Raw genomic sequence first — 57671 nt, forward strand, 5'->3', positions numbered from 1 at the left:
ATCAGATAAGATTTATTCTATTAAAATAAATTTACAGAAAGCAGTATGGAGTAAAACAATTCGTGTTCGGTGAAATAACCTAGTTGAAATTATGGAAATAATACAAATTTATAATCTTAAATAAATGAACTTAGGATTGAATTATGCTTCTGCCCCTAATTATCTTACTTTTGGAAAAAATTTCGATTTTGTCAGTAAAATATTGAATTCATGAATGAACTATCAGGCACGGAAAGGAGCAATATTCATCCCGGACTCGCAGTTTCCATCGTTCTAAAACAGGACCAACGTACAGGAAAATTGACAAAAGGTATTGTAAAAGACATTCTGACGAGTGCACCCAAACATACGCATGGCATAAAAGTCAGGCTGGCCACCGGTGAAGTGGGACGGGTAAAAATTATCGGATAGATTCTGTTATGCTCAACCCACGGATCAGTCTTCTCATTGGTGTTATCGCGATCAGTATCTTCCCCGTTTTGGTAAAATGGGCACCAGTCTCTGGAATTTCTTCGGCTTTTTACAGAATGTTTATCGCAGTTGTTTTTCTTCTGCCGTATGTTCTTTTCAAAAAACAACTACAAAAACCTGATCAGGCCTTATGGCTGCCCGTTTTCATCTGCGGGATTTTATTTGGCAGTGATATCGCAATATGGAATTTATCCATCCATTATTCCAATGCAACCCAAGCCACATTACTGACCAATTTATCGCCGGTCTGGGTTGGAATTGGCTCTGCAATATTTTTAAATGATCGTCCGGGAAAGCAGTTCTGGATTGGGACAATCGTGGCACTTTCAGGTATGATCATCCTGATGGGACCGGAAACTTTCATGCAAATGCGTTTCGACAAAGGTTTTCTGATGGCGGTAACCTCCGGATTGCTATATGCCACTTATATGATCGTCAGTAAAAGGGTATTGAACCGGCTGAATATCGTAAGTTTCATGACTTACAGCATGGCAGTTTCCAGTATTTACCTGCTCATAATTTGTCTGGCAACAGGCGAGCCCTTATGGAATTTCAATCCGGTCATCTGGAGTGTTCTCAGTATACAAGGGTTAATATGCCAATTACTCGGCTGGTTAACAATCAGTTATGCTGTACAAAAACTGGACGCACAACGCGTATCACTAAGTCTGCTAAGCCAATCCATTGTCACAGGTCTGCTGGCCTGGATTTTTATCAACGAAAAAGTTTCCTTTCAAATGATCATCGGCGGAATCATCATTCTGGCAGGAATCGGAATCACTTTTGTAAAGAAAAAAGCCTATTCCTAATCATAACGGCCATCGCGTCCATTGCGAAAACCTATTGCGTCCATTGCGGTTAAACAACAGATTCACAAGTATATTCCGCCACAAGCGTCTTTATTAAAATTATCGTCAAGTTTTTGACAAAAATTTATAAAGCGCAAAATGAAAAGTCTTTCGTTGAGTTATCTGATTTGTTTTTTGCTTTCGGGCGGATATTGTTTAGCACAAAAAATAACAAAACAGCCGAAACCAATTCTTCAAAGCGACACAACCTCCTGGTGGAAACAGAATAACCTCCGCGTTATCCAGACGAATTTGCCTGCATACGAAGCAGCAACACTGAACCCGGACTCCCTGCTTAAAGACCTTGAAAATTTCTCAGCTAACACACTCCTGATCAATGCAGGAGGAATTATGGCTTTCTATCCATCAGAACTCGACTTTCATTACCGCAATCCTTTTTTAAAAAACAACAATATGCTGCGTGATGTCGTAAAAAAATGTCACGAAAAAGGTATCCGGGTTATCGTTCGTTTTGATTTCAGCCGCGTTCAGGAAAGTATTTTTAAGGCGCATCCGGATTGGTGTTATATCTCTCCGAAAGGTGAAAGAATTATTAACACGGATATGTACGTGGTTTCCATCAACGCGCCGTATGTACAGGAAAAAGCTTTCAACATTATTGAAGAAGTACTTGATAAATTCCCTGTCGACGGAATATTTCTAAATATGCCTGGTTACCAGGTTAATAATCCATACGAAGGAAAATACCACGGAATTGATCAAAATGAATACGATAAAAAGCGGTTTGCCGAGTATACCAAAGGTTTAACACTTCCGACGGAGGAAAACAAGGCAGATCCGCTCTTTCAAAAATACCTTGAATTTAAAAAGTTCACGATTGAGGACTGGTCGCATCGCCTTCATACACTGATCAAATCGAAGAGCAGTAAAGTTGCGATTTGTACTTACATGGATAAGTATGTAGACATTATCCGCCATGAGTCGCAAAGCAGTACGGTTTTACCTTACTGGCCCTACACGGCGTCAGATAATGTTAGCAATGCAGTCAATTCCTACCCGAACCATGTGATCAGCAACGCCAGCATTCAGCAGATTTCTTTTCAGTCGCGGTTTAACGCCGTAGAGCCGGAGGAAGTCAGGATTCGTTTATATGAAAATATAGCCAATGGTTCCGGGCTTGATATGAGCATGATGGGTGATATGCGGGGTTATGAGGATGAGCGAAATTACGATGTATTCAAAAGCGTTTACGCTTATCACAAAAAACATGAGCCGTATTTCGGCAAATATAAATCCGTCGCAAAAATCGCAGTTATTGCGCCGGGTTCCTGGCCGAGCGGTCCAACGATGCAGGAATATCGGGGAATTGTGCTGATGTTAAAAGAAGCACATATTCCTTTTGATATTGTTGAAGACGCCCAAATCAGTAATCTCGCTGAGAAGATAAAAAACTACAAATTGCTCATACTACCCGATATTACATATTTAAGTAAAACATCATTGCAGGTTTTGAAAGAAGCCTCTGAGAACGGGACCAATATGATTGCAACGAACAAAGCATTTTTTGATTCGCCATCAACGCTGATGGAATTTTTTGGTGCTAAAATCGTGAACAACGAAAACGACGGCAGTGGGAATTATTTACAGCCAGATAATAAATCGGTATTTAAACGATTTGATAAACAGAAGATGCTTTTCTGGAAATTCAATCTTGGCATTTATGATTTCAAAGCAGCTGATCAAACTTTCCTGCCCATTCTTGCCAAAGGCAGACCGGGACCACCCGAAATAATCGGTGGGCATGATCCTGTTGGGAGTTTCGCTATGGGTTTAAAAAATCATACAAAAAGTAAAGCTGTTTTATTGCCAATTAATATTGGCCGGCTTTATTATATGCATGGTTATGAGGAACATAAGAATATTTTACTGGATATAATTGACCATATTTACCCTGAGGCTACTGATATTATTCAGACCAATGCACCGGCGCGGGTGGAAGTTATTCTTCAAAAGTATACTAAAAATTTACCTGAAATTAAGTCTGCTGCTGGTGAAAACGGTATGATACTTCACCTCGTCAATCTGACAGGATTCAGCGGAAATACCTACTTTCCACCCCTCCCACTATATCAAATAAAATTTAAAGTAAAATCTGATTTTAAACCGGCAAAATTATTTTCGATGACTAGCGGAACGGCAATCCCGTTCGTATGGAAAAATGGATTTCTGGAATTTAAAGTAGAAAAACTGGAAGCTTTTGACGGTATTGTCATGGACAAATAATTACCAAGCCGAAGTTCAGACCATCGGCAAATAGACAATAAATTCCGCACCCACGCCTGGCTTACCGATAGCTGTTATGGCGCCGTGGTGGTTATCTATAATTTTTTTACAAATCGCCAGTCCTATACCTGTTCCTTCAAATGATGTTCGGTTATGGAGCCGCTGAAAGACCTGGAAAATGCGATCTTTAAACTGTGGATCAAAACCAATTCCGTTGTCGGCAAAAGAGATAAAACAATAGTTTTTCAACGGATCGATTTCCGGAAGGCCAATGTCCTTACCAGAAATAATTCCACTGGAAATGTTCAGAGCCGGTAACGTATCGTTTTTTACAAATTTCAGTGCGTTGGCAATCAGGTTTGTGAAAAGTTGTTCAAACTGATAAACGATCACATTAATCGTTGGCAATGGCATACTCCGTATTATCGCCCCTTTCAGTTGTATGGTTTCCTGTAATTGTTCTTGAACATTATGAAGCAAATTGTTCAAATCCGTTTCCTCGAAATTTTTTTCGACCGCATTTGCCCTTGAAAAGGCGAGTAAATCCACAATCAACTGCTGCATCCGCGTAGAAGAGGACTGCATTCTTGCAAAATAGTCCTTTCCCCGATCAGAAAGGTTATGATGTTCTGTCTCAATAATACGTGTGGCGAAAGTCTGAATTTTTCGCAACGGTTCCTGCAAATCATGACTGGCCACATAGGCGAACTGCCCCAGCTCAATATTAGTCCTGATTAATTCATCATTGATAACCGTCAGCTCCCGTGTCCGCTGCTGAACTTTGGATTCCAGTTCATCGATAAATAATTTACTATCGTGAATATCTGTGCTGGTTCCGACCCACATCTGGATAACACCGGCAGCATCCCGCTGTGGAATAGCGCGACTAAGTTGCCAGCGATATGCTCCATCATGCCGACGAAAACGATGTTCACAGGTAAAATCTGTTCCATTTTTTATCGCATCACTCCAAAGACGAATATTTATTTTCCGGTCCGCGGGATGAACAATATCCAGCCAGCCCACTCTTTGAATATCCTCGAAAGTCAAACCGGAATAGTCAAAAACAGATTTACTGAAATAATTCAGATTTCCTGCTATATCGCTGGTCCAGATAAATTGCGGCATAAAATCCGCCAGTGTCCGGAATTTTGACTCGCTGGTTTTGAGGGCAAATTCGGCTTCTTTTCGATCGGTGATATCGATAACCACGTTCATTGCACCCAAAATATTTCCTTCCGTATCATGAATGGGCTGTGGATTGGCAATGATATTGCGCAAAGTTCCGTCAGGCCTTTTAATGTAAGCTTCTACGGTAAATGCCCGGTTCTCTCTCAACGCAATTCCCATCGGACATTCCGCATGCGGCAAAAATTCGTCTTCCAGTGTATACATTTCATGGGAGCCACACCACAATTCCTTACCAAGCACTGGTTCACGTCCCCAAAGTTTGACCGCGGCTTTATTATATAAATTCACATAACCGCTTTCGTCCACAGTATAAACGGCCACTGGTAAAGTTTGAATCAGATCACGGTAACGTTTTTCACTTTCTTCAATGATTATCTCCGCGCGTTTTTGCGACGTGATGTCCATCATCGTTCCGAGCATTCGCACCGGCTCGTGGTGTTCGTCAAAAACAATTTTTCCTTGCGTGCGTATCCAGTGGACAGATTCGTCCGGGTGTATGATGCGCGCTTCGTAATAATAAATCCCCGTTTCCAAAGCCTTCTCAAATGCTTTTTCAACAATATTGACGCGATCATCCGGATGAACCTGATCGCGGAGTTCAAAATGTGTTAAAACTTTACGTTTATCCTGACCGAAAATCTGATTTAATCTCGGCGTGTAAACGATTGCCCTGGTTCTCAAATTTAAATCCCAGGTAGCCAGTTGAGTCCCCTCCGTTGCCAGACTTAACCGTTCAACAGAATCGCTCACCAGCTGCCTGGCTTCCACTTTCTCAGTAACATCACTGGCAGAAACAAGAACACCTGCCACCGAGCCATCCAGCTCAAACATCGGCGCATATTGAAAATCCAGATAATACTTTCTTATCCCCTCACGGGTTTCCATATAGGCAACCGCTTCATTTTCTTTGTAAGTCGTGCCGTTTTTATACACATCCGAGAGAATTTCCGGAAACTTCTGGCCGATTAATTCAGGAAACACATCAAGCAGCTTTTTCCCCTGAACTTCCACCAGTTCCCGCTGCCATAAATCACGGAGCATGGTTTCGTTGGCCAGGATTATAACCATATCCTCGCCCCTCAGAACAGCCTTCGCAAAGGGCGACTGGATTACGAGATTCTTAAACTGATTTTCACTTTTTTGCAGGGCATGTTTGGCTTTTACCTGCTCGGTCACTTCGGTTGCAACAACGACGATGCCGCTGATCGATTGATCTGACTCGAGTAAGGGTTGATATACGAAATTAAAAAAGCATTGCTCACGCAAACCAGCCCGTACCAGCGTCACTTCAAATTCGTTGCCATAATACGGCATCCCAGTTTCCAAAATTCCATGTAAAATCGGACTGACAGCCTCCTCTACTTCTGGTAAGGAATCAAACAATGGCCGCCCAACAAACTCTTCTTCGGTTCTGTCGACAATCTGTAGATACGTATCATTTGCCATCTCTACAATCAACTCGTAACCACGAAGGATAATGATACCAACTGGTGCCTGCATCATGGTATCGCGAAATTTCTTTTCGCCTTCGTCAAATTCCTGTTTGACGAAATTCGCCTGATCAATTTCAGATTTCACATGCCCATCAATGGCCAGAAGTTTTTCTTGTAATTGTAGAAGTTCATTGTAGCTGTTAAGCAAATGAACGGATGCCAGATCAGGTTCGTTTCCAGACTTTGCCTTTAATTCAGTGATAGATAACAATGCGGTGAGATTGCTGGCGATGAGCTCGATAGTGCCCAGACCTTCACGTGCTTTTTCAATTTTGCCTTTTTTATATAGATCTACCAGTTCAGAGGTGTAGATATGCAGCTTTTTATGGACTTTTTCAAGCTCCTGCATTTCGGGAATGTGACCGAATTTTTCTAATGCATGGCCATAAATCCACTGGCCGACTTCGCACAAAGTATGATTGACAAGTGCAGTTTCGTCAATAGGGATACCATACAGGTATGAACGTAATTTGGTTTTGAATAAAAGATGTTTTGCCCTGGCCTGTTCAAAATCCAATTCGAGTAAATCCATACTTTTATCCTATTTCCAGGGACTTATTCATCGTTAATAACCCAGTTATTTTGCAAACAATAGGGAATTCTAATATTTAAAGTTAAAATTTTCTTTGAACGTTTTATTGCCGCTACCCCAATCAATCGCCAGAATTCCCTGAATTGCATTTTTTAATTTTGGATATGAGCCAGGTTTTCTTATAAAATAGTTGGCACCCTGCTCATACAACTTGTTAATCGCTTCCTCCTCGCCGGTTGTAGAAAAAATTACAACCGGAATGTTTTTAAAGTCCTGCGAATTCCTTATTTCCGCAAGACATTCAAAGCCATTCTTTTTTGGCATGTTCAGATCGAGAAAAATGACGTCAGGAGGGGGAGGCACGATTTTCCCAAGTAATTTCATCAACTCGACACCATCATTTGCAGTAGCAAGTTCAGTAGATGCGTTTACTTCTTTTAAAGCATCTTCAAACAACATACAGTCATCTTCATCGTCATCAGCCAGGAGTATGTACTTTTTGATATTATCGTTCATGTCAGGTTTTTCAGTTGTTGATCTTAACATTGGCTCCCGCTTTTTAGGCTTATAAATTAGCGATGATCAGCCAAAAAGATTAGAAGTTACCATACAAATTTGCATCTTTTAAGGACAATAATTACCGCAAAATAAATTTTAAGAAATTTCCACCAAAACTATATTTCCGGGAGAAATATAAAATCACTTGATAATCAAGCTATTAAAACTCTCCATCCCCTAATTCTTTTTTCTTCTTTGCCTGATGGAGACGATAATTTAAGGTTAAATTAATCTGCCTTAATCTGCCCTGAGCACTTGTAGTTGTATAAAAATTAGATCCCTCCAGGATTGACCGGTACTTGCGGGAATTAAAAACATCTGTTATACTTAAAGTTAAAGTCCCGTTATTCTTTAAAACATCACGGCTTGCGGCTATATCCAGCGTAGCAAGTGATTTCCGTCTTCCCTGTGGGGTTTGCTGGGGAGCTTCATAATTTCCGCGAAATTGCAGATCAGTCTTTTTCCACAGTGTAAACCGGGAAGTCGCCCGCACGAACCAGCTATACGTATCACTTTGGAAAGTTTCGTCAAGCTCAGTACCATTGGTGATCGCCCTGAAAAAATTGATACTTCCATCCATTTTCCACCATTGAAAAAATGAATACGAGCTTGTAAATTCTGCTCCATAAGAATTCTCCGTACCCAAATTTTCAGGTCTGGTGAAGGAATTTCCATTTTCTTCAACCCGGCGAATACTGATGATTTTTCCATTTGTGTGGCGGTAATAAATAGAAGAGCTTAATGAGCCTTTTTCGACATATTTAATATGTCCAATTTCAAAGGCGTTTGTAAATTCAGGATTTAGGTCCGGATTTCCGCTGAAAAAATTCCGGTTATCGCTGAAAGTCATGAACGGACTTAAATCATTGTATTGCGGCCGCCGAACCCGACGACTGAAACTTAGCTGCAGTGCATTTTGCTTCGGCAGGTCATAAGTCACATGAAGGCTTGGAAATAAATTGGCATATTTTCTGTCGTTCACTTCATTGGTTTGCTTTAAACTCGTGGTCACGCCCGTCCATTCTGCCCTTAAACCTAACTGATATGAGAATTTCTTAACCTTATTTCCCATAATCCCATAAACCGCATTAATATCTTCTTCATACAAAAAGTCGTTCGTCAGACCCGGGATAGGGCTGAAACTTCCGTCATTGTTTTCCTGTGTTACGGTATAATCGTTTGTCATATCGCGGGCACTGCTACGTGCTCCCGCCTCCAATTTTCCATTTTTTCCAAAAGGATGTACATAATCAACCTGAAATAATAGTTGCTTTTCAGTTTCATAGTTGACCGCACGCTGCAAAGTTGGAGGAACATCAGAAGTGCTTCCGTCCGGCTTGAAAGATTGCTCTCTGTAATATTGATCAGAATCTTCCCAGTTGTCCAGATAGCGAATATCTGCGGTCAGTTCCTGCCCCTTTTTGTTAAATGTTTTTTTATACGTAATCGCATATTCCGAATTCGGCTCAGTTTCCGTTTCATCTTGTGTCCGGTAAGTCGAGCTCGTCGGATTGTTTAAACTGGAAAGAAAATCACGGTAGTTAATTTCAGAAAAACGTTTCCCTTTGCTCAAACGGTAAGTATAGGAACCTGTCAGAACGTTTTTATCATTGAAATAATAATCGATACCTGCACTTGCGCTGTTATTCTGCCCTTTCAGCTTGCTCTCCATATCTTTCAAAGTGATGAAAGTTGAATCATTTCGAAAAAGCTGCTGGTTCAGAGAATTTCTGCCTGGAGTATTACGATAGGAGGCAGTATAATTAATGAAGAAATTCAGGTTCTTTTTACGATAATTTACATTGGCCGCCGCACCAAAATTCGTTGGATTTCCTGTTATAATATCGAATGACCCATTAAAACCTTCTTTTCTTTCTTTTTTCAGAATAATGTTGATAACTCCACCCATCCCTTCCGCCTCATATCGGGCAGACGGATTGGTGATGATTTCGACCCGCTCGATCATGCTACCCTGCAATTGCTGCAAACCACTCCCACCTTTCAAACTGACCAGACCAGAGGGTTTTCCATCAATCAATATCCGCACATTGTTGCTTCCCCGAAGACTTACATTTCCATCAACATCAACAGCAACCGAAGGTATATTAGTCAAAATATCAACACCGGTTCCGCCAGCGTTGGCCAGATCTTTTCCAACGTTGAATATCTTCCTGTCCAAAGCCAGCTCCATCGTACTTTTTTCTCCCTGCACCACAACCTCATCCAACGTTTTTGCTGAAGCCGCCAATTTAATTACGCCTATATCCAATGGAGAATTTTCTGCGCTCACATTGACTCCGGAAGTTTTACGCGCATTGTAACCTATAAATTCCGACAAAGCATAATATTTTCCGGCGTTGGTTTCTATACTAAATGAGCCGGATTCGTCCGTAATGGCTCCGGTAACGAATGTGCTGTCAGAAACTTTAAACAACCGAACGCTTGCATAAGCCAGCGCCGAATTATTCTGATTATCGGCAATTTTTCCCTTTACCGATAATTTTACACCAGTTTGTGCGATTGAAGAAGAATTGCTTAAAAAAAACAGCACACAAAATAAACCAAAGTACCGATAAAACTGCCGTATTGACCGGTTTGTTTTAAATAGAAAAATACTCGCTCCCGAGTCCGCAATTATCTGTAATGGTTTAGTCATTGAATGGGTAACAGGTTTTTAACATTTTGTTATAAAACCCATCAAACCACTCGATTTACTCTGAATATTAATTGATAATGATAATATTTCATTTGCTAAAATTCCTCGCTACAACCAAACGCTACTGAATAGATCATCTTTACATATCAGGATGTATTATTTTGCTTCTTCGGAATTGAATTTGATATATTTGGGAAACTCAATTTTCTTCCTTACCCTGAAAAATAACTACATGCTGCAAAATGACGCAATAGTTTTAGGCCTGTTAATGGCGATTTTAGCCATGGTATTTTACACAGCTTCGTTACCGCAAAAAGGATGGCAACGATTTTACGGTATTTTCCCACCACTACTTCTGTGTTATTTCATTCCCGGTTTGCTGAATTCGTTCGGGATAATAAACGGAGCCGAGTCTCAGCTTTATCCTGTCGTTTCAAGATATCTGCTTCCCGCTTGTCTTGTACTTTTCACACTGGGAATGGACTGGAAAGCATTGGCAAAACTGGGTCCGCCAGCCATAATTATGATGCTGGTTGGATCCTTTGGAATAATCATCGGTGGCCCTATCGCGCTATTTATTGTTGGAAATATTAGTCCGGAAACCGTTGCTGGCGAAGGTCCGGATGCGGTTTGGCGTGGATTGGCAACCATTGCAGGAAGCTGGATTGGTGGTGGCGCCAATCAGACCGCTTTACGGGAAGTTTTCCAACCAAGTGACAGATTATTCTCTCAGATTGTTGCCGTAGATGTTATCACAGCGGAATTGTGGATGGCCGTTTTAATTTATGGTGCTGGATTTGCGACAAAGATAGATCGTTTTCTTAAAGCTGATAGCCGTGGTATCGACGAGATAAAAGATCATCTTGATGCATACCAGCAGACAAACCAGAAAATCGCTGGCACAAAGGACTTTATCTATCTTTGTGCGGTAGGTTTTGGAGCCACTGGGATTGCACATTATTTGTCAGAAAAAATCACTCCCTATCTTGCGACAAATTATCCATCACTTGAAAAATACAGCCTTACCTCAGGCTTTTTCTGGATTACCGGATTGGTAACTTTGATCGGAATCATCCTATCTTTTACGCCATTGAGAAAACTGGAAAACGTGGGTGCATCAAAACTTGGAAGTGTATTTCTATACATTCTGGTGGCAACCATTGGAATGCAAATGGACCTGGGTTCAGTCGGAGAAAATCCCGGACTTTTTGCAATTGGACTGATTTGGATGTCTGTTCATGCCATTCTGATAATTATTGTCGCGAAATTATTTAAAATCCCATACTTCTTTCTGGCCGTTTCCAGTCAGGCTAATGTGGGCGGTTCCGCATCCGCATCGGTGGTAGCCGCAGCATTTCATCCTTCGTTGGCATCCGTTGGGATTTTATTGGCCATTCTTGGTTATGCCATCGGCACCTACGGAGGTTATCTTTCGGCACTTATGATGCAGTGGATAAGTGAAATGTAGGATTTGAAAGTTTAGGCATGTAATTTTGTCGGCCTATATAATTATTTTCATGAAGAACATTCGTAATTTTTGCATTATTGCCCATATTGACCACGGAAAAAGTACGCTGGCAGATCGTCTGTTGGAATTTACCAAAACGGTATCCAACCGCGACATGCAGGCGCAGCTCCTTGACAATATGGATCTGGAACGCGAACGCGGCATCACGATCAAGAGCCACGCGATCCAGATGACTTATCTTTACAAAGGGGAAGAATTCACACTGAACCTGATTGATACGCCGGGACACGTCGATTTCTCTTATGAAGTTTCCCGTTCGATTGCTGCCTGTGAAGGTGCATTATTGCTTGTAGATGCCTCCCAAGGAACAGAAGCGCAGACAATTTCAAACTTATATCTTGCTATAAATCATAATCTGACCATCATCCCGGTACTTAACAAGGTGGATTTGCCTGGCGCAAGACCTGAGGAAATCAAAGATGAAATGGTTGACCTTCTGGGTTGCGAACGTGATGATATCATCCCGGCCAGCGGAAAAGAAGGAATTGGTATCAGAGAAATTCTTGATGCTATTATTGAAAGAGTTCCTGCGCCGGTTGGCGATCCGGAAGCTCCTTTGCAGGCACTTATCTTTGACTCCGTTTTTAACTCCTACCGCGGTATTGAAGTTATTTTCCGTATTAAAAACGGAAGTATCAAAAAAGGCGATAAGGTAAAATTTATGAACACCGGCAAGGAATATTTTGCTGATGAAATCGGGACGCTTGGCCTTGTCCAAATACCTAAACAGGTAGTCGAATGCGGTGACGTAGGTTATCTGATCTCGGGTATCAAAGTTGCCAAAGAAGTAAAAGTGGGTGATACGATCACGCATTTGCACCGCCAGGCATCTGAATCCATTGTTGGTTTCTCGGAAGTAAAACCAATGGTTTTTGCTGGTATTTATCCTGTTGACACCACCGAATTTGAAGAACTTCGTGATGCAATGGAAAAACTTCAGCTGAACGATGCCGCTTTGGTTTGGGAACCTGAAACATCTGCGGCACTTGGTTTTGGTTTCCGTTGCGGATTCCTTGGCATGTTGCACATGGAAATCGTTCAGGAACGTCTGGAACGTGAATTTGACATGACGGTTATCACAACGGTTCCTTCGGTTCAGTTTAGAATCACCAATACTAAAGACCAATTGATCAATATCAGCGCTCCGTCAGAAATGCCGGAACCGAACCTTATCAACTGGATTGAAGAACCTTATATCAACGCACAGATCATCACAAAATCTGATTACATCGGTCCGATCCTTACCCTTTGTATGGATAAACGCGGCATGTTGAAAAATCAGGTTTATCTGACAGCTGAACGCGTAGAATTACAATTCAGACTGCCTCTTGCCGAAGTTGTGTTTGACTTTTTTGACAAACTGAAAACGATTTCAAAAGGTTATGCGTCTCTGGATTATGATCTGGCCGGATACGAAGAATCTGATATGGTGAAACTGGACGTAATGCTTAACGGTGAGCCGGTTGACGCTTTATCAGCGATTGTTCACAGAACGAAAGCATACGAATGGGGTAAAAAACTTTGCGAGAAATTACGTGAGCTGATTCCCCGCCAAATGTTTGAGATTGCGATCCAGGCCGCTATTGGCCAGAAGATAATCGCCCGTGAAACAGTGAAGGCAATGCGTAAAGACGTATTGGCAAAATGTTATGGTGGTGATATTTCCCGTAAGCGTAAACTGCTTGAAAAACAGAAAAAAGGGAAAAAACGTATGCGTCAGGTTGGTAATGTAGAAATACCACAGGAAGCATTTATGGCTGTATTAAAGATTAATTAAATCGAAAGCAGCGTTATAATTTAATAACAAAAGAAAGTGCTTCGTAAGCCTTTTGTTGTAAATTTGACTCGAATCTATTTGTAATACCCAAGAAACTAAAATACGACAAATACCGATATGGCAGAAGTAATCCGTATGCCCAAGATGAGCGACACCATGGAAGAAGGTGTTATTGCAGAATGGCACAAACAAGTTGGTGATGTAATCAAATCCGGTGAAATTATAGCCGAAGTCGAGACCGACAAAGCTACTATGGATCTTGAATCGTATTATGATGGTACTCTTCTTTATATAGGCGTTAAAAAGGGCGATGCTGTTCCTATCGACGGCGTTATGGCCATCGTAGGTGAAAAAGGTGAAGATTATAAATCATTGCTGGAAGAAGGTGGTGGAAATGGAGCTGCTGCAAGCAATGGCAAAACAGAAGCGCCAAAAGAAGAACCTGCGCCAGAAAAAGCGGTAGAAACTGCAACACCGACTGCTGAAAAAGCACCGGCTGCACCTGCTGCAAAATCTACAGAAAAAATCAATGCTGCCGTGGTTCGTATGCCAAAAATGAGCGATACGATGGAAGAAGGAACTTTGGTTTCGTGGCAGAAAAAAGTTGGAGATAAAGTAAAATCAGGAGACATTCTGGCTGAAGTCGAAACCGACAAAGCCACCATGGAACTTGAAGCATATGAAGATGGTACTTTGCTTTATGTAGGTATCAAAGAAGGCGAAGCAGTTCCGGTTGACGGAATTATCGCTGTTATTGGTGAAGAAGGATCAAACGTTGAAGCTTTGCTTGCCCGTGAAAATGGGGAAGCAGAACCCGGAGTGGATGCTCCTGAAGCGGCGGCTCCTGCTGCCAAAACGGAAGAAGCTGGTGCTCCTGCAGAAGCCGATAAAACTTCATCAGTTGCAGATTCAGGAGAACGCATTAAGGCCTCTCCTCTTGCACGTCGTCTGGCAGAAGAAAAAGGAATCAATATCGATCAGGTTTCAGGAAGCGGCGATAATGGCCGTATCGTGAAACGTGATGTTGATGAATTTAAACCTGCTGCCAAAACAGAATCTGCGCCTGCAAAAGCTGCTGAACCGGCTGCTCCTGCTGCGAAACCAGAAGCACAGGCTGCTGCTGCGCCTGCAAACGGAGATTTCGTCGATACGCCAGTTTCTCAAATGCGTAAAACGATTGCACGCCGTTTGAGCGATAGTTTGTTCACTGCACCGCATTTCTATGTGACCATGGAAATCGTGATGGACAAAGCGATGGCATTACGTCCTCAATTGAATGAAGTTAGCCCTGCTAAAATTTCGTTCAATGATTTTGTTATCAAAGCTTGTGCGATTGCATTGAAACAACATCCTGCGGTTAACTCGGCATGGTTAGGAGACAAAATCAGAAAATACAATTATGTTAACATCGGTGTGGCCGTTGCGGTTGACGAAGGACTTTTAGTTCCTGTAATCCGTGATGCTGACAAGAAAAATCTTTCTACTATTTCGGCAGAAGTAAAAGATTTTGCCGGTAAAGCAAAAGATAAAAAATTGCAGCCAAAGGATTGGGAAGGAAATACATTCTCGATCTCGAACCTGGGCATGTTTGGTGTGGATGAATTTACAGCGATCATCAACCCACCGGACTCATGCATTTTGGCTATTGGTGGTATCAAAAAAGTTGCGGCTTTCAAAGAAGACGGAACGGTATACCCAACCAACATTATGAAGGTTACACTTTCTGCTGATCACCGCGTTGTCGACGGAGCACTTGCTGCTCAGTTCCTGAACACTGTGAAAAAGCTTTTGGAAGAGCCGATGAGCATGTTGGTTTAAGTTACCAATGCGATTAAATACACACACACTATGAAAACAGGAGACCGTTTAAATCAGATTGAACCGCTTATTGCTGAAATGCTAATTAAGTTGGATCAGACCGCAGCGAAAGTTGATAGAGTTTCAGAGGATGTTACTGAGCTTAGAGTTTCAATGAAAAGAAATTCTCAAACATTGGACCAGCATGCTGAAAAATTGGACAGGCATACTGACATTTTAGTCAAACAGAGTGAAAATATTTCCTTTCTTTTGGAGAATCAGCTGTCAATGAACGGCAAGATTGATAATCTGGAAACTAGAATGGATAGAGTTGAAGTCCGATTAGATGGTGTTGAAGTCCAATTAGAGAAAGTTGAGGATAGATTAGATAAGATAGAAGTGAAGATTGATAAGATTGATAATCGACTTGACAAGATCGAAATTACAACGGACGCCATTTTAACACTCCTAAAAAACAAAAACTAGTTTTTTGAAATGATTTCAGTTCATAAAATACAATAATGTCAAAAGTGTCAGGTTTTATAGCCTGGCACTTTTGTTTTAATGACAGATTAAATTTCTGCGCTTTTGGCAGATATCATTTAGAATCCACAATTACACTATGGAAAAAATACATGCAACCACCGTCCTTGGCGTACTTCACAATGGCACCGTTTCACTGGGTGCAGACGGACAGGCAACGATGGGGAATACAGTAGCAAAAAGTAATGTAAAAAAAATCAGGACCTTAATGGGCGGTAAAATTCTCGTTGGTTTTGCAGGATCAACGGCTGATGCTTTTACACTTTTGGAACGTTTCGAAGAAAAACTCAACGCCTACGGAGGTAATATGAAACGTGCGGCGATCGAGCTTGCAAAAGACTGGCGTACGGATCGTTACCTGAGAAAATTGGAAGCGATGATGATCACAGCCAATAAAGATGAGATTCTTGTCATTTCCGGAACAGGTGATGTTTTAGAACCGGAAAACGGTATCGCCGCGATTGGCTCCGGCGGAAACTTTGCGTTATCAGCAGCACAAGCTTTGAAAAAACATGCCACGCATCTGACAGCGGAAGAAATGGTCCGCGAAGGATTAACCGTTGCAGCTGATCTCTGTATTTATACAAACCACAATCTTGTCATTGAAAAAGTTGTTCAATAACACCAATGAGAAAGCGGTTGGCTTTCAGCCGCTTTCTCATTTACAATATTTTTTCAATTTTATAATATTCAATTTCTTCTTTTAAAAAGGGCTCGGAAAACTTTTTGAATCCTACCCTTTCATAAAAATTCAGCGCGTTCGTTCTTGCGTCGCACCACAATCTTTCGAAGCCGTTTTCTCTGGCATACTCGATTACCTTCAAAATCATCATTTTACCCAGTCCGCGATTTTGATATTCAGACAGCGTTGCAAATTTGCGGAATCTCAAACTTTGTACTTCTGCAAATAAGGAGATAACCGTCACCAGCATGTCATCCGCATAAAGTCCGAAGTGAATGCCTTCTTCATCTCCATCCACTTTCACGAATTCGAACGATTTGTCAGGCCATAAGACTTTATGCCGGATTGGCAGAATATCATTTACTGACACTTTTTTGATTTCAATATGCATTAATGTGTTGCTTGATTATAGTTGTGCAAGCAGTGTCATAATCCTTACCAGCTCGTCAGAAACCGGTCTGCTGCTTTCCTGTTGATACTTGTTGGCAATAATTGCAAAACTCAACACCGCTCCTGATTTGGTAGTAACATAACCGGCATAAGCTCTTGTACCGCCTATAGAACCACTTTTGGCCCTTATATTTCCGGCAGCTCTGGTTCCCTTCCCTAAATTTCGAACCGTTCCATTAACACCTAAAATCGCTATACTTTTATAAAAATCAGCAAACGAAGTTTCCTTAGTCGCCAGACTTAGAATGTCGGTCATATTGTTTGTCGTCACCGAACCTGACGGCGAGAGCCCACTTCCGTCTTTGATAAAAAATCCACTCACATCAGCCTTTTTATTCCACCAATAGTTTGTCATCGATTTTGCCGCATCGTCATACTCAGACTTTCCTTCCAGCGTTTTCCCTACTTTTTTTAGAAACGCATCCGCGTACAGATTGACACTCCAAAAATTGGTCTGCTGACAGATTTCACGCAGCGGAGGTGATTTATATTCGTCCAGAATTTTCTTCGGACTTAATGGTATCAACATGCTGGAGCTGTTCATTGGTGATGTTCCGGTAATGATCTTCACCGTCGCTGACAGATTTTGTTTTAATGTATATGCGGCATAAACTGCCGGATCAGGAATTGATCCTTTTACTGAAAAAGTCGGCACGCCTCTCGGAACAGTTCCGGTCAGTATTACATTCGTGCTTAGCGGATTTCCGTAAACAATGGTTTTATCACCCGAACCTCTTTCCCCTGTGGTCACCAAATTATTGAAAACCAGATAAGGTATTTCAGGCTCAATGCCCATAAAAGTTGAAAGATCTCCTTCGCCGATTCCAGGCTTAAATTTTATACGATACTGATTATCATTAAAATTAAGACCTGAAACACCTGCACCATAGTAGTTTCCAAGATCACCCCAAACCCAGGTGTCTACCAGGGTATTCTTGTCGAAATAAGACGCATCCGGAATGATATCTCCTTTAATAACTTTGATCCCGGCTTTTTGTATCGCCGCGGTCCAGCGAGCGACCAGCTGTGAACTTGATAGATGATCTTTGAACCTGTCGCTTCCGAGAGAAGGATCGCCGGTTCCCCGGATATAGATGTTTCCGAACAATGTATCTCTACTGAAATAACCGTCATGTTCCAAAAAAGTCTGGTATCGAAAGTCTCCGCCTAATATTCCTAATATTGTTGCTGTACTGACCAATTTGAGAATGGATGCTGAAGGCAGCGATTTTTCAGCATTGATTGCAAAAATTGTTTTCTTATCGCCAGTATTTTTCACACTTACCGACAAGGTCCCATTTCGTATCAATTCACTATTTTGCAGTTCCAGCACAGCATCACTTAAAACCGTTAGAGCCAAACTATCAATTGATTGTCCTTTGATCATATGCGCAATCAGCATACAGAAAAAGGTTAATTTTAATTTCATAAATCTTTCTTTGCTGTGGGTCAGATAAAAAAATCGTACATTCTAACGCTAATCTATGTAGAGTTCGGCAATTCTACGCCTCTTTTTTGATACTTTTGCAGTTAAATGTTTAAGTTAAGATGAATATATTCCGTAACAATTGCCGTTATTACCAGGCATAATTTTACTACTCGCATTTTTAATTTAACTTGATCTTTTTAATAAAGATTTTGATTCGAAATAATATTGATTTTTCGCGCTTGGGGAGAAATCACAATATAGCTATTCACGGTATTACATAAAACATGAAATTGACATTTTGGGGAGCCGCCCAACAAGTTACCGGTAGTATGTTTCTGCTTGAATCAGACGATTACCGAATTCTGATTGACTGTGGCTCAGACTTTGATTTAGATGAAAAAGACAGAAGAACACGTTATGATGAACAAAAAAGTGTTTTCCCTTTTGATGCAAGCTTGATAAATACAGTGCTGCTTACGCATGCACACATTGACCATTCAGGTAACATTCCAAACTTATTTAAAGAAGGTTTTGAAGGCCGGGTTGTTTGTACGGAGCCTACCCTGGCGCTTACTTCACTTTTATTAAAAGATGCTGCCCATTTGCATCAAAAGAGGCTGAATGCTCAAAATGGATCTTCCAACAAAAAAAGAGGCCGCAAAAGAAAGGATGTTCCCCGGGATTATTTTGTAGAAAAAAATGTCATCGAGGCCCTCGATAATTTTGTTCCGGTATCTTTTGGACAGCGTTACAGGATTTCAGATAATGTGGCCATAACATTCTACGCAGCCGGACACTTGCTTGGTGCAGCGCATATTGTTGTAGAAGTTACAGAAAATGGAGAAAAGAAGAAAATCTGTTTTTCAGGCGATATTGGACGCAGCAATTATCCATTGCTGATCGATCCACAGGAAGTGCCGCAGGTGGACTATCTGGTTTGTGAATCAACCTATGGTAACCGCTTACACGAAGATTTAACCTCGCCGGCAGAAGCACTTGCTGATGTGATCAAACGGACCTGCATCGATATTCCCGGTAGGCTGATTATTCCGTCATTCAGTGTCGGAAGGACTCAGGCCTTACTTTTTACTTTAAATAAAATTTACGCTGATCACGCATTTCCCAATCTGAAAGTCTTTTCAGACAGTCCGCTGGCGCATAGCAGTACCAAAGTTTATCAGCGCTATGTAAGGTTACTGAACAAAGAAGCGAGAAACTTTCATGCAGATAATGACATACTTTTCGATTTTGAAAATCTGATTTATCTGGAAAGTTCCGATGCGAGTCGTGCCGTTTCTAATTATAACGAGCCTTGTATCATTATTTCTTCCTCCGGAATGGTTCAGGGAGGAAGAGTTGAGCAGCACGTAGAAGCCAACATTGGAAATCCTTATGCAACGATTCTGATGATCGGTTATGCATCTGAGGGTACGCTGGGATGGAGGCTTTTAAACGGACAGGACAGTATTTCGATTCGGGGAAACAAGCTGCCAGTCTTGGCTAATATTGAAAAAATTGACGTATTTAGCGGCCACGGAGATCAGAATGACTTGATCAGATTTGTAAAAATGCAGGATCCGCAAAAATTAAAGGCAGTTTTTTTGGTTCATGGCGAACACCAAAGCATGACTGACTTCCAGGGTAAAATTAATGAATTTGGCTATAAGACGGTCGAAATACCGCTACGGGGACACTCCTATGAACTTTAAACCCGGCCACAAAGAAGCAATATAACATGAGAACATACCTTGATTTCGAAAAACCAATGGCCGAGCTAGAACGTAAGCTCGAAGAGATGAAAGCGTTGGCACAACAAAATAATGTTGATGTCTCAGGCGCTATTTCCTTGTTGGAAAATAATATTACTGAACTTCGTAAGGAAATTTTCGGAAAGCTAACAAGCTGGCAGCGTGTCCAGCTTTCGCGCCATCCGGACCGCCCTTACACGCTGGATTATATCCAGTTGATCTGCGATGAGTTTATCGAACTTCATGGCGACCGTCAGGTTCGTGATGATCCTGCGATGATCGGTGGGCTAGCTAATATCAATGGCCAGACTTTTATGATCATTGGTCAGCAAAAAGGGCGTAACACGAAACAGCGCCAGCACCGGAATTTTGGAATGCCTAATCCGGAAGGTTACCGCAAGGCTTTGCGTTTGATGAAACTCGCTGAAAAGTTTAATGTTCCTATTGTTACTTTGGTGGATACGCCAGGTGCTTTTCCCGGAATGGAAGCGGAAGAACGGGGTCAGGGTGAAGCAATTGCTAGAAACATTAAAGAAATGTTCCTTTTAAAAGTGCCGGTTATCTGTATCATTATCGGAGAAGGCGCTTCTGGCGGAGCAATTGGTATCGCGATCGGCGACCGCGTACTGATGCTGGAAAATACCTGGTATTCCGTAATTTCTCCTGAAAACTGCTCTACCATCTTATGGCGCAGCTGGGATTTTAAAGAGCAGGCAGCAGAAGCGATGAAAATCACCGCAAAGGATATGAAGACCAACGGATTGATCGACGGAATTGTGCCTGAGCCATTGGGCGGCGCTCATCTTGACCATGCCTGGATGGCAGCTGAATTAAAAAAGACCATTTTGAGTAATTTCAAGGAGTTGTCTTCCATGTCCCCGCAGAAAAGGATCGACCAAAGAATCGACAAATTCTGTGCAATGGGTGTTGTTGTTGAATAATATATTTCAGATGCCGTCATGAAGAATAGCCGTATAAAAAATATAGTTTTTGACCTGGGTGATGTCATTCTAAACATTGATGTACCTCTTGCTTCGAGTTCTTTCGGAAAATTAAGCGGCCGCGAGCAGCATGAGATTCTGACGCTTTTCAAAGAAAAAGAACTTTTCCGCTTGTTCGAGACAGGACTTGTGGATGAAGATGCATTCAGGAATATGATCAGAGAATTACTTGAATTCCCCGACTGGTCAGAGGAAATTATAGATACGGCCTGGAACAGTTTGTTGCTGGACATTCCTCCGGCGCGCATAGAGCTGATTCAAGAACTCAGCAGAAATTACCGATTATTTCTATTGAGTAATACAAGCTCAATCCATATCAAACAGGTTAACAAGATTTTACATGCTGCTACCGGCATTGAGAAACTGGACGAACTATTTGAAAAAGTTTATCTTTCGTATGAAATGGGCATAATGAAACCCGATCCTGCGATTTACCTGCGGGTTTTGGAAGAATCTGACCTTGTTGCAGAGGAAACTTTATTTCTTGATGACAACGCTGATAACATAACAGCAGCTTCAAAACTAGGCATTGACACAATTCTTGTCCAAAAGCCTGTCACTATTCTGGACTATCTAAAAGATTATGTCGCCTAGTACCCGCACACACCTGATTCAGGCTATCCTTTTTATTGCAACCGTGATCACCACCACCATGGCCGGTGCTGAATGGATGTATGGTAATGTTTTCGCTTTTGTTGGTTCAGCCATTCATTTTCTGGCTGAATTAAGTTCCGGAAAGGATATTCCTTTGACTGGAACATTCATGGGATGGACACAGTTTTTTGCCGGGTTTCAGTTTTCAATTCCTTTTCTGGCCATTCTCACCATTCATGAGTTCGGTCATTATTTTACGGCAAAAGCGCATCAGGTTAAAGTCACGCTGCCCTATTACATTCCTTTGTGGTTTGGAATATCCCAAAGCATCGGGACTATGGGTGCTTTTATCAGAATTACATCCGTAGTCAAATCCCGCTTAAAATTCTTTGACATTGGAATTGCTGGTCCGCTGGCAGGTTTTGCCGCTGCCCTGGTAGTATTGTGGTATGGCTTCACACATCTTCCGCCTGCGGAATATATTTTTACAATTCATCCGGAATATGCCCGTTATGGACTGAGTTACCCTCAATTTGTTTATGAAAATGCAGAAGGAAATCTGGCTCTTGGCGATAACATGCTGTTCTGGTTTTTTAAAAATTTCGTTGCAGATCCAAGTCGTTTGCCGCATAACAACGAGATTATACATTACCCCTACATTTTCGCCGGATATCTTGCACTGTTTTTTACATCCTTAAATCTTATTCCGATCGGACAGCTTGACGGCGGCCATATCTTATATGGCATGTTGGGTAAAAAAAGATTTGACGTCGTTGCTCCTGCCTTTTTCGTAATATTTGTTTTTTATGCCGGTTTAGGTATGTTCAGAGCCGAAGACTTCGCCATTAACAGCGATTCTATCTTTTATGAGCAGCTGTTGTCCCTGTTTATTTACATTTATTTCCTGTACATCTGCCTTCGAAAAATCAGCGACAATCCTTCCAATGCGATCATGCTGAGTTTGATGATCGTTGTGGCTCAGTTTGGCGCTACTTACCTTCGCCCGGACTGGGATGGATATTCAGGTTTTCTGCCTTTCATTTTTATTCTTGGTCGTTTTTTAGGTATTCGCCACCCTGACACCGAAGACAGCAGACCGATAGGAACTGCAAGAATGATTCTTGGGATTTTCGCCCTGATCATTTTTATAATTTCTTTCAGCCCAAAACCGTTTATCATTCTCTGACCCATTTTCTGGCAAAAGTAAAATAATTTTCATTTCATGTTAAATGCTTTTGCAGCATACATCTTTCACGCTGCCGGCTGGAAAATTATCGGAAAGGCACCTCACGAGGTAAAAAAAGCCGTATGGGTGGGAGCACCTCATAATTCCAACTGGGATTTTATGTTATGCCTGGGCGCACGGGGAGTATTAAAAATGAACATTGGGTTTCTGGCAAAGAGTCAGCTATTCAAGTGGTATTCCGGCTGGTTGTTCCGGGCACTCGGCTGTTATCCGGTTTATCGTAATCAATCACAAAATCTGGTTGATGCCGTAGTCAAAATGTACGATCAAAATGAATCCCTGCATATTGCAATCACACCGGAAGGTACGCGTAAAGACGTTGAGCGCTTAAAAACAGGATTTTACCATATAGCGCTTAAATCGAATGTTCCTCTCATTTTAATCGGTTTTGATTATCCGGGAAAAGCCCTGGTTATCAGCGAACCCGTGTTTTTGACAGGAGATTTTGAAGCGGACCTAAGCACTGTTTATCGTTTTTACACTACAATTCAGGGAAAACATAAAACCTGGCTAAAAAACTTCGAAGAAACCGGGACAGTGCCAACACAACAAAAGGCGTAAAATATCTCGGTTAAGATTCTCATTGTCAAACATCAGACAAACAGTATATTGCGTCAAATCCAACCCTGACGCAAATGGTTTCCCGTAGAAAATTTCTCCAATATTGCATGGCTTCTCCTTTAATTTACGGAGATCTGTATGCCCAAACACAAATAATCAATACAGTGCTTGGCCCGATTAAGTCAGCCGAACTCGGTAAAACATTAATTCATGAGCACGTTCTGGTCGACTTTATTGGTGCCGATAAGGTAAACCCAAACCGTTGGGAGCATGAAAAAGTTATTCAGAAAGTGTTACCATTTTTAAAGGTAATTAAAGCAAAAGGAATACAAAGCATTGCAGAATGCACACCTGCTTATCTTGGAAGGGACGTAATGCTTTTGAAAAAAATTTCACAGCTCAGCGGTCTTCAAATTCTTACCAATACCGGTTATTACGGCGCAGTGGATAATAAGTATTTACCGAAACACGCATACACCGAAACTGCTGAGCAACTCGCAAAACGTTGGATCGCCGAGTTTGAAGAAGGAATAGACGGTACGGACATAAAGCCAGGATTTATTAAAATTAGTGTAAATCCAGGTTCTCTTTCAACATTGCATCAGAAACTGGTGGTAGCCGCAGGACTGGCACATTTAAAAACGGGGTTGACCATATACTCGCACACCGGACCATCTCTACCCGCTTTCGAAGAAATTGAAATTCTCCATGAATTGGGCGTAGATGCCAGTGCATTTGTTTGGGTACATGCCAATAGTAACGATGAAAACGACTTTATCAAAGCTGCAAAGATGGGTGCCTGGATTAGCCTGGACGGTATCGATGAAGGAAATATGGACAAAAACGTAACGATTCTTCGATTGTTAAAGTCTAACCGCCTGTTAAATAAAGCGCTGATTTCGCATGATGCCGGTTGGTATAAGCCAGGAGAAGAAAATGGTGGGTCGTTCAGGGGATACGCAACAATTTCAGATCAATTCATTCCATTGCTTAAAACAAAAGGTTTCACAGAAAAAGATATTGAACAATTAATTATTAAAAACCCGGCTGAGGTTCTTACAATTAAAAAACGTACCTTATAACATATTTAACCCTGATTATCAAAAGTTTAACCATCACTCTTAAAACTTCATGATAACACTTTCTACATTTACGACCAACCAGCGCAAACTTCTTTTATTTACCCTTTTTGCCTTTGCAGTTTTATATTTTGTCAGCTCCGCCGGTATCAATTGTTCTAACGATGGAAGTCATTTCGCGTTGGCAAAATCCATTTATTACAATCATACGACAGAAATAAAACCATTTTTTGTTTATGTAAAATGTTGTGATTATGCAGAAAAAAATGGAAAGATCTATTCCGACCGGCTGCCGGGAAATGCTTTGTTGATGTTACCATTTTTGGCATATTCCAATCTTCTTAAATTAGTTGGTTTACCTTATCTGGGTCAAAAATTCGAACAAGATATTGTCGCCATTTCGCTCTTACCTAATGTTTGTGCAGTACTTAGTCTGGTCATTTTATTCCTATTGTTCGTGCAATCCGGTTTTGGATTTTCGATTGCATTTACATCAACCGTAGTTTACGGTTTAGGAACGCTACATTGGCTTGAAGCAACACATGCATTTTCCCACATGCCGTCTCTGCTTTTCGTTCTGGCCGCAATCTATATTACATTTTCTATAAAGGACTTAGTGAAAAACCAGAATCTGGTTTATACATTGGCAGCACTAATTGGTTTTTCCACGCTCATTGAGCTTCAAAATATTCTATTTAACGTGCCTTTTTTCATTTACCTTTTTGTGTTGATGAACCGGACAGAACTTATAGATTATAAAAAATGGATACCCGTTGTAGTGAAATCAATGGTCATTGCAGGATTCTTCGTTGGCTGTCTTCTATTTTATAATTTTCTCACATTCAATGAGTTTATCTTAAAAAGCAATACTTACAACCCAAACTTCCCGGAAGAAAGAACCTTCTCAGAATCGCTCGGTGGTGATTTTGTAGCTGGTCTGGGAAAATTGCTGATCGACTTTTCAAACCTTGATCTTTATTACAAATGGTATGAGGGGAAAAGCAATGACATTCCGGGACTTTTGGTTACCTCACCGATTTTATGGCTTTCAATTTTTGGATTTTATCTTTTTTTCAGAAAAGCGTCATACAAAGCACTGCTTTTTATAACCTTGATCTCCATTTCTGTGATCATTGCCGCGCTTCATAAAACTACCCTTACCAGACATATTTTCACGATTCTCCCATTCTTTTTCTTCCCTTTCGCTTATGTTCTTGAAACAGTCTGGTTTTCGAAAAAGTATAAACTTTCCGGGCTTGTAGTAATTGGTTGTTTGATCGTGATAAGCATCACGCGGATATATTATGTCACCGCGACCTTTTGGGGACATGGGGGCAGAGATTTTTTTAAGTTTAAAACAGAACTTCCGTTTTTCCTTGCTTTTTACATTCCAATTTTTGCACTTGCCCTGTTTTGGAAAAAGAAATTAAATCGCTCGCTCGAAAAGACTATTGCATCTTCCCAATTGTAAATGCCGTCCATCCATCGACATCTGACCGGAGTGAAAATGAGAATCCATGATTCAAAAGAATTTCACGTGTAAGTGTCAGGCCGATTCCCTGACCGTCCTTTTTTGTACTGAAAAATGGATTAAAAAGCTGACTTGCTATTTCGTCTGAAATTGGCAAACCATTGTTCTTTATTGATACCTGCGAATCAGTTATTTCGATTACGATACTTTTGCCGCTTTCACAGGCGTCAATTCCATTTTTTATAACATTAACGAACACCTGCTCCATTTGTGCAGGATCCGCCTGGACAGATAAATATTCCTCCTCTTCGATCCTGATCTGAATATCAATTCCCTTTTGTTGAGCCAGTGCACGCATGAAGATTCCGGTATTTTTTACCAATGCTGCCATATTAACTTGCTCCTTTCGTGGAGCAGGTAAACGTACGACATCAGCAAAATTCCGCATAAAGTTTGTAAGCTTTTGATTTCGTTCTGACGCCACGCCCAGCGCTTCCCTTAAATCCAGGAACGAATCCTCTGACAAATAATTTCTGGTTGTTTGCAAAATCGAATCCGTCGCACCCAAGGTGTTATTTACCTCATGCGCCATCATTCTGATCACCTTCCCATACGCTTTTTTCTCAGATTGGAGAATATCCTCAGTCAGTTCTTCAATCATCAAAAATGATCTTCGGAAGCCCTGATCCATAAAATGCGAACGCTGAACCTTGTAGGTTTCGATTCCATTTATTTTCACTGTCTTGGAATCACCGTCCGCTAAATCTTGAAGCTGGTTCAGCAAAGGAAAGTCAAGCTCGCTCAGCTTTTTATTAACAAAAAACCCAGGCTCACAATTAAACAACTTTCTGGCTTTGTCGTTGATCTGCGCAATTTTTTCATCAAAATCAAAAATCAGGATCGCTATCGGCGAGGCTTCTATGAGCTTTTCCAAAAAGAAATGTTGTTCATTTAATTTGGTCCTTTCCTCACGAAGCTGGTCAATCATCAGGTTGTACACTTCAATCAAAATATCAACTTCACTTTTCCCGGTGGATACGAATTTTATTGTAAAATCCTTGTCCTTTATCGCTTCAATACCCGAACGAACAAATTCAATTGGTCGCAAGAAATCACGGTAAATCTGAATTGAGAAAAGGATTGAAATAACGATCAAAATTTCTGATGCGATGAAATATAACTTATTCTCGTTTAACCATTTAAAGGCCAGAAATACTAATGCTAAATGAAGTATTACTATAAAAATAATGTATCTGTAACGCAGTGAAATCTTCATGAATGCCGTGTTTAATTAACTTTCTGATTCATAAGAAATTCCATATTTTTCCAGTCGCCGGTAAAGTGCAAACCTGGTAATTCCCAAAGATCTTGCAACTTTTGAAATTTTCTGCTGATGGAATTCCATTGCGCGAATGATCATCTGATATTCCATTTCTTCCAGCGTCAAGGCTCCGACTTCTGGAAATGTACTTTTCACAGACGATTGAGAAATTTCAATATGTCTCTTAAAATCTTCTACGTCAAGAATATCCCCGACAGACAAAAGCACAGTTCTTTCAACAATATTTTTTAATTGACGGATATTCCCTTGCAGCGTCAGCGTTTTCAACCATTTCAATGCCGGCAGACTTAATTTTAATTCCGGGCGCTGATAAATTATTTTAAGATTATTGACAAAATATTCGGCTAGAACAGGAATATCTCCGGGGCGTTCGCGAAGTGATGGAAGTTTCACCGTGATCAGGTTGATACGATAAAACAGATCCTCACGAAAACTCCCATCCGCAACCATTTCTTCCAGATTACGGTTTGTGGCACAAATGATACGTACATCTACTTTTCTGCTTTTGCTACTTCCCAGCGGTTCGAAAGTACGTTCCTGCAAAACCCGCAGCAATTTGACCTGACTGGAAAGATCCAGTTCCCCTATTTCATCCAGGAAAATTGTCCCTTGGTGAGCCATCTCAAAACGTCCGATCCGGTCGGTTTTTGCATCCGTAAACGCCCCTTTGACATGACCAAACAATTCACTTTCAAATAAAGAAGATGAAATTCCGCCCAGATTTACTTTGATAAACGGCTTTGTTTTCCTTTTACTATTCGAATGGATGGCCTCGGCAATCAGTTCCTTTCCCGTTCCACTTTCTCCCGTGACCAAAACCGGCGCATCCGTTGCTGAAATCCGTCCAACGGTTTCGAGAATTTCTAACAATTTCCGGTCGTCACCGACTATATTTTCAAAATGATAAGTTTGTTCCAGTTTTCTGCGATTTGCAGATTGCGGCGTTTGTTGTGCAAGATTTAAAATCGTTTTCACCGATTGCAGCAAATAATCATTCTGCCAGGGTTTGGTGATAAAATCGCGCGCGCCTTCTTTCATCCCCTTCACTGCCAGATCGATCGTTCCCCAACCTGTTATCAGGATCACTGGAATTGCTGCATTGATTTTCCTGATTCTCGTTAGTAATTCCATTCCTTCATCGCCGGAGGTTTCGATTGAAAAGTTGAGATCCAGCAGAATTAATTCGGGAGTTTCTTTATTCAAAATTTCAATGGTATCCTCAGGAGAAGCCGCACCTCTGACGCTAAATCCTTCTTTTTTCAGGAGAAGGGCCAGTGAGGTTCTAATGGCTAAGTCGTCGTCTACTATGAGGATCATAAGTGGGTGAGTTTCGGGTTTTTCACGCAAAGGTTTTAAGTTAGGCAGAGGGCGCAAAGTTAGAATTAAAGATTGTTGACAACTCTATGGATTCCTTCCCGAAGTAATTTAGTATTGAAGTTGATTAATAGCCCTAATTTCATATTGGATAATTTCAGATATGTAAGCAGCTGAGCATAGTGAACTGGTGCAACTGTTTCAATTGATTTAACTTCGATAATTATTTTGTTTTCAACAATTATATCCAACCTGTAACCAACTTCCATTTTTATTTCTTTGTAAAGAAATGGCACGGGCACTTGTTATTTTACTTCCATCCCAGCCTGTCTTAAATCATATACTAAGGCATTTTCATAAGATGATTCTAATAACCCCGGACCAACATTCCTGTGTAGCTCCAAAGCAATACCTATAATCTTAAAAGACAATTCGTTCTCAGTCATAATTAGCGTGTGTTTATTTTTGGCAAAGTACGCAAAAGATTCTCAGCGTCCTTTGCCCTTCCTTTTTTGCTTTGCGCGGCGGGCGTTCCCGTGAAACTCTTAATCCTCATGCAAAGCAATCGCCGGATGAATTCTTGACGCTTGCCGGCTCGGATACCAGGCACATAACGTGACGATGATAAATATGACTACGATGGCGATCAGAATTGCTGTAACATAAACCCCACCTGCAATATCAAATACATTCATCAATGGAAACTGAATCGCAAATAATAAACCTAAAACCAGGCTGAAACTAGCCAGAACCCATATTTCACCCAGGAACTGCGCTGTAACGCTTCCTTCGGTAGCACCCATGGCACGACGTAAGCCAATTTCTCCACGTCTTCTGGCAATACTCAAATTTAGAATTCCAAATAGACCCAAAGCCACATTGACTAGAAGAAAACTGCAAATAATGAGAAAAATAATGACCGGGATAAGCGTGATATTATGTTGTATTTGCCGAGCGTCTGTCAGATATACAACTTCGGAGCTCCATCCTTTTGCGATGCCTGTAATTGCCTTTACAAGTTTATCTTCAAATACAGCATCGGTACCCGGCTTAACCCGGATTATCATTGTTTTGTTATAAATCTGGTCCGCCTTCAACAACTCAAACATCATTGGTTTATTGAGCATAAACTCACCTTTATCCTTATAATAATCTACAACACCCGCCACAACCCATACTGCTTTTCCATCATAGTCATTAAGTACTTTTCCAACTGCCGGTTGATTATCAAAGAGTGAAGTTTCTGCCACTTTATTGATGACGATTGGAATATACTTTCCTACGCTATCCGTGTTTCGATACCATTTTCCCGCTATCAATGGAACATTAATTGTTTTTGCAAGATTTTCATCAGCAATCACAACACCCATTTGAACATCTGAATTTTTATACTTTACCGTTCTACTGTTGTTGCTGTGTGAAAAAGGATAAGAATCGCTCATTCTTGAAATTGATTCTATCTCCGGAAAACCTTTTGCGCGCTGGAATATCGTTTGGACCTTTTCTGATATGGCAACCGTATCCTGATTATTACCCAGGCTGATCGCCCAAACATTTTCATACTCAAATCCGAGCGGTTCCAGGTAATTTTTTACATTGTATGTAATCAGCGTTGCCAATCCGAAAAGAACCATAAAGGAAGCCCAGATTTCGATGATCAGCAGCGAATGGGTTTTCTTTTTATTCCATATTAATTTGAAAAGATGGCGTATCATGGGGGAAGAATTAATGAGTGAATGGTGGACCGGGTCGCCGGTGCGATGATGGAATGAGTGAATGATGGAATGAATGAATGAATATTTCGAATGAGTAACTTATTCTCTCATTCACTCATTCAATCATTCAAAACTAGATTCACGCTTTCAGCGCGTCGATGATGCTTAATTTTGACATTCTGAGCGCTGGTAAAACTCCTGACAGTAATCCAAAAATCAGGCAAACGATAACGCTGATTGAAAATACGGCAAGGTTGATTGTAAGGTCAGCATAAGCAATCCAGCCGCTTGCATTAATGATCTGAATAAGTGTGAATGTCAGGATCAGTGCAATAACACCTCCGATGAAGGTGATAAAAATATTTTCAACAATGAATTGCCACATCAACGTTTTCACCGGAGCTCCAAAAGCTTTCCTGACACCAATTTCAGAAGCTCTTTCTAAAATTCGGCCAACATTTAAGTTCACCAGATTAATAGCCGGAAGTCCCATCAGCATCAGTACAATAAATACAATCACTCCATAAAACATATTTTTCAACCCAGGACCTCCTTTCAAAATCGTAGTAATAAAGTTTTCAAGATATGGATCACTTCTTACTTCGAGCACACCATATTTAAATCCACCCTGTTTAGCTGGCAAAGGAATTTTCCTGATATTACTCTGAAATTCACTTTGGACTGCTTTAAGATCCGAGGGGTCTTTTGCCAAAACCATTGCTATGAAATTACCTACCATACCGCTATTCTGATAATTACTTTTTGGCGCAGTATATGGAAAATAAACATCCGCGTGGGTAAATGGCCGCGTTATCGGACTGCCTTTTACAACCCCGATCACTTTGTAATTAATGTTTTCAATTTCAATACTTTTGCCAACAACCGGCTCATCAGAATTGGTAAAATAATGTTTTTTAAAGTCGTCGGTAATCACAGCAACATAGTCGCCATTTGTTATATTTTGCTCATTGTACGGTTTTCCCTCGATGAATTCGAAATCCGAAACACCCCAGAAATCTGCGTCAGAAAAAGTGATGTTTAGCTTTATTTTCTGAGAACCTACATAAGCGTTTGATCCGTTGAAGTATGAAAAAATCGTGACCCGCTCAGCCGTTTTAAGTGTTTTGGCATAATCTGTCAGAAATTTAAAACTCATAGAATTGGACATCATCGATTGCCGGGCGGAATCCTGCATAACAATTCTTTCAATGTAAAGTGTCCTGTCTCTTTTTGTTTCAGGATAATGCGCTCCGATCAAATGATCGAGAAATGAAGTTAACAGCATAAGCACAGTCAGCGTGAGGCTTATACCAAACAAGGTAATAAAAGTATAGAAAGGATGCCGCAGCAAAACCTTCCAGGCGATTTTTATATAGTTAGAGAGCATGATGGGGAATTTTAAATGAGTGAATGAGTGGGTGGGTGAATGATAGAGTGAGAGAATGAGTGAATGATAGAATGTGGCGGGATCCTGATTTTTGGACCTTGTTGAATTTTGATAACAGAATGAGTAAGTCGTTGCGAGAGCGTTAATTAAAATGTCTCAACCATCCACACATTCTATCATTCACTCACTCTATCATTCACTCACTCTATCATTCACTCATCGCACCGGCGACCCGGTCAAAATTAAAGCACCTGCGTTCCGTCGAATAAACGGATCAGCCGGTGGGTTCTTTTTGCCATGGCATCATCGTGGGTCACCATGACGATCGTTGCTCCGTTTTCGTTCAGGGATTGTAAAATATTAAGAATCTCATTTCCCATTGCACTATCCAGATTTCCTGTTGGCTCATCCGCCAGAATTATTTCCGGTTTTCCTACAATCGCCCTCGCAATGGCTACCCGTTGTTTTTGTCCACCCGATAATTGTTTTGGAAAATGTTTCATCCGGTTCGACAGACCCACTTTTTCAAGTGCTTCTTCCGCCAGCTCTCTTCTTTGTTTTGCAGTGGTTGATCGATAAAGCAAAGGAATTTCTACATTATCGATGACGGAAAGGTCATTAATTAAATGAAAACTTTGGAAGATAAAACCCAGCATCTTATTTCGTAACGGCGCGACGGCTTTATCCTGATAACTTTCAACCTTTTGTCCGTCTATCTCGATAATGCCTTTGGATGGTGCGTCGAGCAAACCAATGATATTAAGCAACGTGCTTTTTCCGCAACCCGAAGGCCCCATGATCGATACGAATTCGCCCTTTTTGACATTTAAATTAATGTTGTTCAATGCAAGAGTTTCTATTGAACTTGTCCGGTAAACCTTCTCAACATTTTGAAGTTTTATCATGGCTGTGTTAGAATTGATAATGGTTAATAATATAATTTACGGCTAATAATTAATCTTTTGTTTCTTTTCAAAATCGTATAAAGTAAGTAAACGCAGCGTGTAATATGTTTGCCAGTAATCCCGTAAGGCCAGAATATAATCTCTTTTTGCTCTGTCTTTTTCCTGCATCGCAATACCCAGATCGGTCACACTCAGATTGCTCAGAATAAACCGGTCCTGGGCGATTTGATACCGGTTCGCCGCAATCTGGTCGGCAAGGTTTGTCAGTTTTACCTGTTTCTGTAACATTTGTAAAAGTGTTACCTGTGTGAAAATTTCCTGCTCGAAAGTAAGTTTATCCTGCTCGACAGACTGTTGCGCAAATTCCTGATTCGCTCTGGCTACCTCCGTTCTGGCCTTATTTCTTCCCCAGGTCATGATCGGCAATGTAAATTGCAATTCTACAAACTCCCGATCCTGCGGTTTTACATAAACATCACCCGGCCTTGCGCCTTGATTTGACAACCCGAACGTGGCATTCAACGATGCATTCAGCCCATTCTCTTTTTTTGCAGAAACCAGGTCACGCTCAGCTTCCAGCAATTTCCGGCGAAAGGTAATGGCGTCGGCCCGATTTGCGAAGGCTTCATCCAAGGCCATCTGCGGGTTTATTTCAAACGCTTCCAGTTCTACCGGTACTTCCAATTCCAGCTCCCGCTCATCCCGTGAACTTAAAAACATTTTCAACTTTAATGTCGACACAGCCGCAGACTGTTGCGCCGAAGCCAGATCTTTTTGCGCGGTCAGAAGTCCCATTTGAAGTTGTAATAAATCATTTTGCGATATCTTTCCAAGTTCAAGTTTATGTCCTGCTATTTTGTACAAAGTATCATTATTACTTCTGTTTTTCTCTGCAATCTGCAAATTCACCTGCGCGACTAAAAGATCAAAATATAGCCCTGTGGCATCCAGCGCAACCTGTTCAAGATCTCCAATGTATTTTTGATTTCCTTCCTGAAATCGCAACGGTTCGATTTTTCTGTCCCACTTCATTTTATTAAAACGGAATAATGGCTGGCTGATTCCAAATTCGAATGGAATTCCGTTGTAACGCGTGGCGTCTCCGGCAAAATCATCAAAACGCTGCATTTGCTGCTGAACATAAATTGTTCCTCCCGTCGGTGCTATTTTTTGTTCCAAAGAAAGGCTGACAACCGAATTGTTATAAGAAACAGACTGAAACGAAACCGTGCCGTCGGGTTGGACCACCTGAATGTATGAATTCGTAAATCCGGGCAACGTACCATTCAGGCTCAGCTGCGGTTTAAAATCGGCCAGGAACGACCGGTATTGCCAAAAATTCGTTTTTTTCGATGTCACAGCCTGCTTGGAAGCAACCGACTGTTCCCTTGCTTTCTGCACCACCTCAGACAAGGACAACCTTTGTACCTGCGCCTGGCAGAGCGAAACTTGAAAAACGAATATAAGAAAGTAGAAATATCTCATGTCCATGGTTATTGCTGAATTGAGATTTCTTCCATATTTTCAAACTGGCTCATATCCGTTATGATTACGTTTTCACCTTTTTCCAAGCCACTTTTTATTTCAACAAAATCGAAGTTGGAGAGCCCGACTTCAACTTCCCGCCGGTAAGCAATTCCGTCTTTCAATACATAGACAAACTGTTTTCGTTTTCCGTTAAAAGTTGGCCCGTTCGCTACACGCAACGTGTTTGGACTGCGGTTTGTGATAATGAAAACTTCTACTTTCATATTTGGTCGCAGCGATTCATTTTTTGCATTATCAAGCTGCACTTTGAATTCTATGATACCATTTTTGATCGACGGCTTCACCTGTGTGATGGCTCCGCGCAACAGCGTTTCGTTTAATTTGACAATAACCGGCAGCCCCGTTTTGACCTGATCAGCATATACGTCAGAGCACGAACCGTCGATCCGGAAACTTCCCAAATCAGCCACTTTTGCGAGCATTTCACCTTCACTGACCGAAGAACCAATATTCTCATTTACCCACGTTAAAACCCCTTTTCGGTCCGCTACGATATCAGCCATTTTTAACTTATGCTGTAATTCTTTCAGATTATTTCCTTCAATCTGGGCGCCAAGTTCTGTTTCTTTCAGACTGGCACCCATGGACTCCCGGTTATAATGAAGGTCATTTTCAAGCTGCTTTTTTTCCAGTTCTGCGATTTTCAATGCGTTTTCTGCCCGCGTGATGTCTTCTCCGGTACCGCCGCCAACTTTCTGCAAACGCCTGGCATCTTCGAAATCCGCAAGCAGTTTGTTGATGTTGAGTGATTTTATTTTATCATTAATTTCAGCATCAAATAAATCCTTGTCGAGCTTCATCCGTAACTGTTCAATGCTGTTACGTTTTAATGCCAACTGATCTTTAAATTTCTCTGATTCAATTTCAGTCAGTGATTTATCAAGATCCACAATGGCTTGTCCGGGTGAAACGGGGGTTCCGGGTGTGATCAGGATCCTTCGGATACTGGCACGAATAGGACTCGTAATAATCTGTTCATAAGCAGGAATTATTTCGCCGGTCGCTGTCAATGTATTTTCTACGTCACCAACCTGTACAATTCCCGTTCTGATTCTTGAAGCCTCCATGGTGCCTTGAAGCGATCTTCTAAGAAAATAGACTCCGGAAATTAAAATGACAACACTTAAAATTCCGATAACCCAACGGCGGTTTTTTTGTTTCCTGACATATTCCGGTTCTACTTCCCGATCCATTTTTGTAAACTTTAAGATATAGACAATTTTCTTTCATGGCTAACTATATCCTTTGTCTTACAACATTATGCCAAAATTCAATTTATTGATGTACAGATATTTGTATTATTTTTAAAAAGAAAAAACCGTGCGATTATGCACGGTCTGTTTGTTTTCGAACTTTTAAAAATCTGAAATTTCAGGTTTTCATCTTTTTCTTTTTGGCAGCTGGGAAAAGTATATTGTTTAAAATTAAACGATAACCTGCCGAATTAGGATGTAAATTCAAATCTGTCGGTTCCTCGCCCACCCGATGCTGATAATCTTCCGGATCATGTCCGCCGTAGAAAGTAAAAAAACCCTTTCCATGCGTACTGTGAATATATCTTGCCTCTCCCGCCGCTTTATTTTCTGCAAGCACAACAACTTCCGGTTTCACAAAACGATTTTTAAATGCGGTTGTTTGTCCCAAAAAACCTTTGATGATGGTCTGATGATTTTGCGTCAGCATACTCGGGACCGGATCCCATTTCGCTGAAAACTGGAACAAAGAGAAGAAGTCATTCGGCTCAGAAAGCCCCCGCTCCTCCGGCTGATTATCTATATCTGAAAATTCAATTTCATACGGATAAGGAATTGTTTTGAAGTTCTGGAAGGCAAAAGTATTTCCATAATTCAACTTGGAGTTTGCAGTCGGATCGGCTGGCGTGCCATCGTACATTGTCTCCACAATATCCACACCCTCAGCAGCCAGGGCTATATCAAAAGTATCGGTTGCGTTACACATCGCGAACATAAACCCGCCGCCCGAAACAAATTCCGAGATTTTTTTTGCGACAGCCAGCTTCATCTGAGGCACGTTGGAAAACTGAAATTTCTCCGCAATACCTTCCGCTTCTCGCTTTTGTTCACGATACCACGGATAATCTTTGTATTGAAAAAACTTGCCAAACTGCCCGGTAAAATCTTCGTGATGTAAATGGAGCCAGTCGTATTCCGGCAATTTTCCTCCCAGAACTTCGTCGTCGTAAACGACATCATAAGGGATTTCGGCGTAAGTCAAAACCAATGTTACGGCGTCATCCCATGGTAATTTTGATTTGGGAGAATACACGGCAACTTTCGGCGCCTTTTGCAATTTTACCGCATCCATATTCACATCCTGCGCACTGATCTGGCTTAGTATCTGACTCGCCTGACCGTCAGAAATCACTTCAAAACTTACGCCACGAACGGTCATTTCCGACGCGAACTGCTGGTTGTAAGCCACCATGAAACTTCCGCCACGATAATTTAAAAGCCAGTCCATTTCCATTTCGTAACTTTTCAATATCCAGTAAGCTATTCCGTATGCCTTTAAATGGTTTTTCTGAGATTCATCCATCGGAATCAGCAGCCTGTTACCCAGAGTTTGGGCAGAAATCGCTAAAAAAATGATAAACGGAGCAAAGAGCCGTACCATTGGTTTGATTCTTTCACGCATCATGTGCAGCTTTACAAATTAATAAAAACAGAATTTCCCGACCCTGAAACCAGGTTTTAAAGATCTTCTGCTACCCTATAAATTCCAGGATTACCGATTTTGAAGTCGACAACTGAAAAGTTTTTCCTCAGACTATAACGAAAGATACACTTATCAAAGCGCATTTTTTGCCTGAATAAATGTAATTTTATTAAATATGGCACGTAAAGCATCATTATACAATGAATATTAAAGAAAATGTAGACGAAGGCCTGCGTTCCATTCAGTCTAATTTATTACGGACTGTACTTACTGCATTGATTATTGCGATCGGTATTACGTCGCTCGTCGGGATATTGACAGCTATTGAAGGTATTCAAAATTCTGTAAACAGCAGCTTTGCCGATCTTGGGGCGAATACGTTTACGGTCCAGAATCGTGAGCAAAATAATTTCCGGTCAGGAGGCAGGAGAGAAAAACGTTATCCTGTGATCGACTACCACGAAGCCAGCGAATTTGCCGACCGGTTTCGTGACGATTTTAAAGCGACGGTTTCACTTTCTGCCAATATTGGTGGTGCCGTTCAGGCAAATTATCGTTCTAAAAAAACAAATCCGAACAGTACCGTGATCGGTGCAGATGAACAATATCTGGCGATCAACGGATATAAAATGGATTTTGGAAGAAATTTAAATAAAAATGACCTTGAAAATTCCTTGAACGTGGCGGTTCTGGGACAGGAAATAGCCAGAAATCTTTTTGACCAGCTTGATCCGGTGAACAAAGAAATTACGTTCATGGGCTCTAAATATAAAATCATCGGCGTTCTGCAAAAGAAGGGTTCCATGGGCGGTGGAACGGATTCGGATCGTGTGATCATTATTCCTCTGGCCAGCGGTCGCGGACTGGCAGCAAACCGTGCGCTGACCTATAACATAACGGCCTCTGCTCCCAGTATTACAGACGGCGAGATGATTCTGGAAGAAGCCAGAGGATTGATGCGCCGTGTGCGGGGCGATAAATTGGGCAATGAAGATTCTTTCGTTGTTGAACGAGCGGATGCCATGGCCAAAGACTTTGAGAATATTTCGGGGTACCTTAGGATCGGAGGCTTTGGAATTGGTATCATCACGCTGCTTGGTGCATCAATCGCGTTGATGAACATTATGCTTGTGTCTGTCACGGAACGCACGCGCGAAATTGGGATCAGAAAATCGCTTGGAGCCACGCCACAAGTAATCCGTTTTCAATTTCTGATTGAAGCGATTGTAGTTTGTATCATCGGTGGAATTGCCGGATTATTTTTAGGTATCATCATCGGAAACGTAATCTCAAATTCTATCAGTGAAGGCAGTTCTTTTGTCGTTCCCTGGCTTTGGATGGCTTTGGGCATAGCAGTCTGCATCATTGTGGGTGTACTTTCAGGAATTTATCCGGCCATAAAAGCCTCACGCTTAGACCCTATCGAAGCATTGCGTTATGAATAGAAAAATTTATCCAAATATTTAGTTGTCAAAATTTGGATAAACTAATTTTCTCGCTACTTTTGCACTCCCAACACAACACAATGCCCGGATGGCGGAATTGGTAGACGCGTTGGTCTCAAACACCAATGAGGTTACACTCGTGCCGGTTCGACTCCGGCTCCGGGTACATTTAAAGAGCGTAAGTAATTGAATTTCAATTGTTTGCGCTCTTTTACTTTTATCTGTTAAGCGAAAGGTTACGCATTTCTTACGATGGGCATTTTCAATCTATTTTCTAAGCGCCAAAAGATGGCGAACTCAGAAGGCAACCTTGACGTCTTTAGTTACGATTTACCACAAGGATTACGTAATCAAATTGTGCATATAATTAGAGATGCGGTAGGAACGCGTTTTGATGGCAGTTATTCAATCGATGACTCTGAGGAATTCTATAAAGTTATACATGGTATACTTTGTCGGGAGCACAAACTTTTAGTTATTGGAGATCCAAATCAATATTATGAGATCCGGCTAATTAATTATTTTTTAACTCAGACAAAAATTGATTATGTTGTAGATGTTATTGAGCTTTTTTTTCGATTTATTAGCGGTGGCATAAATCAATATTATGATTCGAGACAATACCATGGTCAATGTAAAATTACCAGTGCTGATGCGATAGAAGAACTTAACGAAAGGTTTAAAGAGAACAGCATAGGATATCAATTTAGTAATGGCTTGTTAGTGAAAGTTGATTCAACCTACATTCATAGTGAGATCACTAAGCCTACCTTAGTATTTCTATCACACAAGCGATTCAAAGGAGCAAACGAGGAGTACTTAAAGGCGCACGAGCATTACAGACACGGCCGAAACAAGGAATGTATCACCGAATGCTTAAAAGCATTTGAAAGTACTTTAAAAACTATCTGCGAAGAAAAGGCTTGGGCATATAATCATACCGATACTGCCAAAAAATTAATACAAATCTGTTTCGCGAATAACCTAGTTCCGTCGTATTCACAAAATCAATTTACTTCACTTGTAAGTCTAATTGAGAGCGGTATTCCAACAATTAGAAACAAGGTTGGAGGTCATGGTCAAGGCCAGTCGCCGCAGGCTGTTGATGATGGTCTTACTCGTTATGCTATGAATTTGGCAGGTAGCAATATCATTTTCTTAATTGAACAGTCTGGTTTCTAAAAAGTGTTTAACTTCGTAATTTTCTTTATTGTGTTCGGTTCTTCCCTAGAAGCGTAGATTTATTTTAGGCTATCCACCCGAGATACTAAATTTTTGTATTAAATTCTTCTAGTAATTAAATATGATTCACTGTATCGTAGACCTATTAATGTGAATGGCCCTATGAAAAGGCAATATACAGAACTAGAATTTCAAAGTTTCATCGACAGCAATCTCGTAGTTAATTTATCTGCCGGAGGATTAGTAATAGGAAATCTTCATGAAAATGGAGGAATTCCAATATTCAGAGGTCCTTACCTAGAAGATAGAACATACCGATTTGATGCCGAAATGGAAGGTTGCGAATTTGTAATGAATGCTGGAGCAACGATTAAGTACGAAGATCAAATTAAACGCATTAATAGTGAAATGGCTGCGATAATGCAAACATCAAAGTTTGAAATCTTAGTAAAAACACTGTTTAATGATAATTCAACGATATTAGTTAATAGTGCAATGATTGAGGATGCTGATGAAAACAAAGGATTTACTTCACGATTCGTTCTTTTCCATGAAACGCAATTTGTTGTTAATAGATTTTCTTCTATGATTTATTACCATGAATTATACCGAATGAATGCCGAATTCAAGTAAGTGTCATTAATACAATATACCTGTGGCTCAATAAGGCTACGAAGAAGCCTGTACCGCACTCCTTTATTATGCTGATTATCAATATAAATGGCTTAGCTAATGAAATTAAAAAGAAACTAATTGATATAACATGAAAATTACATAAGGTAACCCTTGTCCCGGTCGTTGGATATTGTTGTATCAATTTTATAAACAAGTGGACCTTGGGTAAAGTCATCACATCTAAGTGTCAAAATAGCTCTAAAATTTTGAGGTTCTTTAAAGACTAAGATCGTATTCTTTCCAAAAATATCTTCCGAACGGTCAGCCTGTCTTAAAGTTATACCCTTAAAAATAGTTGCAATCTGATATCTGTCTTTAAATTCCTTAATGCTTGCGCGGTAGGATATTTCTGGAATAAACATTACATGGGGAGCACGCTTGATATTGTCGTCCTTAATAGCACCTTCAGACTTAACTTCCAGATTATTTTTTAAGATGATTAGTTCTGCATCGAAACTTATAGATTCATTTGATTTATTTCGAACTGATATATCCAAATAAGGGTAAGTTTTGGTCAAAGAAAAATAATGAGTGCTAAATTGGTGAGTAATCTCCAAGTCAATTTTCCTATCTTTTCGAACATTTTTAGAATTGTAAATCAAGTCCAGCTCTGTACGGCCAATTCTAAACGTAGAAGTCCCCTTTCGCATAAAACCATCCCCCTTCTTGAAATTTTGAGTTTCAGCAGTGCCACTTATGTCCTTTTTGAACAAATATGGTCGATCATGATTGTCGAAAATCCTAAAATACGCGAGTCTATTACCATTAAATTCGAACAATTTGTATTCAAAATTTATAGTTGGCTCTACATTATCATTAACTAAGCGCTGATAGTCAGCATCATCTATAACTTTTTCTATTGGAAAGAGTTCTTTTATCCCATTTTTTTCCTTTACTCCAATTATTATAAATTTATCATCATCTGACAAATGGTTAGCCATTGCCATAATATCCTTAATAACTTCATTTTTCTTTAACGATTTTCCAAGTTCATATTGATCTCTCTTAAAATCTAGAAGAGAATTTTCTGGTTCAAAATCGATTAGACTCTTTATTTTTTCTGTCATTGTGTTATGATTTGCCGATCAATTCCAAATCCTGCAATTTTCTTCCAAATATATCGTCAGAAGCCAGTTTCAAAAAATCATCCTGTAACCCAAGAACCCTGAGCACATTGAAATACGCGCCCAATGATACACTTGGATTGCCCTTTTCGATATGATATAATGTGGTCCTGTCAATACCAGCTCTTTCAGAGACCTGTATGGTAGTTAGCTTACGTCTCTTTCGTGCCAGTTTAATATTCTCACCCAGCTGTCCAAGGATTTTTGCAAATCTGGGAAGTAGAGTCTGTTTTCTATTATTCATAAATGTTGTTTATAATCAACAATAATAGTTGAATTGTTGATTATAAACAACATTTATGAGGATTATTTAACAATCACTAACCTCCCAAAACGTCAACGTCTGTAAATTGAAATAATACACTTGATTAAATATCTTTTCGAACAAGGGAAAAATCATCTTTACCATTTAAAAGATACCAGCTACAATCATAACTGATATCAATTGTTTTTGCTATCAGCTTAACTATTTTTTCTAAATCTTTTAACAAATGGTTCGACAATTGTCCGGGAAGGGGTACAGTAAAACTCCTGACAAATTGTTCATCAATTAGTTAGGAGTTTTTTTAAAAAAAAACGTTAACACTTTCTTTACAACGCGTAGTTCTTGGTATTCTCTGAGGATAAGAAACAAAACGGATTAGACCTCTTTGACTTTCCTCGATCCTTTGGTAAATACTTAATATATTTGATATAATTTCCCCGCATGCGATGAAGACACCGCGTATTACCAGTCTTTTACCACTATTACGAAAAAAAATAGCTTTCTATATAGCATCGCCGAAATTATTGGCAAGAGTACTTACCTTACTTATTATATCTAAATAGTCCTTTAATTTCATCCGGATCGTTTTTAACTCATTACCCGCCTTTACGTCTTTTGCATCTAATTTATCAACTTCTGTGAGCAGCTTTTCAACGCTGGCTTGAAACATTTGAAACCTACCGTGATATCCACCTTCCAAAACTAAATCATTGGCCTCGACATTAAGCGAAAATCCTGATTCAATTCCAGTCTTGTCAATGCGAATCAGCCCATCACGGCCGAATTTTCTTAGAATTTCTTTCAAAGTATTCCCACCAATACCGTGAAATTTTTCGTCTCGTCCTAAATCTATACGTGAACCAATTTCATTGTTATCGACATAGTGCCGCAAAATTAAATCCTTGATTTCTGCCGTAATTATCATTTTACTTGTGCTGGGGTTGAGCGTTAATTGTAAAGGGTTATTTCCTTTTTAAATACGTTTTATTGCCATTCCCATTTATATAATACCTTCCACCTCTCGGTCCCGTATGTATAGGTGCTCCACTCGTTGGAGTCGAATGATACGGAGTGTGAGAATCATTGATCGAATTAGATCTAGATTGAGGTTCTGGCTTTACGTAACCATAAAGATTAAAATGCTTTTTGTATAAATGCGGAGCATAATCATAGTGGAACTTTTCAAATTCTCTAACGGCAATTTTGTTCTTTGAATGAGGCCTGGTCCTTTTCAGAATTCCAGAGGTAAAGACTTCCATTGTCTTATATCGAACGGGTCCATCATTAACCAAACTACCTTTGCGATTCATGGCGAAGAACTCTATTGTATCGCCGGCCATCATATCCTCAAATCTCGTATCTTCAATACTATTCGGGCCATGAACCGGCATAGGCTCCGTAGTTATCAGTACATATTGAGTGACATATTTAGGGCTGCATCCAAAAGTTAAAAATACAAGGAGGTATATTAGTTTTTTCATGGAAGGGATTTGAGAATACTATTTTGCATTAAAAGGTCAGTTATCACCTGTCACTATCTCATCTATCATCCATTTTTCAAAGTTTCCGGTAGATAAACCCTTTAATTGTAATGCTGATGTTGGCCTTTCAATTCTTATCGTATGAAGTTTTACGCTGATAACAGATGACTCGGTGGCTAACGACTTTACTCGTAAGTTCCATGTCGCAGTCGCATTTGCTGGAAGCGGGCTACTTTCTGTTGGCATTCTTTCTCTAACAATGAAGAAATCTGGATCAATAATTTTCCCTTTTTTATCTTCAATAGTAACAAGTTGCCAAAAAGAGCTTGACTCTCCAATTATTAACCCACTTGCTTTGTCAATCAATTTAACCGATACCCCAGTTGACGCAATCATGTCAATCACTTTTTCCCAAGTCTTGTCAAATGACAAATCGACTTTCGATTTTACAGCGCCATTTTGATAAACTCCTTTCAATGGGACCGGCCTGTATGCACAGCTTTGCAGTATAAATATAATAATAAATAGAGGATAGAGTTTCTTCATCGTTGGGTTTGAGTAGTTAATTTTAAATGTTGTATCGCCGTCTTTATTAAGTAAAAGTATCTAATTGGCGACGTCGCGGTGAAATTTAAAGAAGATCCGGAAAGATCCTCTCCAGAGTTCCGACATTTTGAATCTGCTATCAGTAACATCCGAGATATCTAGATACTTATCAAGACCGAAAATATATTCTTTTAGTAAACAAGGTCTTGAATTGGAAGGATTCAATAGTACAGAATATTCTTTCATTTTCGAGAGCAGCTTTGAAGTAATTCTACAACTATTAACACAACTAAAAAAGATAAACCTATTTAACGGTAAAATCCAAACGATAGAATTACAACTCAGTCATCGAACAAAAAAATAGAGAGTTCCAAAACAGAACTCTCTAAATCAATATCCATCTCTCCATCACCTCATTCCAGCACCAAAGTAGCAACCGTCGTCATTTCAACACGGGCGAGTTTAGGCAAACCGGCAACGGCTATGCAGGTACGTGTAGGAAAGCGGTTTTTGAAATAAGGGCCATACACCAGGTTCAGCTCGTCAAACAATCTCATATCGGTGAGGTAAATGGTAACGCTGACAATATGATCAAAAGTGAGATTGTGTTCGGTTAGTACCGTTTCAATATTGGTTAAAACTTGTTTTACTTCATCCGCAAAAGATGTGGTTACGAGTTTTCCGCCGGCTGATCCGATCTGGCCTGAAATAAATAAAAAACCATTGGCTACCAAAGCTTTTGAAAGAGGTAATACCGGTGCGGCGTTTTTTTCCTGATTGCTGTCCATTTATTTAAGTTTTTAGCTTTCACAAGTTTTGAATCTCAAAACTAACCGGTTTTCAAAGAAATCCGACAATCGGGCGGCCTGCATATCCGCGATTTATTTCTTCGAAAATAGGTTTTTGAAATCGGATTTTGAATATGCGCAATTACACGGACGGTGGCGCTCCGGGCGGAACGAAATCATAGTTACCCAAAGCCAGACTAAAAATCAAGGTTTTTACCAAAGACGCCATGATCCATTACCCGGAATTGAACATTCCGATTTCTCTTAGTCAATATATTCTAATATATCGGCTGGCTGACAATCCAGGGCCTCGCATAGTGCTTCCAGTGTACTAAAACGAATGGCTTTTGCTTTTCCAGTTTTCAGAATGGACAGATTTGAAAGCGTCAAACCTACTTTTTCTGATAGTTGATTTAACGACATTTTACGTTTTGCCATCATCACATCCAGGTTAACTATTATTGGCATCCTTTATATCGTTAATTCGTTTTCGTTTTGTATTTCTATTCCTCTTTTTATAATCTGCACGATGATAAAAAGTATGACCGCCATAAAAAGCCATACATCCCCTCCCGCAATGTGCAACGCTTGTAAATCGGCTTTTTGGATGCCTTGTTTCGATAGCCACAGGGAATACTTAAATCCATAAGATGAGAACAGACCAATGCCAAGCGCCAGAAAAGACAGGTTTGAAAGGAAATTCCTAAGTTCCAGATTGAAAGGCTGAGCAATATTCAACTTTTTGTTCGTGAACAGTTTTACGCTGATGTAAAACATGATAGCTTTCAAAATTGCCACAATGTTCATGATAAGCGCGATAACAAAAAAATGTCCGCGGTCAAACACATAAAGATTTGACAAATAATCCGCTCCTTCCCAAAAATTTGAAACTCCGTGTGGGTTTATGAAAAGCGTAATAATGGTATTGACGGCAGTGCCACCGGCTTCGACACATAGGCCGATAAAAATAATCCATGAAAGTATCTGCAATACTTTTAAAATCTGGTTGGTTTTGATCCTAATTTCCATGATTAGCTATTTTCTTAGTTAACAGCACAAATATCAGCATATATTTATTGATAAACAATAAATATATGCTGATAAAAGAAATTAATCTATGCTTATCTTTTCTATCAGGGGAATTTTCGGAAGTCTAATTACAGATTTCGTAGACTACAAAAAAATCGCAAATATTCATAATACATCAAAATTCTTTTTGGAAGCCGAGTACCAATTTTCTAAAAACTCCTGATTTTTCCACGAAAACCAGACCAGTTTATTTCTCCCTTTCAGTTCGAGTTTACCTGCAATGCGTCCGCGGTAATTTTCAACGCTTTTGGGTTCAACACAAATTTTGGCTGCAATTTCAGGCGTAGTCAGCCCTTTTGATAAATGGATAATCACTTCCCATTCCCGCTTGGTCAGCCTCATTAGAAATACGTGAGGTATAGGCGTGTCCTTATTGAAAGATGTTAGGGTATTTGTAGAGATTATTGTCATATTATTTGTTGAGGAGAGTTGTAAATCAAATGTACAGTAAGGTTACAAATTCTAAGACTATTCGTCTTAAAAATGTAGAATTATTTGAAAATGAGGGGTAAACACTCCAAATAATGAGGGGTTTGATTTAGGTAATATTATTTTTTCTATAAATAGTTTTACACAAAATACTACTGGGGTAATAAATTTTACTTTTTTACTGATCGAACTCTCTCTATATCCTCTATGCAGATGCAAACTCCCTGGGTGGAATCCCCATTTTTTGAAAAAGAGCTAAAAAACGCCAACCTTGATCTGGAAACCACCGCAATGGTGAAATTTTATTCCGAAAACGGGTATGTCATTATTGATCCGCAGATCGATGATGAACTTATCGAAAAAGCATTATTACAGATCAAGCCTGAATTTGAAAAACATAATACTAACCGATTGCAGGATGCCTGGAAGGATCATGAAGCAGTTAAGCAAATTGCTATTGCGCCTCGTGTGATCGAAATTCTCGAAATATTATATAAAAGAAGACCGATTCCTTTCCAAACACTGAATTTTTCAACGGGCAGTCAGCAAAGAACGCATAGCGACTCCATCCATTTTAATTCTGTGCCGGAGCGTTACATGGCTGGCGTCTGGATAGCGCTGGAAGATGTGCATGACGGTAATGGCCCGCTGCATTATTATCCTGCCAGCCATCGGTTGCCATTTTATGATTTGTCCATTCTGGGAATGAAAGGCTCGACGAGCTCGTCCATTGAAGATATGCTTGCAAATTATTACAATCGATACGAGGATTTCATTGAAGAACTGGTTGCGCAGAAACACCTGGAAAAGAAAGTTCTGAATCTTAAAAAGGGGCAGGCACTGATATGGTCGGCTAATTTGCTTCACGGAGGTGAAAAAATTACAATTCCAGGCTCCACCAGATATACACAGGTGAATCATTTCTATTTTGAAAACTGCGCTTATTACCGGCCGATGAAAACGGATATGGCACTGGAAAGAATTTCAATCCAAAAGGTAACTGACATTTCAACGGGCAAAGAAGTTCAGAGCACATACCTGGGAACACCCATAAAATATGTTGGTTATTCCTATAAAATGTACTTACCGGGTACATTGATGAGGAAAATCATCCCTTCAAACTTCCGCCAATGGGTTCAGAAAATGATCAATAAATAAGACGCCTTTCACCTATTTAAACTACATCAATCTTAATGAATAAATATTTATTTTCACTGGATTATTTAAGAGGATTGGCGGCAGTTTCTGTTTGTTTATTTCACTTTACAACAAATCTTGATTACCTGGAAAATGATGATCCGATCAAACATTTTTTCAGTTTTGGTCATTTTGGGGTGCAAGTCTTTTTTATTATATCAGGTTTAGTAATCCCCTACTCGATGGCGAAGGGGAATTATACAATTCAAAAATTTTCAACATTTTTCAAAAAGCGATTGATAAGAATAGAGCCGCCATATCTGTTCTGCATTTTCCTGGCGTTGTTATTGAATTTTGTCACAACGTTGACTCCCTTTTATGTAGGAAAGCCATTCGAAATCGACTATGCTCAGGTCATCTATCATTTTGGATACCTAAATATTTTCATGGGTAAGGAATGGCTAAATCATGTATTCTGGACCCTGGCAATAGAATTTCAATATTATTTGCTTATCGCGCTGATGTTCCCGCTGGTCAGTCACAAAAAGTCTTATGTCTGGATTACTACACTTATTGCTTTTAATGCGGCATCATTTTACCTAAACAGGAATTTTGTCTTTAATTTTTCCATATTCTTCACAACCGGCATATTATTATATCGCTATTTTTCGGGAATTTCCGAAAAGCTGGAACTTGCGCTAACCCTAATTTCCGTGTTAGGATTTCTGTTTTTGAGGTATACCTATGAGGAGATTATTGTTGTTGCCTTTACTGTAACCGTAATACTGATCCCTTTAAAACCGACGCTGTTGAGTACTTTTTTTGGAAACATTTCATACTCACTATATCTATTTCATACACCAGTTGGTGCGCGGCTCCTGCATATTACACGAAGATTTTCAGATTCAGAATCTTTACGACATGCTATGATTATCGTCGCATTCCTTTTTTCGGTAATCGTTTCTTATTTTTTGTATAAAATGATAGAAAAACCGTTTAAAAAGTTATCTCAGAAAATCAAATATAGTGACACGGAGCAAAATGAGGTAACAACTTTAACTGCTCAGACGGTTTCTTAAAATTTTGTAGATTCAATTCGATTGGCAGCTTTCTAATACCAATCAAATTGATACTCTGTATTCAAATATTATTTACTCAACCGACCAAATGAAAAATAATACCGCTTCCTTTATCAATTTTATTCTCCTGTTTTGTATTGCGGCAATATTAGGTTGCTCCAAAGAGAAAGTCTCTCCTGTTTTTCAGAATAATCCGCAGGAGAATGAAGTCAAATACAAATACACGATAGAAAACATTTCGAATGAAGACCTTTACACCTTCAATAACGATGTAACAAGTCCAAAAGAAAACTATCTGGAAGTGAAAATTTCTGCTGGGCAGAAAATTATCGTTGAGGCATTAAGTCCTGCCAAAATAACACCAATGATACGTTCAGACAAGCAAGGACTGCAGACAGAGTTTGTACACAATTACCTGACAGGAATATACCAAATTAATGGCTACATGAATTTATTTGAGGCGACCATTACGGGAAATGCAAGCATGGTCAGTATCTATTTTCCAAATCCCGTTTCAGGCAAGGCCGACAGCTTGATCAATACTAAACTTCCACAATCGCTTTTTTATAAGACATACGCTTATCAAAATATTGATATCATTATCAGCAAGGAAGTGGTTACTGGTACTATTTCACTTGCGACCAAGATTAAAGGCAAAAGCGATATTTCAAAGTCTACGAGCGCCTCCCAAGGAGTAATTACAAGTACGACGGATCTTGCTAAAAAAATGACCGTAGTTTCCGTAGTAGAGCCTATACCTGTTATTCCGTCTACACCTAATCCAATAAATCCAGGCTCACCCACTGGTCCGTCTACACCAACAAATCCGACAACACCGACTAACCCAGGTAACCCCACTGATCCAAGCTGCGGAATCTACAATGGAAAACCTGTTTATACCGGACCTCGGGGAGGATGCTATTACATTAACTCCAATGGGAACAAGACTTATGTAGACAGGAATTTCTGCTGTTAACCTCACACAAATACCTACTCCTTCGGATGTCCATGCCTTTTCACCACATAACTAAACTGGTCCACCACACCATCTTTGATCAGAAAAGTTTTGCTGAGCACAACAAAAAAGTGAACATCACCCAACGCATCCGGAACCATGAGATGATCTCCAACCCGCGGTAGATTCCATTTGTAAAACTCCACTTCGAATTGGTTGATATCTTCTTTTTTGGTGTTCGATGTGATCTCTGTATCTTCTACGAACAAAACTGCTACGAATTTTTCCATGAGTTTGTTTTCTGGTTTTTAATTGGAACGTATGAATTTTAGCAAAAAGTTAGCCTGATATGTCACAAGTATCAGCAAGAATTATTCCAATAAATCTCCTAACGAAAAGAAGCTGTGTTTCCAACCGAGAAAACACAGCTTCTTTTCTAAACCCTAACTTATTATTTTACCACAGTAGCTTCCAGCTCGACTTTCAAGGTTTCAAAAAGACTGGTAACTTCGAGCATCGTAGTCGCTTGTTTGATATCGTGCTTTGCGATCCAGTCCTGAAAAATGTTGAAATGTGGCCAGAGTTCCGCGGTTGATGTCGTATAAATATTCAAACGGACTATCCCGTTACAAGTAAATCCAGCCTCATTGATAACCTTTTCGAGATTTCTTAAAGCCTTGATTAATTGAGATTCCATGTCCTCATCACTTGATATTCCATCATCATTGATCGCTGTTTGTCCTGAAACATACAAAGTGCTTTCTACATTTTTGACTTCTACGGCTTGCACATAATTGCGCTGATCCTGCCATTTCCAGGGATTGGTTATTTTCTTTTCCATTACTATTTGCGTTTGCGTTCGTGTCTGTGACGACATTTAAATTTACGCTGCAAAGTTCCGGATAAGGGTTGAAACCAAGTCTTGACAATCCTCACGATTATTGAGTGAGGTACATCACACTATGAAGAAAGCCTGCTCAGCGTTTCGCGGGATACTCCCAAATAAGCAGCGAGGAGACTTTTTGGCACGCGTTGGATAAGAGCGGGATATTGTTTGAGGAGCTGTTCATACCGCTCTTGCGAATTTGATGTCAGCCAGGAAATGATGCGCCGCTGTGCTCCCAGAAAACCAAAATTCGCTTTTTCAAGAAAGAAACGGTTCATTTTTTGAACGTCATCACATAACTTTTTATAGTCGCTGAGCGTCAGACACAGTACCTCTGTATCTTCCAAACAAACCAGCGACATGGTCGCTTCGGTCTGGGTGTAAAAAGCATAAAAATCACTTTCCCACCAATCTTCCATCGCAAAAGAGACAATGTGCTGCCTGGCAGTATCATCGGTGTAAACCAGCTTCAAAAGTCCGGATACTACAAAATAATGATACCTCACCGGTTCGCCTTCCTGGATCAGGAATTGGTGTTTTTTATATTTTTTACTGATAAAGTGACTGGAAACAAATGCAAATTCATCGTCCGTAAGCGGCACTATTTTTTCAATATGTTCTCTTAATATTTGATGCATAACAATTGGTAGCCTCGGATCTGACAATTGTGGCTAATAAATTCTTTGAACCTTTGACAGTAAGATTATTACAAAGAAACACACAAATTTCCACCTTCCGATCTTCATCATTACATAAAAACGGGAATAGGTTTCGCTTCCTTAATCGCTGAAAACCTACTCCCGTCCAAAGCCTGCATAAGGCATTACTTCAAAATTGCAGACTAAAACTAACAGGTTCAAAACAATTTTGCATTGATCATGGTAGTTTCCGCAACGCTGCTAAAAACCTATCTTGAATTAAGCAATAACGTTGTCTCTTTTATTTTTCTCCTGCTTACTGCCACCTCTTTCCCTCCCGCAAGTTTCAGAAAACGGTCATCATCAACTCTTGAAACAATGAAATCAGAATTGATGATATAAGCTTTATGAACACGGATAAAATTCTTTTTTAAATGCTGCGATACCAATTTTAGCGTTTTACTGACCACAAAACGCTGACCTGATTCGGTGTGAATGATGGTATAGTTCCCTAAACCTTCCAGCAAAGTAATCGTCTTGGGCGGTACGATGATACTTTCACCTTTAAGGTGGACTACTACATCTGTTTTCCTAATTGTAGGTTTTTTACTAATCTCTTCCGGGTCATTTAACACTTTCATTCTAAGCTCCTAGTTTGTTCAATTCATACATACGTGGAAAAATTAAATTTAGATTTAACAAAAAGGATCCGGATATTTCCGGACCCTTTAAATATTTTACTCAACGTTATTAAAAATAGTCCCAGAAACCCGAGACGATTTCAATGATACCTCTTCTATGCTCATTCGAGCAGCTAGTCAATTAAAAAATCAATCCTCCTATTTTTAACTACTCTGGAAGAATGTAAACTGGGGAAATGGGGAAAGAATGAGTATTTGGAGACGCAATTGAAGGATTATCACAACCTGATAGCCCCAAAAGCATTCAGTAAGTCTGTTAGTTTTCGTCCTAAAATATCCGGGATTGCGCCATGGATACATACAGTCAGCACTTGCAACACGGAATCATTTTCCCTATTTGATCATTGTAAAATATGCTTTCAAAAGAAAGAAAGGCTATTTCTTTTCGATTATAATATTTTAGGTTGAAGCACACATTTTTAAAAAAAATACCGGCTTGTCACGGCCGGTATTTTGATGCACTGTTTTAAACTGATAGCGGAGGATTAATTGTAATGCAAGTCTAAAAAATACCGTTAGATAATTAAAGCTAAACTTATTTAACGGTAAAGGTGTTGGAAAATAATATCATTGGAATAAATAAAATTAACCTGTACATCCTTTTGTAACATACTGATTATTAAATCAATTCTATTAATGAATGCCTAATAAAATCCAATTTTTATCTTCAAAAATTTATTTCTGAATTGATTTACTATTTTAAGAAAATAAACATTTAGTAGCACCGAACTAATTTTGACAAAAGCAGGCAAAAGAACAATAATTTCTGTACTGTAATTTCATACACGTAGCTTACCTTCAGAGATAATTGGTAATAGCAGACTAAGTTGATATGTTGTTCAATGAATTATGAAGACAAATAAGCCCGGCTTCCTGATTTAATAAAGAAAAAAACCGGGTAAAAGATATGACTCAGGCCAGTTCACAACTATTTTCACTAAAAAACTTCACTTCACCAGTTTTCTCATTCCTACATTTCACCTTGCCTGTAAACTTGACCGTCGCTCCTTTTTTTATATTCTCATGTTCCAAAATAAGCCAGGTATCTGCATTATTTTTAACTTTTACGCGAACACGATCATTGTATTTTTGAACAGGCATAACTTTCTTTTTTGATATATGGGCATCAAAGTAATGAAATAATTAAGAAAAAAACTACGAAAAAAGACAACAAAAAAGGAGACTCCAGCCTCCTTTTCATCTTCTCAAATATTATTTTCTGTTACTTCGACAAGCATATATTCATCGATTTGATTCCAGGAGTATCGATAAATTATACCGCGTGGAGCTTCGATGAAATCGCTTCCTTCGGCATCGCGATAGCCGGGACGCCATTGGTGTGTGTTTTTAATCCTGAATTTGACAGTAGAACCAGGCTTCGGCAAATCTTCCTTCGTAACGATCTTTACTTTCATAATCTACCTTATTTGGTTATTGCTGAAAGTTACGACATTTTAAACTTGCATCCATTTTAATGCTGAATTTCAATTATTTACCAGATAACCTTTTTTGCAGATCACAAACTTTGGATCGGTTGTTATTATTTATCAAAGCAATAAGAATCGAAAAGGCCGTAATCGACAAAATAATGTCCTCTTGTCTATATACGCAGAATCGAATAAATCCTGATGTGATGTCAGCTTACTCATACAATTCAAGATTTTTATATTTTTTGCATAAAATAACAGGAACCTGTATCATGTAAGTTGTGATAATTTCTTATCCCAACATCCTCCCCAGGTAAATGATACAGGTTCCTTTTATTCCCGGTTTTGCTCCGGAATTAGCTTGCCGCTACCGCATCGGATGTAACTTTGATCAACCCCATGGTGTTGCTCAATGTAGTTCCCGTTATGGTGTAGTTGGCAGTACTTCCATTTCCCGATTCATAGATAAAACCCTGACTTGCAGTATTGTCTTTACCAGCGACTACATTTGCTTTCAGCCAGATTACTGCACCATTAGGTACATCAAGCGAGCCTGGATCAACCGTCTGTGTACGGCCTAGCGTAATATCGCTGCCGGTTTTTGAGGTTTTTCTGTTTCCCTCCTGGTCCATATATTCAAACTCTATTTTAACTACGAATCCTCCTCCGTTATGTAACGAAACTTTTCCAATTTGGTCCATTTTGGTAATCGTTTAAAAGTTAAAGAAATAGTTTAATTGATTTTTCACGCTGTCCTTTCAGGGCAGTTTTTCAAAATTTTGCTGCGCAGCCAATCGACTAAAAGAAGTTCACGCGGTTCAAAATCCAGGGTTCAGGTCGATACATCCTTGTGCACATTAGATTATCGGGCCGTTGCCGTAAATTCAGACTTGTCAAGTATGAAACCGGTAATTATCCAATACAAAACTTATGTACCTCCCATACACAACTTCTGTTTTTCTCACCTGTTTCAGCCTGTCTTTCAGCGATTAACAGGTCAAAGTTCATGATTTAATTTGGTCAGGAACAGACCATAAACACGTGATTATTAAAAACAGGTGTTTTCACTTGGGTGCAGGTGTTTTTGTTTTTAGCACTTTTCTCGTTTTCTCACTAACACCCTTATTGCGAGATATCTGGATTTATTTGATTCTATCTTTCAGCTCTTTTCCCTATATTTAGTATTGAAAATTCAGTTTAAAGAATTCAATTACTCCGCCTAAACCGGTTTCTCGAAATTTTCTTAAAATATATCAGCATTATGAAATTGAAACTTCTGCTCTGTACACTTGCGCTTGCCGGCGTTCATTACAAATCAATTGGACAGGCGTTTAACAACTTTCCGGTAACCACGCAGAAACCTCCCCTGCACGGTAAACACTGGATGGCCATTACCGGAAAACCACTCGCTGCAACAGCGGGAGCGATGATTTTTGCAAAAGGGGGTAATGCAATTGATGCCTCCTGCGCCATGCTGGCATCCACTTGCACGATGTGGGACGTACTGAGCTGGGGTGGCGAAACGCAGGCGCTAATTTATAACCCCAAAACAAAAAAGGTAATAGCGATCAATGCTATGGGTGTAGCACCAACAGGAGCCACCGCCGATTTCTTCAAAAATAAGGGGATGAAATATCCACCAGATCTTGGTCCTCTTGCCGCAACAACGCCCGGGACAGCCGGCGGGTTGATGACAATGCTTGCTGAGTATGGCACCATGAGCCTGAAACAGGTTTTGGCACCAGCGATGCAGTTGGCCGAGGGATACCCTATTGAAGCACAAACTGCGAATTCCATCGAGCGTGGCAAAGATAAAATCAAGCAGTGGCCATATTCAAAAAAAGTCTTTTTGCCACATTTGGGAGAAAAAAGAGAGGCGCCCGATGCCGGAGAAGTTTTCGTTCAAAAAGATCTTCTGGCAACCTTGCAAAAACTGGTTGATACCGAAACGCAGGCTTTGAAAAAAGGTAAAACCAGAAAGGAAGCGATTTACGCAGCCTACGACCGCTTCTACAAAGGTGACATTGCCAAAGAAATTGCCAGGGGTTGTCAGGAACAGGGAGGGCTAATTACAGAAGAGGATCTTTCAAACTGGAAAGTTAAAATTGAAGAACCACTCATGACCACCTATAAGGGCATTGAAGTGTATAAAATGCAGGCCTGGACGCAGGGTCCTGTCATGTTACAGGCTTTGAATATGCTGGAAAATTTCGATTTGAAAAGTATGGGCTACAATTCTTCCAGATATATCCACACTTTATACCAAACAATGAACCTCGCTTTTGCCGACAGGGATTATTACTATGGTGATCCTGCATTTGCTCCTGAAGAACCGATGAAAGGATTGCTCTCAAAAGAGTACGCGAAGGAAAGAATCAAACAAATTAATTGGGAGAAAAACGATCCGAAGACGATGCCGGGTGATCCGTATCCTTTTGAAGGAAAAACGAATCCTTATACGGATCAGATCAAAAACTGGGGAGTTAAACAGGTTTCACAAAGAAATGTCAACGGCCTGGATGATAAATTTATGGAAGAATTCACCGCAGGTACAACTTCTGTGGAAGCAGCCGACGAGGAAGGATGGGTTGTTTCGATAACGCCGAGTGGCGGATGGGTTCCGGCTTGTATTGCGGGAAATACAGGTGTGGGATTAAGTCAGCGTATGCAATCTTTTGTTTTGGATCCTAAGGAAAATCCATTTAACGTAGTCGAACCAGGCAAACGTCCACGGGTAACCTTGACGCCTAGCCTTGCTTTGAAAGATGGAAAGCCATTTTTAACATTTGCCAAACAAGCGGGAGACGAACAAGATCAGTTGCTCCTTCAGTTCTTTTTAAATATTGTCGAATTTGGCATGACCGTCCAGGAGGCAACCGAAGCACCAAGTTTTAAAACACTACAAATGTATGCCAGTTTTGGAGATCACGAAAAAGAGCCAGGCGGATTAATTCTGAATGAAACCATGCCTGACTGGACCAGAAAAGAATTATCGAGAATGGGTTATAAAAATTCATATCAACCACGAACCAGCGGACCAATAAACGCCATTTATTTCGACTGGATCCACGGTACCTTGTGGGGCGGTTCAAGCAATCATGGAGAAGACTATGGCATTGGCTGGTAGTCCTAAAAAATAAAGAACCCCGGAATATCCAGGGTTCTTTACGCACCACTACTCAACGTTAAGAAATAAAGTTAAAAGGAATCATGTTATAAATGAATAAAACTTATCAAAAGGCATGGATCAAAGAGCGATTTGAGTTTTAAAATCTTCATAATCGTTGGACTTTATACTACCAAAAGCTGCTACCTCTGAACGGCCTTTCAATCTTCTGTTATTCCTTTAACTATAATATTTCGATTATATCCGGGTCCGAACTTTCCTGATCGTCTTCATATTCCCATTCCAGTATATTTTCGACAGGATAACTGATACCGATTTCTTCTGAGGTCTCCTGGCCAACTGTTTCGACAAATACATTTAAAAGTTGATTGTAGAATCCTTTATGCCTCGTTCCGCTTAAATCAGTAAACAACAGTGAAATATGTGGCGATGGTAAGTCTGAGCTTTTCATTTTTATAACATTTTTGAAAAATAAAACGATTGTTTTTTTCTTGTCCGATAAGTAATTAAGCAATTATCTTCTACGAATAATACGCAATGTGACCATTTTATTTTGATACGTATTAAATACGGGCAGCATATCGTCGCTTCGCAGTATACTGACACGATGCGTAGAAAAAATGATATCCTTTTAAAAAGTGCTTTTGAAGAAGCTTTTCCTGATTTACTCACATTCTTCTTCAAAGATGCCGAATCCATTTTCGACGTAAAACGAGGTTTTGAGTTCATGGATAAAGAATTGAACGAATTATTTCCTGAGCTTGAAAAGAAGGGGGGCAGCCGGTTTGCGGATATGCTTGTCAAGACCTATCTCCTTAACGGACGGGAAGAATGGATTTTAATTCATCTCGAAATTCAGGGCGAGGGGACTCAGGATTTTGCTGCGCGAATGTTTCAATACTGGTATCGGATTTATGACCGATACAATGTCGACATTATTGCGCTTGCAGTATTTACGGGTGGTAAAAACCAGAAACGTCCTGACTCTTTTCACAAAAGTTTCCTTGGAACTGAAATCCGTTACAAATTTAATGCTTACCACATTCTGGACCATACTGAGAGGCAACTTCTGGGAATGGCAAATCCGTTTGCTCTGATTGTTTTGGCGGCGCAAAAAGTGTTGCTGATTGACAAAATCCCGGAAGATGAACTTGCTGAACAACGACTTACAATTGCCCGGGCATTGATCAAAAGTCAGCGGTACAACAATGAGCAGATCAGGCGGTTTATTTTCTTTTTGAAGACTTTCATCCACATTGATAATCAGAAAATAAATAGTAAATTTGAAAGAGAAGTTGGCATACTAACCGGAAATAAACACGCAATGGGAATCATTGAAACCATAAAAATGCTTGAACGAGAGGAAGCCTTTGAAGAAGGTATAGAGCGTGGAATCGAGAAGGGCGAAGAAAAAAGAAATCGTCTTTTTGTAACCAATCTTCTATTAAACACAGATTTTGACATCCTTCGAATCGCTAATCTGACTGGCTTGACTTCAGAATATGTACAAGAAGTAAAAAATCAGCTGGAACAATAACACCTAAGTGCCGCTACAAATTTGATGTCGGTGAACCCTATTCGTCTTGACTCTTAAAACACCTTAGCAAATCGCTGCAGTCAAGGTCAAAATTATTGCAGCAATAGTGTAGCTATTTCATCAAAATAGCGTTTAAAAAGAAAAGAATACCCTACCCCGATCACGACTCAGAAAGCACTTTCACTTTTTCCAACGCGATTACCCAGGCCTTCGACATTTCATCGAAATATTCTGCTCCCATATCACTTTCAATTTCCAGGTAGGTCATCCCATCTTCCTCTGAAATATGATATGTCTCCTGTCCGCCTTTTACCTGCTTAGCCAGATCGCTGTCATAATCCTCAGTATCGTTGTAAAGTATTCCCTTGTACTCA

Annotated in this window: 54 protein-coding genes, 1 tRNA gene and 1 pseudogene (1 of these 56 running past the window's edge); 24 read left to right on the top strand and 32 right to left on the bottom strand. The window is 40.0% G+C overall.

Annotated features, from left to right (window positions below; translation table 11 throughout):
* Positions 1 to 210: 210 nt before the first annotated feature.
* From AC1XUO_RS12220 to AC1XUO_RS12230, 3 genes are all read left to right on the top strand, one after another.
* Positions 211 to 411, top strand: a complete 201-nt coding sequence (locus AC1XUO_RS12220; protein ID WP_235151196.1) for a YwbE family protein — start codon at positions 211 to 213, stop codon at positions 409 to 411.
* A gap of 8 nt (positions 412 to 419) precedes the next feature.
* Positions 420 to 1280 carry a DMT family transporter gene (locus AC1XUO_RS12225; RefSeq protein ID WP_483330078.1) on the top strand — a complete coding sequence of 287 codons (861 nt, stop codon included), beginning with the start codon at positions 420 to 422 and terminating at the stop codon, positions 1278 to 1280.
* Between the two features lie 138 nt (positions 1281 to 1418).
* Entirely contained in the window at positions 1419 to 3563 is a 2145-nt protein-coding gene (locus tag AC1XUO_RS12230) for an alpha-amylase family protein (protein WP_483330079.1), read from the top strand.
* Between the two features lie 15 nt (positions 3564 to 3578).
* On the opposite strand, the gene AC1XUO_RS12235 is transcribed toward AC1XUO_RS12230, so the two are convergent.
* From AC1XUO_RS12235 to AC1XUO_RS12245, 3 genes are all read right to left on the bottom strand, one after another.
* Positions 3579 to 6779, bottom strand: coding sequence for a PAS domain S-box protein (locus AC1XUO_RS12235; protein ID WP_483330080.1), 3201 nt, complete (start codon positions 6777 to 6779; stop codon positions 3579 to 3581).
* A gap of 69 nt (positions 6780 to 6848) precedes the next feature.
* Complete coding sequence (locus AC1XUO_RS12240; RefSeq protein WP_483330081.1) at positions 6849 to 7325, bottom strand: response regulator; 477 nt, start codon at positions 7323 to 7325, stop codon at positions 6849 to 6851.
* A gap of 172 nt (positions 7326 to 7497) precedes the next feature.
* Complete coding sequence (locus tag AC1XUO_RS12245) at positions 7498 to 9993, bottom strand: TonB-dependent receptor (RefSeq protein WP_483330082.1); 2496 nt, start codon at positions 9991 to 9993, stop codon at positions 7498 to 7500.
* A gap of 232 nt (positions 9994 to 10225) precedes the next feature.
* On the opposite strand from AC1XUO_RS12245, the gene AC1XUO_RS12250 reads away from it, so the two are divergent.
* The 5 genes from AC1XUO_RS12250 (at position 10226) to hslV (ending at position 16260) form a co-directional block, all read left to right on the top strand.
* A complete protein-coding gene (locus tag AC1XUO_RS12250) occupies positions 10226 to 11461 on the top strand; it encodes a DUF819 family protein (RefSeq protein ID WP_483330083.1) in 1236 nt (411 codons plus the stop codon).
* A 49-nt stretch (positions 11462 to 11510) separates the two neighbouring features.
* Positions 11511 to 13298, top strand: a complete 1788-nt coding sequence (lepA, locus tag AC1XUO_RS12255) for a translation elongation factor 4 (RefSeq protein ID WP_483330084.1) — start codon at positions 11511 to 11513, stop codon at positions 13296 to 13298.
* Between the two features lie 117 nt (positions 13299 to 13415).
* Positions 13416 to 15116: a pyruvate dehydrogenase complex dihydrolipoamide acetyltransferase gene (locus tag AC1XUO_RS12260; RefSeq protein ID WP_483330085.1), complete on the top strand. Its 1701-nt coding sequence runs from the start codon at positions 13416 to 13418 to the stop codon at positions 15114 to 15116.
* A 30-nt stretch (positions 15117 to 15146) separates the two neighbouring features.
* Entirely contained in the window at positions 15147 to 15581 is a 435-nt protein-coding gene (locus tag AC1XUO_RS12265; RefSeq protein ID WP_483330086.1) for a hypothetical protein, read from the top strand.
* A 136-nt stretch (positions 15582 to 15717) separates the two neighbouring features.
* On the top strand, positions 15718 to 16260 hold the full coding sequence (hslV, locus tag AC1XUO_RS12270; protein WP_137343122.1) for an ATP-dependent protease subunit HslV: 543 nt from the start codon (positions 15718 to 15720) through the stop codon (positions 16258 to 16260).
* A 40-nt stretch (positions 16261 to 16300) separates the two neighbouring features.
* Here the strand turns inward: hslV and AC1XUO_RS12275 are convergent, their stop codons facing one another.
* Together AC1XUO_RS12275 and dacB are read right to left on the bottom strand one after the other, a co-directional pair.
* A complete protein-coding gene (locus tag AC1XUO_RS12275; protein ID WP_483330087.1) occupies positions 16301 to 16711 on the bottom strand; it encodes a GNAT family N-acetyltransferase in 411 nt (136 codons plus the stop codon).
* 15 nt (positions 16712 to 16726) lie between these two features.
* Positions 16727 to 18199 carry a D-alanyl-D-alanine carboxypeptidase/D-alanyl-D-alanine endopeptidase gene (dacB, locus tag AC1XUO_RS12280; RefSeq protein WP_483330088.1) on the bottom strand — a complete coding sequence of 491 codons (1473 nt, stop codon included), beginning with the start codon at positions 18197 to 18199 and terminating at the stop codon, positions 16727 to 16729.
* 284 nt (positions 18200 to 18483) lie between these two features.
* Here dacB and AC1XUO_RS12285 point away from each other — a divergent pair, with 284 nt between their 5' ends.
* The 7 genes from AC1XUO_RS12285 to AC1XUO_RS12315 all read left to right on the top strand — a co-directional run bounded on the left by AC1XUO_RS12285 (position 18484) and on the right by AC1XUO_RS12315 (position 25899).
* Positions 18484 to 19908: an MBL fold metallo-hydrolase RNA specificity domain-containing protein gene (locus tag AC1XUO_RS12285; protein ID WP_483330089.1), complete on the top strand. Its 1425-nt coding sequence runs from the start codon at positions 18484 to 18486 to the stop codon at positions 19906 to 19908.
* A gap of 26 nt (positions 19909 to 19934) precedes the next feature.
* Positions 19935 to 20888, top strand: coding sequence for an acetyl-CoA carboxylase carboxyltransferase subunit alpha (locus AC1XUO_RS12290; RefSeq protein WP_483330091.1), 954 nt, complete (start codon positions 19935 to 19937; stop codon positions 20886 to 20888).
* A gap of 18 nt (positions 20889 to 20906) precedes the next feature.
* A complete protein-coding gene (locus AC1XUO_RS12295) occupies positions 20907 to 21542 on the top strand; it encodes an HAD family hydrolase (protein WP_483330092.1) in 636 nt (211 codons plus the stop codon).
* Positions 21532 to 22728: a site-2 protease family protein gene (locus AC1XUO_RS12300; protein WP_483330093.1), complete on the top strand. Its 1197-nt coding sequence runs from the start codon at positions 21532 to 21534 to the stop codon at positions 22726 to 22728. The genes AC1XUO_RS12295 and AC1XUO_RS12300 overlap by 11 nt, the downstream gene beginning before the upstream one ends.
* Before the next feature lie 36 nt (positions 22729 to 22764).
* Positions 22765 to 23349, top strand: a complete 585-nt coding sequence (locus tag AC1XUO_RS12305) for a 1-acyl-sn-glycerol-3-phosphate acyltransferase (protein ID WP_483330094.1) — start codon at positions 22765 to 22767, stop codon at positions 23347 to 23349.
* A gap of 107 nt (positions 23350 to 23456) precedes the next feature.
* Positions 23457 to 24431: a phosphotriesterase family protein gene (locus AC1XUO_RS12310; protein WP_483330095.1), complete on the top strand. Its 975-nt coding sequence runs from the start codon at positions 23457 to 23459 to the stop codon at positions 24429 to 24431.
* A gap of 49 nt (positions 24432 to 24480) precedes the next feature.
* On the top strand, positions 24481 to 25899 hold the full coding sequence (locus tag AC1XUO_RS12315) for a hypothetical protein (RefSeq protein ID WP_483330096.1): 1419 nt from the start codon (positions 24481 to 24483) through the stop codon (positions 25897 to 25899).
* Here the strand turns inward: AC1XUO_RS12315 and AC1XUO_RS12320 are convergent.
* The 9 genes and pseudogenes from AC1XUO_RS12320 to AC1XUO_RS12360 all read right to left on the bottom strand — a co-directional run bounded on the left by AC1XUO_RS12320 (position 25877) and on the right by AC1XUO_RS12360 (position 36744).
* Positions 25877 to 27175: a sensor histidine kinase gene (locus AC1XUO_RS12320; protein WP_483330097.1), complete on the bottom strand. Its 1299-nt coding sequence runs from the start codon at positions 27173 to 27175 to the stop codon at positions 25877 to 25879. The genes AC1XUO_RS12315 and AC1XUO_RS12320 overlap by 23 nt on opposite strands.
* 15 nt (positions 27176 to 27190) lie before the next feature.
* Positions 27191 to 28558: a sigma-54-dependent transcriptional regulator gene (locus tag AC1XUO_RS12325; RefSeq protein ID WP_483330098.1), complete on the bottom strand. Its 1368-nt coding sequence runs from the start codon at positions 28556 to 28558 to the stop codon at positions 27191 to 27193.
* Positions 28559 to 28623: 65 nt separating this feature from the next.
* A pseudogene (locus tag AC1XUO_RS12330) lies at positions 28624 to 29001 on the bottom strand (GxxExxY protein).
* A 99-nt stretch (positions 29002 to 29100) separates the two neighbouring features.
* The gene (locus tag AC1XUO_RS12335) at positions 29101 to 30270 is read right to left on the bottom strand and encodes an ABC transporter permease (RefSeq protein ID WP_483330099.1); all 1170 of its coding nucleotides are present in this window, start codon (positions 30268 to 30270) and stop codon (positions 29101 to 29103) included.
* Positions 30271 to 30409: 139 nt separating this feature from the next.
* Entirely contained in the window at positions 30410 to 31657 is a 1248-nt protein-coding gene (locus tag AC1XUO_RS12340) for an ABC transporter permease (protein ID WP_483330101.1), read from the bottom strand.
* Positions 31658 to 31899: 242 nt separating this feature from the next.
* Complete coding sequence (locus AC1XUO_RS12345) at positions 31900 to 32562, bottom strand: ABC transporter ATP-binding protein (RefSeq protein WP_483330102.1); 663 nt, start codon at positions 32560 to 32562, stop codon at positions 31900 to 31902.
* 42 nt (positions 32563 to 32604) lie between these two features.
* Complete coding sequence (locus AC1XUO_RS12350) at positions 32605 to 34053, bottom strand: TolC family protein (protein WP_483330104.1); 1449 nt, start codon at positions 34051 to 34053, stop codon at positions 32605 to 32607.
* Positions 34054 to 34055: 2 nt separating this feature from the next.
* Positions 34056 to 35303 carry an efflux RND transporter periplasmic adaptor subunit gene (locus tag AC1XUO_RS12355; protein ID WP_483330105.1) on the bottom strand — a complete coding sequence of 416 codons (1248 nt, stop codon included), beginning with the start codon at positions 35301 to 35303 and terminating at the stop codon, positions 34056 to 34058.
* A 178-nt stretch (positions 35304 to 35481) separates the two neighbouring features.
* The gene (locus tag AC1XUO_RS12360; protein WP_483330401.1) at positions 35482 to 36744 is read right to left on the bottom strand and encodes an asparagine synthetase B; all 1263 of its coding nucleotides are present in this window, start codon (positions 36742 to 36744) and stop codon (positions 35482 to 35484) included.
* A gap of 242 nt (positions 36745 to 36986) precedes the next feature.
* Between AC1XUO_RS12360 and AC1XUO_RS12365 the strand changes: the two genes are divergently transcribed.
* The 4 genes from AC1XUO_RS12365 to AC1XUO_RS12380 all read left to right on the top strand — a co-directional run bounded on the left by AC1XUO_RS12365 (position 36987) and on the right by AC1XUO_RS12380 (position 40046).
* Complete coding sequence (locus AC1XUO_RS12365) at positions 36987 to 38231, top strand: ABC transporter permease (RefSeq protein ID WP_483330107.1); 1245 nt, start codon at positions 36987 to 36989, stop codon at positions 38229 to 38231.
* A gap of 82 nt (positions 38232 to 38313) precedes the next feature.
* Positions 38314 to 38397: transfer RNA gene (locus AC1XUO_RS12370), tRNA-Leu, on the top strand.
* 86 nt (positions 38398 to 38483) lie between these two features.
* Positions 38484 to 39413 carry an STM4504/CBY_0614 family protein gene (locus AC1XUO_RS12375; RefSeq protein WP_483330108.1) on the top strand — a complete coding sequence of 310 codons (930 nt, stop codon included), beginning with the start codon at positions 38484 to 38486 and terminating at the stop codon, positions 39411 to 39413.
* Positions 39414 to 39575: 162 nt separating this feature from the next.
* Complete coding sequence (locus tag AC1XUO_RS12380; RefSeq protein WP_483330109.1) at positions 39576 to 40046, top strand: hypothetical protein; 471 nt, start codon at positions 39576 to 39578, stop codon at positions 40044 to 40046.
* A 137-nt stretch (positions 40047 to 40183) separates the two neighbouring features.
* On the opposite strand, the gene AC1XUO_RS12385 is transcribed toward AC1XUO_RS12380, so the two are convergent.
* The 9 genes from AC1XUO_RS12385 to AC1XUO_RS12425 form a co-directional block, all read right to left on the bottom strand.
* Positions 40184 to 41155 carry an AlbA family DNA-binding domain-containing protein gene (locus AC1XUO_RS12385; protein ID WP_483330110.1) on the bottom strand — a complete coding sequence of 324 codons (972 nt, stop codon included), beginning with the start codon at positions 41153 to 41155 and terminating at the stop codon, positions 40184 to 40186.
* 4 nt (positions 41156 to 41159) lie between these two features.
* Positions 41160 to 41456, bottom strand: coding sequence for a helix-turn-helix domain-containing protein (locus AC1XUO_RS12390; RefSeq protein ID WP_483330111.1), 297 nt, complete (start codon positions 41454 to 41456; stop codon positions 41160 to 41162).
* A gap of 523 nt (positions 41457 to 41979) precedes the next feature.
* Entirely contained in the window at positions 41980 to 42402 is a 423-nt protein-coding gene (locus AC1XUO_RS12395) for a hypothetical protein (RefSeq protein WP_483330113.1), read from the bottom strand.
* 37 nt (positions 42403 to 42439) lie between these two features.
* Positions 42440 to 42958 (bottom strand): hypothetical protein, encoded by a 519-nt coding sequence (locus AC1XUO_RS12400; protein ID WP_483330115.1) that lies wholly within the window; start codon positions 42956 to 42958, stop codon positions 42440 to 42442.
* A 36-nt stretch (positions 42959 to 42994) separates the two neighbouring features.
* A complete protein-coding gene (locus AC1XUO_RS12405) occupies positions 42995 to 43504 on the bottom strand; it encodes a hypothetical protein (protein ID WP_483330117.1) in 510 nt (169 codons plus the stop codon).
* 413 nt (positions 43505 to 43917) lie between these two features.
* The gene (locus AC1XUO_RS12410) at positions 43918 to 44292 is read right to left on the bottom strand and encodes a Rid family hydrolase (RefSeq protein ID WP_483330118.1); all 375 of its coding nucleotides are present in this window, start codon (positions 44290 to 44292) and stop codon (positions 43918 to 43920) included.
* A gap of 264 nt (positions 44293 to 44556) precedes the next feature.
* Entirely contained in the window at positions 44557 to 44760 is a 204-nt protein-coding gene (locus AC1XUO_RS12415) for a helix-turn-helix domain-containing protein (protein ID WP_483330119.1), read from the bottom strand.
* A gap of 3 nt (positions 44761 to 44763) precedes the next feature.
* Complete coding sequence (locus AC1XUO_RS12420) at positions 44764 to 45321, bottom strand: hypothetical protein (protein WP_483330121.1); 558 nt, start codon at positions 45319 to 45321, stop codon at positions 44764 to 44766.
* 165 nt (positions 45322 to 45486) lie between these two features.
* On the bottom strand, positions 45487 to 45792 hold the full coding sequence (locus AC1XUO_RS12425; protein ID WP_483330122.1) for a response regulator transcription factor: 306 nt from the start codon (positions 45790 to 45792) through the stop codon (positions 45487 to 45489).
* A gap of 225 nt (positions 45793 to 46017) precedes the next feature.
* On the opposite strand from AC1XUO_RS12425, the gene AC1XUO_RS12430 reads away from it, so the two are divergent.
* The 3 genes from AC1XUO_RS12430 (at position 46018) to AC1XUO_RS12440 (ending at position 49002) form a co-directional block, all read left to right on the top strand.
* On the top strand, positions 46018 to 46968 hold the full coding sequence (locus AC1XUO_RS12430; RefSeq protein WP_483330123.1) for a phytanoyl-CoA dioxygenase family protein: 951 nt from the start codon (positions 46018 to 46020) through the stop codon (positions 46966 to 46968).
* A 35-nt stretch (positions 46969 to 47003) separates the two neighbouring features.
* Positions 47004 to 48026 carry an acyltransferase family protein gene (locus tag AC1XUO_RS12435; RefSeq protein WP_483330124.1) on the top strand — a complete coding sequence of 341 codons (1023 nt, stop codon included), beginning with the start codon at positions 47004 to 47006 and terminating at the stop codon, positions 48024 to 48026.
* 88 nt (positions 48027 to 48114) lie between these two features.
* Positions 48115 to 49002 (top strand): hypothetical protein, encoded by an 888-nt coding sequence (locus tag AC1XUO_RS12440; protein WP_483330125.1) that lies wholly within the window; start codon positions 48115 to 48117, stop codon positions 49000 to 49002.
* A gap of 14 nt (positions 49003 to 49016) precedes the next feature.
* Here the strand turns inward: AC1XUO_RS12440 and AC1XUO_RS12445 are convergent, their stop codons facing one another.
* From AC1XUO_RS12445 to AC1XUO_RS12475, 7 genes are all read right to left on the bottom strand, one after another.
* Complete coding sequence (locus AC1XUO_RS12445; protein WP_483330127.1) at positions 49017 to 49271, bottom strand: hypothetical protein; 255 nt, start codon at positions 49269 to 49271, stop codon at positions 49017 to 49019.
* Between the two features lie 161 nt (positions 49272 to 49432).
* The gene (locus AC1XUO_RS12450) at positions 49433 to 49822 is read right to left on the bottom strand and encodes a RidA family protein (protein WP_483330128.1); all 390 of its coding nucleotides are present in this window, start codon (positions 49820 to 49822) and stop codon (positions 49433 to 49435) included.
* 119 nt (positions 49823 to 49941) lie between these two features.
* Positions 49942 to 50505, bottom strand: coding sequence for a Crp/Fnr family transcriptional regulator (locus AC1XUO_RS12455; RefSeq protein ID WP_483330130.1), 564 nt, complete (start codon positions 50503 to 50505; stop codon positions 49942 to 49944).
* Between the two features lie 269 nt (positions 50506 to 50774).
* Positions 50775 to 51146, bottom strand: a complete 372-nt coding sequence (locus AC1XUO_RS12460) for a LytR/AlgR family response regulator transcription factor (RefSeq protein ID WP_483330131.1) — start codon at positions 51144 to 51146, stop codon at positions 50775 to 50777.
* Between the two features lie 972 nt (positions 51147 to 52118).
* Positions 52119 to 52307 carry a hypothetical protein gene (locus AC1XUO_RS12465; RefSeq protein ID WP_483330132.1) on the bottom strand — a complete coding sequence of 63 codons (189 nt, stop codon included), beginning with the start codon at positions 52305 to 52307 and terminating at the stop codon, positions 52119 to 52121.
* A 104-nt stretch (positions 52308 to 52411) separates the two neighbouring features.
* Positions 52412 to 52621, bottom strand: a complete 210-nt coding sequence (locus AC1XUO_RS12470; protein WP_483330134.1) for an SH2 domain-containing protein — start codon at positions 52619 to 52621, stop codon at positions 52412 to 52414.
* A gap of 368 nt (positions 52622 to 52989) precedes the next feature.
* Positions 52990 to 53334, bottom strand: coding sequence for a hypothetical protein (locus tag AC1XUO_RS12475; protein WP_483330135.1), 345 nt, complete (start codon positions 53332 to 53334; stop codon positions 52990 to 52992).
* 560 nt (positions 53335 to 53894) lie between these two features.
* Between AC1XUO_RS12475 and AC1XUO_RS12480 the strand changes: the two genes are divergently transcribed.
* Positions 53895 to 55760 carry a gamma-glutamyltransferase family protein gene (locus AC1XUO_RS12480; RefSeq protein WP_483330137.1) on the top strand — a complete coding sequence of 622 codons (1866 nt, stop codon included), beginning with the start codon at positions 53895 to 53897 and terminating at the stop codon, positions 55758 to 55760.
* Between the two features lie 223 nt (positions 55761 to 55983).
* Here the strand turns inward: AC1XUO_RS12480 and AC1XUO_RS12485 are convergent, their stop codons facing one another.
* On the bottom strand, positions 55984 to 56211 hold the full coding sequence (locus tag AC1XUO_RS12485) for a hypothetical protein (RefSeq protein WP_483330138.1): 228 nt from the start codon (positions 56209 to 56211) through the stop codon (positions 55984 to 55986).
* A 102-nt stretch (positions 56212 to 56313) separates the two neighbouring features.
* Here AC1XUO_RS12485 and AC1XUO_RS12490 point away from each other — a divergent pair, with 102 nt between their 5' ends.
* The gene (locus AC1XUO_RS12490) at positions 56314 to 57297 is read left to right on the top strand and encodes an RpnC/YadD family protein (RefSeq protein ID WP_483330140.1); all 984 of its coding nucleotides are present in this window, start codon (positions 56314 to 56316) and stop codon (positions 57295 to 57297) included.
* A gap of 160 nt (positions 57298 to 57457) precedes the next feature.
* On the opposite strand, the gene AC1XUO_RS12495 is transcribed toward AC1XUO_RS12490, so the two are convergent.
* Positions 57458 to 57671 carry the end of an SRPBCC family protein gene (locus AC1XUO_RS12495; RefSeq protein WP_483330141.1) on the bottom strand. It continues 224 nt past the right edge of the window, so 214 of the gene's 438 nt are visible here — the last part of the coding sequence; its start codon lies beyond the right edge, outside the window; the stop codon is at positions 57458 to 57460.

Source organism: Dyadobacter sp. HNCC25DJ186 (assembly GCF_056895235.1).

Excerpts from the sequence above, each read along its gene's own strand:
- AC1XUO_RS12405 (WP_483330117.1), bottom strand. The coding sequence starts at position 43,504 with ATGAAGAAACTCTATCCTCTATTTATTATTATATTTATACTGCAAAGC.
- dacB (WP_483330088.1), bottom strand. The coding sequence starts at position 18,199 with ATGAAATTAAAATTAACCTTTTTCTGTATGCTGATTGCGCATATGATC.
- AC1XUO_RS12480 (WP_483330137.1), top strand. The coding sequence starts at position 53,895 with ATGAAATTGAAACTTCTGCTCTGTACACTTGCGCTTGCCGGCGTTCAT.
- AC1XUO_RS12355 (WP_483330105.1), bottom strand. The coding sequence starts at position 35,303 with ATGGATCGGGAAGTAGAACCGGAATATGTCAGGAAACAAAAAAACCGC.
- AC1XUO_RS12275 (WP_483330087.1), bottom strand. The coding sequence starts at position 16,711 with ATGCATATTGAAATCAAAAAAGTGTCAGTAAATGATATTCTGCCAATC.
- AC1XUO_RS12470 (WP_483330134.1), bottom strand. The coding sequence starts at position 52,621 with ATGAAAGTAAAGATCGTTACGAAGGAAGATTTGCCGAAGCCTGGTTCT.
- AC1XUO_RS12430 (WP_483330123.1), top strand. The coding sequence starts at position 46,018 with ATGCAGATGCAAACTCCCTGGGTGGAATCCCCATTTTTTGAAAAAGAG.
- AC1XUO_RS12465 (WP_483330132.1), bottom strand. The coding sequence starts at position 52,307 with ATGCCTGTTCAAAAATACAATGATCGTGTTCGCGTAAAAGTTAAAAAT.
- AC1XUO_RS12225 (WP_483330078.1), top strand. The coding sequence starts at position 420 with ATGCTCAACCCACGGATCAGTCTTCTCATTGGTGTTATCGCGATCAGT.
- AC1XUO_RS12245 (WP_483330082.1), bottom strand. The coding sequence starts at position 9,993 with ATGACTAAACCATTACAGATAATTGCGGACTCGGGAGCGAGTATTTTT.
- AC1XUO_RS12380 (WP_483330109.1), top strand. The coding sequence starts at position 39,576 with ATGAAAAGGCAATATACAGAACTAGAATTTCAAAGTTTCATCGACAGC.
- AC1XUO_RS12230 (WP_483330079.1), top strand. The coding sequence starts at position 1,419 with ATGAAAAGTCTTTCGTTGAGTTATCTGATTTGTTTTTTGCTTTCGGGC.
- AC1XUO_RS12265 (WP_483330086.1), top strand. The coding sequence starts at position 15,147 with ATGAAAACAGGAGACCGTTTAAATCAGATTGAACCGCTTATTGCTGAA.
- AC1XUO_RS12285 (WP_483330089.1), top strand. The coding sequence starts at position 18,484 with ATGAAATTGACATTTTGGGGAGCCGCCCAACAAGTTACCGGTAGTATG.
- AC1XUO_RS12425 (WP_483330122.1), bottom strand. The coding sequence starts at position 45,792 with ATGACAATAATCTCTACAAATACCCTAACATCTTTCAATAAGGACACG.
- AC1XUO_RS12240 (WP_483330081.1), bottom strand. The coding sequence starts at position 7,325 with ATGTTAAGATCAACAACTGAAAAACCTGACATGAACGATAATATCAAA.
- AC1XUO_RS12400 (WP_483330115.1), bottom strand. The coding sequence starts at position 42,958 with ATGAAAAAACTAATATACCTCCTTGTATTTTTAACTTTTGGATGCAGC.
- AC1XUO_RS12360 (WP_483330401.1), bottom strand. The coding sequence starts at position 36,744 with ATGGTACGGCTCTTTGCTCCGTTTATCATTTTTTTAGCGATTTCTGCC.
- AC1XUO_RS12235 (WP_483330080.1), bottom strand. The coding sequence starts at position 6,779 with ATGGATTTACTCGAATTGGATTTTGAACAGGCCAGGGCAAAACATCTT.
- AC1XUO_RS12260 (WP_483330085.1), top strand. The coding sequence starts at position 13,416 with ATGGCAGAAGTAATCCGTATGCCCAAGATGAGCGACACCATGGAAGAA.
- AC1XUO_RS12385 (WP_483330110.1), bottom strand. The coding sequence starts at position 41,155 with ATGACAGAAAAAATAAAGAGTCTAATCGATTTTGAACCAGAAAATTCT.
- AC1XUO_RS12485 (WP_483330138.1), bottom strand. The coding sequence starts at position 56,211 with ATGAAAAGCTCAGACTTACCATCGCCACATATTTCACTGTTGTTTACT.
- AC1XUO_RS12320 (WP_483330097.1), bottom strand. The coding sequence starts at position 27,175 with ATGAAGATTTCACTGCGTTACAGATACATTATTTTTATAGTAATACTT.
- AC1XUO_RS12350 (WP_483330104.1), bottom strand. The coding sequence starts at position 34,053 with ATGGACATGAGATATTTCTACTTTCTTATATTCGTTTTTCAAGTTTCG.
- AC1XUO_RS12290 (WP_483330091.1), top strand. The coding sequence starts at position 19,935 with ATGAGAACATACCTTGATTTCGAAAAACCAATGGCCGAGCTAGAACGT.
- AC1XUO_RS12415 (WP_483330119.1), bottom strand. The coding sequence starts at position 44,760 with ATGCCAATAATAGTTAACCTGGATGTGATGATGGCAAAACGTAAAATG.
- AC1XUO_RS12315 (WP_483330096.1), top strand. The coding sequence starts at position 24,481 with ATGATAACACTTTCTACATTTACGACCAACCAGCGCAAACTTCTTTTA.
- AC1XUO_RS12220 (WP_235151196.1), top strand. The coding sequence starts at position 211 with ATGAATGAACTATCAGGCACGGAAAGGAGCAATATTCATCCCGGACTC.
- AC1XUO_RS12455 (WP_483330130.1), bottom strand. The coding sequence starts at position 50,505 with ATGCATCAAATATTAAGAGAACATATTGAAAAAATAGTGCCGCTTACG.
- AC1XUO_RS12450 (WP_483330128.1), bottom strand. The coding sequence starts at position 49,822 with ATGGAAAAGAAAATAACCAATCCCTGGAAATGGCAGGATCAGCGCAAT.
- AC1XUO_RS12410 (WP_483330118.1), bottom strand. The coding sequence starts at position 44,292 with ATGGACAGCAATCAGGAAAAAAACGCCGCACCGGTATTACCTCTTTCA.
- AC1XUO_RS12250 (WP_483330083.1), top strand. The coding sequence starts at position 10,226 with ATGCTGCAAAATGACGCAATAGTTTTAGGCCTGTTAATGGCGATTTTA.
- AC1XUO_RS12300 (WP_483330093.1), top strand. The coding sequence starts at position 21,532 with ATGTCGCCTAGTACCCGCACACACCTGATTCAGGCTATCCTTTTTATT.
- AC1XUO_RS12365 (WP_483330107.1), top strand. The coding sequence starts at position 36,987 with ATGAATATTAAAGAAAATGTAGACGAAGGCCTGCGTTCCATTCAGTCT.
- AC1XUO_RS12295 (WP_483330092.1), top strand. The coding sequence starts at position 20,907 with ATGAAGAATAGCCGTATAAAAAATATAGTTTTTGACCTGGGTGATGTC.
- AC1XUO_RS12375 (WP_483330108.1), top strand. The coding sequence starts at position 38,484 with ATGGGCATTTTCAATCTATTTTCTAAGCGCCAAAAGATGGCGAACTCA.
- AC1XUO_RS12335 (WP_483330099.1), bottom strand. The coding sequence starts at position 30,270 with ATGATACGCCATCTTTTCAAATTAATATGGAATAAAAAGAAAACCCAT.
- AC1XUO_RS12460 (WP_483330131.1), bottom strand. The coding sequence starts at position 51,146 with ATGAAAGTGTTAAATGACCCGGAAGAGATTAGTAAAAAACCTACAATT.
- AC1XUO_RS12435 (WP_483330124.1), top strand. The coding sequence starts at position 47,004 with ATGAATAAATATTTATTTTCACTGGATTATTTAAGAGGATTGGCGGCA.
- AC1XUO_RS12475 (WP_483330135.1), bottom strand. The coding sequence starts at position 53,334 with ATGGACCAAATTGGAAAAGTTTCGTTACATAACGGAGGAGGATTCGTA.
- AC1XUO_RS12345 (WP_483330102.1), bottom strand. The coding sequence starts at position 32,562 with ATGATAAAACTTCAAAATGTTGAGAAGGTTTACCGGACAAGTTCAATA.
- AC1XUO_RS12325 (WP_483330098.1), bottom strand. The coding sequence starts at position 28,558 with ATGATCCTCATAGTAGACGACGACTTAGCCATTAGAACCTCACTGGCC.
- AC1XUO_RS12440 (WP_483330125.1), top strand. The coding sequence starts at position 48,115 with ATGAAAAATAATACCGCTTCCTTTATCAATTTTATTCTCCTGTTTTGT.
- AC1XUO_RS12395 (WP_483330113.1), bottom strand. The coding sequence starts at position 42,402 with ATGATAATTACGGCAGAAATCAAGGATTTAATTTTGCGGCACTATGTC.
- AC1XUO_RS12420 (WP_483330121.1), bottom strand. The coding sequence starts at position 45,321 with ATGGAAATTAGGATCAAAACCAACCAGATTTTAAAAGTATTGCAGATA.
- AC1XUO_RS12390 (WP_483330111.1), bottom strand. The coding sequence starts at position 41,456 with ATGAATAATAGAAAACAGACTCTACTTCCCAGATTTGCAAAAATCCTT.
- AC1XUO_RS12445 (WP_483330127.1), bottom strand. The coding sequence starts at position 49,271 with ATGGAAAAATTCGTAGCAGTTTTGTTCGTAGAAGATACAGAGATCACA.
- lepA (WP_483330084.1), top strand. The coding sequence starts at position 11,511 with ATGAAGAACATTCGTAATTTTTGCATTATTGCCCATATTGACCACGGA.
- AC1XUO_RS12310 (WP_483330095.1), top strand. The coding sequence starts at position 23,457 with ATGGCTTCTCCTTTAATTTACGGAGATCTGTATGCCCAAACACAAATA.
- hslV (WP_137343122.1), top strand. The coding sequence starts at position 15,718 with ATGGAAAAAATACATGCAACCACCGTCCTTGGCGTACTTCACAATGGC.
- AC1XUO_RS12305 (WP_483330094.1), top strand. The coding sequence starts at position 22,765 with ATGTTAAATGCTTTTGCAGCATACATCTTTCACGCTGCCGGCTGGAAA.
- AC1XUO_RS12340 (WP_483330101.1), bottom strand. The coding sequence starts at position 31,657 with ATGCTCTCTAACTATATAAAAATCGCCTGGAAGGTTTTGCTGCGGCAT.